Consider the following 57,671-nt stretch of genomic DNA (forward strand, 5'->3'; position numbering starts at 1 on the left):
AGGGGTATAAGCCCCTGACCCGCCGCATAGCCCCAGACACACGCCGGTATAACACCGGAACACCCCGGGTAAACGCCCGTCCCCCCCCCTCGCGCCCTACGCCGCAAGGTTCCGGCCACGGGCGCGTCGTATCCACGGATACCCTTGAGCGGTGACCGACGCCCAAGAAACCGCAGCAGGCCTGCGCACCACCACCGGGGGCGGCCCCCCGGACGACGAGGTTTCGTCCGACGGGCTGCCGATTCCCTTGCTAGAGCCCCGTGAGGGCATCCCTCCGGTGGTCGCCGACGCGGCCGCGCTCGCCGAGGTGGTCGCGGCCTTCGCCGCGGGCACCGGACCCGTCGCCGTGGACGCCGAGCGCGCCTCCGGCTACCGCTACGGCCAGCGCGCCTACCTCGTGCAGCTGCGCCGCGAGGGTGCGGGCTCCGCGCTCATCGACCCGGTGGGCTGCCCCGACCTCTCCTCCCTGGGCGAGGCCCTGTCCGGCACCGAGTGGATCCTGCACGCCGCCACCCAGGACCTGCCCTGCCTGCGCGAAATAGGCATGGCGCCCACCTCCCTCTTCGACACCGAGCTGGCCGGCCGCCTCGCCGGCTTCCCGCGGGTCGGACTCGGCGCGATGGTCGAGGGGGTCCTCGGCTACTCGCTGGAGAAGGGCCACTCCGCCGTCGACTGGTCGACCCGTCCGCTCCCCGAGCCGTGGCTGCGCTACGCCGCGCTCGACGTGGAGCTGCTCGTGGACCTGAGGGACGCGCTGGAGAAGGAGCTGGACCGGCAGGGCAAGCTGGAATGGGCCCACCAGGAGTTCGACGCCATCGCCGCCGCCCCGCCCGCGCCGCCGCGCAAGGACCCGTGGCGCCGTACGTCCGGCATGCACAAGGTGCGCCGGCGCCGGCAGATGGCCGTGGTCCGGGAGCTGTGGGAGTCCCGGGACCGGATCGCGCAGCGACGTGACGTGTCACCGGGCAAGGTGCTGGGTGACGCCGCGATCGTCGAGGCCGCCCTCGCCATGCCGCTGAACGCGCAGGCCCTCTCCGCCCTGCCCGGGTACGGGCAGCGCATGGGCCGGCGCCAGCTGGACCAGTGGATGGCCGCCGTGGACCGGGCGAAGGCCCTGCCCGAGGCCGAGCTGCCGCAGCCGGGGGCGACCCCGGCCGGTCCGCCGCCTCCCCGTTCCTGGGCGGACAAGGACCCGGAGGCCGCGGCGCGGCTGGCCGCGGCCCGGACGGCGGTGTCGGCACTGGCGGAGGGGCTGAACCTGCCGCAGGAGAACCTGATCACCCCCGACACGGTCCGCCGGCTGTGCTGGGAGCCGCCGCTGCGGCGGGAGCCCGAAGCGGTGGCCGAGGCCCTGGCGGGCTACGGAGCCCGCCCGTGGCAGATCGAGCAGGTGACGGACGCCCTGGTCACAGCGCTGGCCGCGACCCCGCCAGCGCCCCCGGAGCCTCCGGTCGAGGACTGACGCACCCCCGCGTCCGCGTTTCACGACGGAGCCCCCCGCCCTTCGGGCCGGGGGGCTCCGTCGTGTCCCGGTTCCGCTACAGCCGGACCGGAGTTCTTTTGAACACGCTCAAAGCGGCCTAGGTTTTGAACGTGATCAAACACGGGTGGGGACACGAGGCATGGCTGGCCGAGTTCGAGGCCGAACGGGAGCGGCGGGCCGAGCGCGGCGATCCGGACTGGGACCGGGGCGACGCACTGCCTCCGGAGCTGGTCCGGAGCCTGCAGCGGTTCCAGGTCGGGGAGGACGGGGACGGCTCCGCGCTGATCGGAAAGGCCGACCGGGCGGGTGACCCGGTGTACGCGCGGGCCGTGCGCCTCTTCGTAGCGGAGGAGCAGAACCACGCGCGGATGCTGGCGCTGCTGCTGGCGGCGGGGGGTGCGCAGACCCTGGCCGGGCACTGGAGCGACACCGTGTTCGTCCGGCTGCGCCGGCTGCTGGGGCTGCGGGTGGAGCTGCTCGTGCTGATGGTGGCCGAGGTGGTGGCGCTGCGGTACTACCGGGCGGTGCGGGACGGCAGCCCGGACCCGCTGGCCTCGGAGGTGGCGGGCCGCATCCTGGCCGACGAGGAACGCCACGTCCCCTTCCACTGCCTGCGATTGCGGGAGGCAGTGGCCCCCCTCCCCGCACCGGCCCGGCGGGCGGCCGTGCTCGGCTGGCGGGCGCTGCTCGGAGCCGCCGCCGTGGTGGTCGCGGTCGACCACGGCCCGGCGCTGCGCACCCTCGGCGTCGGCCGCCGCGCCTTCGCGGCGCAGACCCTGCGCGCCTCGGCCCCGATGGCCGCCGCCATCGCGGCGACCGCCACCGCGCCCGGCGCCGTGCCCTCCTTCGCACCGTGGATGCGGCGGGGCGGCGGAGTGTGACCTTCGCCGCTCCTCCCACGGGGGCTGTGCATGCCGGTTACCGGCAAGTAGCATGATGAGGTGAGCGGGCGCTCAGCTAATGGGCGCGCCCCCGCGCAGCAGTGCACACCCGCACCTGGAGGAGAGCCAACGTGCCTCGTACCGTCAGGGACGTCGTCTTCGTCGACGGCGTCCGCACCCCGTTCGGCAAGGCGGGCCCGAAGGGCATCTACAACGAGACCCGCGCCGACGACCTCGTCGTCAAGGCCATCCGGGAGCTGCTGCGCCGCAACCCGGACCTGGACCCCGCGAAGATCGACGAGGTCGCCATCGCCGCGACCACGCAGATCGGCGACCAGGGCCTGACGCTGGGCCGCACGGCCGGCATTCTCGCGGGCCTCCCGCAGTCCGTCCCGGGCTACTCGATCGACCGCATGTGCGCCGGCGCGCTCACCGCCGTGACCGCCGTCGCGGGCGGCGTGGCCTTCGGTGCGTACGACGTCGCCCTCGCCGGCGGTGTCGAGCACATGGGCCGCCACCCCATGGGCGAGGGCGTGGACCCGAACCCGCGCTTCGTCTCCGAGAAGCTGGTCGACGAGTCCGCCCTGTTCATGGGCATGACCGCCGAGAACCTGCACGACCGGTACCCGACGATCACCAAGCTCCGCGCCGACGAGTACGCCGTGCGCTCGCAGGAGAAGGCCGCCAAGGCGTACGCCGACGGCAAGATCCAGCAGGACCTGGTGCCGATCTCGGTGCGCAACAACAACGAGGCGGCCGGTGAGACGGGCTGGGGCCTGGTCACCGCCGACGAGCCGATGCGTCCGGGGACCACCCTGGAGAACCTGGCGGGCCTCAAGACCCCCTTCCGTACCCACGGCAAGGTCACCGCGGGCAACGCCGCCGGTCTCAACGACGGTGCCACGGCCGCGATCATCGCGTCCGAGGACTTCGCCCGCGCGAACAACCTCCCGGTCAAGATGCGCCTGGTCTCGTACTCCTTCGCGGGTGTCGAGCCGGAGGTCATGGGCTACGGCCCGATCCCGGCCACCGAGAAGGCCCTGGCCCAGGCCGGTCTGACGATCGACGACATCGGCCTCTTCGAGGTCAACGAGGCCTTCGCGGTCCAGGTCCTCGCGTTCCTGGAGCACTACGGCATCGCCGATGACGACGCCCGCGTCAACCAGTACGGCGGGGCCATCGCCTTCGGTCACCCGCTCGCCTCCTCCGGCGTCCGTCTGATGACCCAGCTGGCCCGCCAGTTCGAGGAGCAGCCGGAGGTCCGCTACGGCCTGACCACCATGTGCGTCGGCTTCGGCATGGGCGCCACGGTCGTCTGGGAGAACCCGAACTTCACCGCCGAGGGAGACAGCAAGTGAGCACCACCACCACTGAGCTCCTGAAGGGCGCGGCCGAGCTGTTCCCGGACGAGGTCGTCACGCGCGCGCTCGTCCGCCACCTCGACCTGCCGTTCGGCGCCGGGCGCTTCGCGCTCGTCACGCTGGACAACGGCCTGGACCACACCAAGCCGACCACCTTCGGCCCGCAGTCCCTCGCCAACCTGAACGCGGCGATCGACCAGGTCGAGCAGGAGGCCATCGCGGGCTCCATCGTCGGTGCGGGCCTGACCGGCAAGCCGTTCATCTTCGCGGTCGGCGCCGACCTCAAGGGCGTCGAGCTGCTCAAGAAGCACGACGAGGCGCTCGCCATCGGCAAGGGCGGCCACGACGTCTTCAAGCGCCTCGCGGCGCTGGCCGTCCCCACCTTCGCGTACTACAACGGCGCGGCGATGGGCGGCGGTGTCGAGGTCGGCCTGCACTGCACCTACCGCACCGTCTCCAAGGCCATCCCGGCCTTCTCCCTGCCCGAGGTCTTCCTCGGCCTGGTACCGGGCTGGGGCGGCTGCGCCCTCCTCCCGAACCTGATCGGCGCGGACCGCGCGGTCTCGGTGATCATCGAGAACTCGCTGAACCAGAACCGCCAGCTCAAGGGCAAGCAGGTCTTCGAGCTCGGCATCGCGGACGCGCTGTTCGACGGCGCGGACTTCCTGGAGCAGTCGCTCCTGTGGACCGCCCGCGTGCTGAACGGCACCACCGAGGTCGTCCGCGACGAGATCGACCGCGGCGAGGCCTGGGACGCGGCGGTCGCCCGCGGCCGCTTCATCGCCGACTCCAAGGTGCACGGCGCGGCCCCGGCCGCCTACCGCGCGCTGGAGATCATCGAGGCTGCCAAGGACGGCGACCTGCAGAAGGGCTTCGACGCCGAGGACACCGCGCTCGCGGACCTCATCATGGGCGGCGAACTGCGCTCCGGCATCTACGCCTTCAACCTGGTCCAGAAGCGCGCCAAGCGCCCGGCCGGCGCCCCGGACAAGAACCTGGCCCGCCCGGTCACCAAGGTCGGCGTCGTCGGCGCGGGCCTGATGGCCTCGCAGCTGGCGCTGCTGTTCCTGCGCCGCCTGGAAGTGCCGGTGGTCCTCACCGACATCGACCAGGAGCGCGTGGACAAGGGCGTGGGCTACGTCCACGCCGAGATCCAGAAGCTGCTCGGCAAGGGCCGCATCAACCAGGACAAGGCCAACCGCCTGACCGCCCTGGTGACCGGTGTCCTGGACAAGGCCGAGGGCTTCGCGGACGCGGACTTCATCATCGAGGCCGTGTTCGAGGAGATGTCCGTCAAGCAGAAGGTGTTCGCGGAGGTCGAGGCGGTCGCCCCGGCGCACGCGATCCTCGCCACCAACACCTCCTCGCTGTCGGTCTCCGAGATGGCCTCCAAGCTCCAGCACCCGGAGCGCGTGGTCGGCTTCCACTTCTTCAACCCCGTCGCGATCCTCCCGCTGCTGGAGATCGTCCGCGGCGAGCAGACCGACGACGCCTCGCTGGCCACGGCCTTCGGTGTCGCGCGGAAGCTGAAGAAGACCGCGGTCCTCACCAAGGACGCCCCGGCGTTCGTCGTGAACCGCATCCTGACCCGCTTCATGGGCGAGATCCAGAACGTCATCGACGAGGGCACCCCGGTGGTCACCGCCGAGAAGGCCATCGAGCCGCTCGGCCTGCCGATGTCCCCGCTGGTGCTCCTGGAGCTCGTCGGCCCGGCGATCGGCCTGCACGTCTCCGAGACCCTGAACCGCGCCTTCCCGGAGCGCTTCACGGTGTCCCCGAACCTGGCGGCCGTGGTCAAGGCCGGCAAGCGCGGCTTCTACGTCTACAACGCGGAGAACGGCTTCAAGCCGGAGCTGGACCCCGAGGTCGCCGCCCTCCTCGTGCAGGGCGACACCGTCCTGACGGAGGAGCAGGTCCGCGACCGCGTCCTGGACGCGGTGGCGCAGGAGATCGGCCTGATGCTGGAGGAAGGTGTCGTGGCCGAGGCCCAGGACATCGACCTCTGCCTCATCACGGGCGCGGGCTGGCCCTTCCACCTGGGCGGGGTCACCCCGTACCTGGACCGCGAAGGCGTCTCCGAGCGGGTGAACGGCAAGAAGTTCCTGGCCCCGGGCGTGGCGAGCGTCCCCGCGTAACGAGCGGCAGCCGGCAGCGAAAAGAGCGGGCCGTACGGGAGGAGATCCCGTACGGCCCGCTCTTCGCGTCCGCCCGCCCCGTGTGCCCGGGCGGCCCGGCTACCGGCTCACTGCTCGAAGATGCCGATCCCGTTGGCCACCGGCCGCTCCGAGGGCTCCGCGCCCTCGGCGCCGCGCGGGGTGTTGCGCAGCTGATCGCGCACGATCATCGTGGTGGAACCGCCGCCGTCGAGCATCATCGCGTCGCGCGCCCCGAGCGAGGCCATGAGCTTGGACGTCTGCATGACCGTGGCGCCCGCGTCGATCCCGGGTGCCCGTCCGTCGATGGTCACCAGGAGGAGGCTGCCGTTCTTGGTGACGCCGACGGCGGTCCGCGGGGCCGTCTTCGTGGGCGAGGTCGCCTCGACGATGTCGGGGACTCCGTCGCGCAGCAGCCGGTAGCGGCCGCCCACCGCCGTCTCGACGGGGCCGGGTACCACCGATCCGGTCGCGTCGTTCATGACGAAGGAGGTGGTGAGCACGGCGCCGGTCTGGGCGTGCGTGCGCAGCCACTCGGTGTCGGTCCCGATCGCGTACAGGGTGCTGCCGTTCTTCGGGACGGCGCCGCCTGCGGGTTTGCGGACGCCCGTCACCCGGCCGTCCGCGTCGATCAGGGCCTCCATGCTGCCCGGCGGGCCGGGAGGCGTGCGCTCTCCCCACTCCGGGGTGAAGACCACGAGCTCGTCGGTGTCCGTGCACAGCCCGCCGTACGGTTCCTGCATCGGCTCCTCCGTGACGGCCAGGAGGTCACCGCCGACGCCCCCGCAGCCGAGGATGCGACCGGGCACCCGGTTGATCCCGTCCAGTTCCTGGGGCACGCCGTCCTCCGAGACCACCACCCCGTCGGTGGAGACCTCGTCGACCCGGGCGCTGAGCTTGCCGCGGTTGTAGCCCAGGAGCAGGGTGGGACGGCCCTTGATCGCCTCGCTGAGGACCTTGCCGCCCTCGGTGTAGAGGCCGAGGGGGTCCCCGTCGTAGCCGGCGTAGCTCTTGCCGGTGCTGATGTCGAAGAAGGAGGCGTTGACGGCGGCCAGCGCCCCGAAGGTCTCGGCCATCTTGCGCACCGTCTCGGCGTGCGCGACGGCGGGGCCGTGCATGCCCGCCACCCTGACCTTGGCGTCGGGACGGATGGTCAGGACGCGTACGTGCGAGGATTCCTCGCCGTCGAGCTTGCGGACGGACTCCTTGTACGTGACCCCTTCGGGCAGGCCGAGGTCCTCGGGCTGCGACTCCGAGGGGGCCGGGTCGTCCGGGGGCCGGGGATCCGCCGTGCAGCCCGCGAGGGCGACGGCCACGACCAGCGCGGCGGCGGCGAGCCGCGTGCGCCTAGCCACGGACCGCGCCCAGCGCACCGGGGGACGCACCGAGGTCGCCCACGCGGACGACCACGTGGCCCTCGGCCACGTACCCGTCCTGGTCCTCGTAGGTGCACACGAACCGGTCGTAGCCGTGGAAGGAGTGGGGGGCCTGGTAGGTGACCGAGCCGTCGGGGGAGCATCCGAGCATGCCGTACCGGGCGATGGTCACTCCGGTCACCCGCAGGCCCCCGCCCCTCGCCGGCAGCCCCACGACCTCGCCGGGGCGCAGGTTCAGGAGCCGGGCCGGGATGCTGTGGCGGCGCACGTAGTAGCCCTTGTCCTCGATGCCCGAGGAGGAGGAGAGCTTGTCGCCCTGGAAGGGCATGATGCCGACGACCACGCGCGGCACCACGACCGCGCCGTCCGAGCCCTCGTCCAGGACGCGCACCACGCAGGTCGCGGTGACCGGCTCGTCGCCCGAGGCGAAAGCCGCGTAGCGGCCGTTGGGGAGCTTGCGCATGCCCTGGAGGTCCTCGACGACGACTCCGTCCTCCAGGCTCTCGCCGAGGATGTAGCCGTACGTACGGAACGCTCCGCCGGACGGGGTCACCGTCATGGCGATCTGGACCCGGGCACCCGGCGCGAGGGGGTACGCCGGATCCGCCGTGGAGAGCAGGTCGAGCACCCCCGTGTAAGGCCCCTGCGAGGCCCAGGCGCGGACCAGGGGGAACCAGTTCCCGCTCACTTCATGCCTCCCGCGACACGTGTCTTGGTCATCTCGTCGAAGACGGCGTCGTCGAGGAACTCCACCACCTGGTCCGCGTCGAAGCCCGTCTCCAGGTTCCGGAAGAAGTGCGCGGGCAGCATGCCCTGCACCAGCAGCTGGCTCGCGACGAACCGGGAGCATTCCACTGCCCCGTGGCTGCGCAGGTGGGAGTTGTCGGCCACCCCTTCCGGGTAGTTGGGGTGCTCGCCCGGCTGAAGGTACACGAAGAGGCTCTTGGTGCCGTCCGGACCGAGCTGGCGCCACCAGGCGATGCTCCACTCGTTCAGGTCGATCAGCGGCACGGAGAGCTCCGCCGCCACCTCGCGCATCGCGGCGGGGTACATCAGCAGCGGCCGGCGCATGTTGCCGAAGCGGTCGAAGACCCGGCGTTCGTGGCTGGTGACGAGCACCGGGTGGGCTCCGCGGTCCCGCGCCTCGTTCACGTAGCGCCGCAGGTTGGTCTGGAACGCGCCGAACGGCTCGGTGAAGACGCCGGCCTGCTCCTTCATGTCGCTGAGCCCGAAGGAGATGACCAGGAGGTCCTCCGGCTTGATGTTGTCCAGGATCCAGCCCAGGCGTCCGCGTTCCATGAAGCTCTTGGTGCTGGCGCCGGCCCGGGCGCAGTTGACCACCTCGATCCCCTGCATGAACAGGGGGAGCGTCTGCCCCCAGCCGGCCATGGGCGCCATGCTGCGCTGGCGGCTGCAGACCGTGGATCCGCCCGCCAGGTATATCGCCGTCATCGTGCGACCTTCACGTGTCTCAGAACTCCCCGTTTCCGCGTTCCCCGAAGTGCAGCCGGGCCCGTTCGTCACCCACGATGTTGGAGTCCATCGACTCGATGACCTTGAAGGCACGTTCGCAGTTCGAGGTGTCGCGCAGGATGAAGAAGTCGTCCACGCGCTGCTTGTACTGCGGCTCGAGCTGGAAGTTCCGCTCGAGGACGCCGATGATCTCCTGCACGGCGTGGTCGACGGTCCGGCAGGCCGGGCCGAAGCCGTCCCTGTCGATGTCGAAGTACCCGCGCTTGTAGTGCTTGCTGTAGAAGGACTCGTCGTCGAAGTTCGTGTAGACGACGGGCTTGCCCATGTAGGCCACGTCGAAGAACACCGAGGAGTAGTCGGTGACCATCATCGAGCACTCGCGCATGGCCAGCTGCACGTCGCGGCCCGTCGTGGACACGATGATCGACGGGTGCTCGATCTTGAAGTGCTGGAGGTAGGGCCGGATCTCGTAGTGCGGCATGAACTCCAGCTCGACCCCGTGGTACTGGAGCGCGGCGAGCAGCCGCTCGTTGCGCAGCAGGGAGGAGAAGAAGCGGTAGTACTCGGACGCCGCGAACGGGATCTCGGGCTTGGCCGCCTTGTTGTACGAGGGCGCCACGATGTCGCGGCGCCAGGTGGGCATGACCAGGACCCGGCGCAGACCCGGCACCGGCTCCAGCGCGTCGAAGCGGGGCATGCCCGTGGCGGCGACGCGCCCGTAGCCGTAGCCGCAGTGCTCCGCGGTGTAGGACCGCTCGCTGCGGCCCGTGCTGAGGACCATGTCGACGTTGGTGGTCTGGCCGTGGATGGAGGCGACGACGTCGTTGTAGCCCACGCCGTGCCCGAGGAACACGCGCTTGTAGCGCAGCAGGTCGCCGTAGCCGCGCAGGAAGGAGCGCTTGTTCAGGCCGGGGAAGCCGAGGTAGGCCTCCAGGTCGTAGGAGTTGATCAGGCGCTCGGCGTGCAGCAGGTAGGCGCGGTGCTTCCACGAGAGCCTGTCGATGACCTGCCCGTACTGGGCGACCTTGTCCCAGTCGTGCGCGTCCCCGTTCATCGAGTAGTAGATCTTGCGCTTGGGCTGGTTCAGCCGGATCCACTTGAAGAGGTGGTAGCTGTTGTCCTGGGCGGTGTCCTCGCGTTCACCGATGATCCAGATGCCCCGGCCGTGCAGGTAGGGGTAGGTCAGCCAGTACATGAAGCGGGTGCGCCAGCCCGGACGGCCGGGAAGGGAGTTGCGCAGTTCCTCGCGGAAGCGGCGCACCTTGTCCTTGATCCGGGCCGAGGAGCCCTTCACCCAGCGCGCGGTGACCTGCTCCTCCTCGTCGATCGACAGGAGGAAGCGCTGCCGGCCCGAGGTGTGCACCCCCTTGAAGCGGTGCATGTTCATTCGGGCGGCGAGCTTGATGTCGTGGTGGCGGTCCTCGTCGAGGACCCGGATCACCATGGTCAGCTCGGCGTTGGCCAGGACGTTGAGCGCGGACGGGCGCGCCGTGGCGCGCCAGCCGGAGAACCAGTCCTGGTTCTTGCGGGTACGCCAGCGGTCGCGGCGGTAGACCTGCTCGACGGGGAGCGCCACCTCGCGCTTGCCGTCGGAGAACACCAGCTGGAGGCGGTTGGTGTACTGGGCGTCGATGTCCACGCCGGAGAGCACGAGGAGGCCCTCGAACCGGATCTCGTCGCCCTCCCAGACGAAGGTCTCCATGACGGCGTTGGACCGCGGGACGCGCAGCAGCTTCGTCTCCACCGGGTCGCTCGCCAGCCGCCGGTAGATGCCCTCGTCGTCGAGGAAGAGCCGGGGCAGGAACTCGGGCGCGCCCAGCGGGTCGGCGAAGAGTTCGAGGTTGCCCGTCACGATCGCGTGGTGCTGGACCTTGGACTGCGGGTGGCTGGCGTACTGCAGGATGATCTCGTCGGGGATCTTCCCGTAGACCGAGGCGAGCAGGGGAAGGACCCCGCCGAGCTCGGTCTTGCTCATGATGCGGTGCATATTGCGCACGTAGGGCTGGAGCGAGCGGACGACGAAGCGGTGGGCCAGGCGGACGACCCGGGGCGGTGCGCCCTGGACCGACGCGAGGACGTACTCGGCCAGCCGGACCCGGTCCACGGCCTTGGCGGGGTCGTTCCAGGGACGGTCGAAGAGCGAGTTCTGCTTCTCTTCCTCGCGCTCGAAGAAGCGGGCACCCGGTGCGACGGTCACCGTCTTCGAGAACAGCAGGGCCGGGACGGTGAACCAGTCGTCCTCGAGGCCGTGGCCCGGGCCGCACCGGAAGCCGTGCTCGCGCACGAAGGAGGTCTTGAAGAGCTTGCCGCCGAGCCGGGTCGAGAAGACCAGGTACGGGGCGTCGGCCAGCCTGCGGACGGTGCCCTTGGAGGTGAAGTAGCGCTCCCAGGGCTCGTCCTTGCCGAGCCACGGGCCCGGGAAGTTGTCCGCCACGCCCACGACGGCGTCGGCGCCCTTGGCCTTCCGGGCCGCCGTGAGCAGCCGGCCCACGGAGTCCTGGCCGAGGATGTCGCGGGCGCGCGCGAACATCACGTAGGGGGCGGCGACGTACTGCAGGCCGTTCTCGAAGGCGATGCGCCCGCCGAGGCTCTGCTGGGTGACGACCATCGCGTTCGGGTAGTAGGCGGCGAAGGCCGCCAGCTGCTGGGCGGTCGTATCGTTCGAGCCGTCGTCGACGAACACCACCTGGGTGCTGCCGAAGCTGCCCTGGGCGACCAGGGAGGAGAGGAACTCGCGCAGGTGGTACTCGTCGTTGTGGCACAGGACCACGAGCGCGGCGGCGTACTGCTCGGGAGCCTGGACGGGTCCGGTCGGCTTGACCTCCTGCCACCACAGCCAGGGGGTTCCGCGGTCGGACGCCTTGGCCTGCAGTGCCTCGGTCTCGGGGCGCAGGCCCAGGTTCCCGCTGATGGTCTCGTAGACCTCGTGGACGCCCGTGGTGGACGCGTACCGCAGGCTGGTGGCGTCGAGTCCGCTGACGTTGAGGGCGGTGGAGGCCCGTTCGCCGTCGTGCCGGAGCTGGACGAAGAAGTTCCAGTGCCCCGCGCGGTCGGCCTTGTCCAGGGTGGAGGTGAGGTCGACGGTGGCGTGGTAGCGGATCCAGTCCGCGTCGATCTCCAGGCTGGAGACGGGGAAGTGGTAGTCGGTCTTGGAGCTGCGGCGGCGCAGGACCGCGATGAGCTCGACCTTGTCCTCGGGGCGGACCCGGCCGAACTGGTTGCGTATCGCGCCCGCTATGTGCAGCTCGCCGTCGACCAGCTCCACCGAGGTCGCCTGGTTGTAGAGGCGGGCGTCGGCGAGCTTCTGGCCGGTCAGATCGAGCTCGGTGACTTCCAGGAAGCGTTCGGCCTCGGGGTGGCGCATCAGCGATCCGGACCAGAACACCCGCCCGTCCCGCTCCACGACGTCGGAGCTGATGACGCTGCGGCGCCGCATGTAGTCGGCGGCGGACACGGCGATGTCGACCCGGCCGTGCATCAGGCCGAAGGCGCGCACCCGCTCCATGGGCCCGCACAGCTCGTAGGTGGTGGGCTCCAGGGTGCGCAGGTACGGGGCCACGGCCGCGAGGAACCCGTTGCGGTAGTTGCGGTCGCCGCTGCGGAGCTCGGGGGTGTACAGGCGCAGGTCGTGCGAGAGGAACTTGGCGGCCTTGCGGGCCAGCAGGTCGGGCCGGCCCACGCTCTGCAGGAAGCTGTCGGTGTACTGGTGCACCCGGATGCGGTCACCGATGCTGCGCAGCTCGTGGCGGCGGTTGGTGATCGAGGGCTGGTCGGACTCCCGCTCCCACATCCACCGGTAGACCGGGGTGGCGAGGATGGTGAACGAGCGCGCGTGGAAGTTCGCGACCGTGGAGAAGTACGTGTCCTCGAAGTAGACGCCTTCGGGGAAGCGGATGCCGAAGTTGTCGAGGTAGTCCCGCCGGTACAGCTTGCCGGCGGCGATCGGGTCCTCGAAGAGCTCCGGCATGGCCGACAGGCCGCCGACCGTCTGGTCCGCGGGGTACAGCTGCGGCTGCCAGACGGTGACCTCGTCGGTGGCCTGGTTGATGCGCACGACGCGGCCGGCGGTGACTTCCGACCCGGTGACGACGGCGGAGGAGAGCAGGCTCTCGACGGCCTTGAGCGGCAGCTCGTCGTCCGCGTCGAGGAACATCACGAACTGCCCGGCGGCCGCTTCGATGCCGTTGTTGCGGGGTGCACCGCAGCCGCCGCTGTTGTGCTGGCGCTCGATGATGCGGACCCGGCGGTCCTGGGCGGCGAACTGGCGGGCGACGCCCCGGGTGCCGTCGGTGGAGCAGTCGTCGACGACGAGTACCTCGATGCCCCGGTGCGTCTGGGCCACGGCCGACTGGATCGCCCGGGCGAGAGTGGCGCTCGCGTTGAAGGCCGGGATGACGATCGTGACGCCGTACGGGGAGATGTCGACCGGGAAACTCATCTGGGGTGGCGCTCTCGTTCGGCGTAGTCAGGTCGCTGCGAGTTCTGCGAGGGGATCTGGGCCAGTTGCATCGTGTCGGTCACGCTGCCCGTGAACTGGTCCGTGTAGGCCCTCGGGAACGGCTCGAACCCGGGGTCCTCGTAGGGCTCGGGCGCCGGGAACATCTGGGCGGGATCGATCGCGCCCAGGTCGTCCTCGCCGCGGCGCCGGTGGCGTCCTGCGTGCAGGTGCGGGGCGATGGAGCCGGCCCTGGAGGGGGTGTTGCCCGGGTCGAGGCGTTCCATCGTGCGCGTGAAGTCGCGGGTGGAGAGCCAGAACTTGAACATGATCACGAGCTCGAAGCCGCCCATCAGCACGGCGGACGCCGCGGTGGTCCACAGGATGTGACCGATGACGGGGCCGACGATGAAGATGAACATCTGGAACTCGATGCCGCTGATGAGGTGCGGCCGGATGCGGCTCTGCACCAGGGCGTGGCGGAACCGTGCGTACCAGGGGAAGCTCTCGCGGAACTGCTGGTGGAGGTCGATGACCTCGGCCTGCTCGACCTGGGCGGTCTCCCGCTTGAGTTCGTCGGCCTGGCCGAGGGGGTTCTCGCGCAGGAGGTCCTCGATGAAGACGACCTTCCGCTCCTCCTCCTCGATGCCCTCCTCGGCCTGGCGGGCGAGCGTGACGGCCTCGATCTTGTTACGCATGGACATGCGCATCTTGTAGATCTGGAGGGCGTCGACGTAGCGGAGCATGTCGAGGAAGATCACGACGAGGGCGGCGAGGAGGTAGACCTCTTCGTCGTGCTGCAGGAACTGCCCGCCCATCAGGGCCAGCGCGCAGAAGAGCACACGGATGCGGTCGAAGACGTAGTCGAGCCAGCCGCCGAAGATGGTGCCGTTGCCCTTGAGGCGGGCGAGCTTCCCGTCGATGCAGTCGAGGATGAAGCTGATGTGGTACAGCCCCGCGCCGATGCACAGGGAGAGCCAGTCACCCTGGAGGAAGAAATAGGCCGAGCCGAGGCCGACGTAGAGCGCGGCCCACGTGACACGGTTGGGCGTCACGAAGTTCCAGCGCGCGAACACGCAGACGAGACGGGTCGCGATCGGATCGACCAGAAGGACCGTCCACCAGGCGTCCCGTTTCTTGCACGTGAGCTTCTGGACAGCCTTCAGTGACAGCTTGGACATAACCCCTCAGTCGTCAACGGCGCCAACCTGTTCAACAGAGCGCCTGCGCCCACCCCACGAGACACGGAAGCGAGCGCCGCCCCCGTGACGCCGAACGTTCACCTATGGTCCAGGTAAATGGGCGCTGAATGACAATAACAAGTCACTGGTGAAGCCATCCAGCATGCAAGGCGACGACTGGCGTGCTTAAACCTGCATATGCGTGACGTAAACGATCCTTAGTGGACAGTCCACGGAGTGAACTCCAAGCCCTGAGATCCCAGTTGCTGGCGCGCCACGCGGAGCGTTCCGTCCATTCCCACTGTGGCGATCACCACACGCCCATGGCTGTCAAAAGCCGCTGCGGGCGGAACCGCCGAGGGCTCCCCGGACTCTTCCCACCACACCCCGATGTCCGGCCGCCCGTCCGGGTGCGCGCCGATCGCCGTCACTCCCCCGGTGCCCTCGCGGACGAGCACCGTGCAGCCCCATCCCTGGATGTCGGCTCCCGACACCCCGGCGACCGAACCGATCCCCTCCGGCCCGCCGAGGCCGATCGGCACCTGGGCGCCCGGCCACCAGACGCAGACCTCGTTGCTCCCCGCGTAGCGGAAACGCACGACGCCGCTCTCCGCGGCCACCGAGAGGCTGCCCGGGTACGGGCTCACGGGGATCCGCCGGTTCTCCGCCCAGGCCGCCTTCGCGTCCTGCTGGAAGAAGTGCCCCGCGGACGCGGTGTCGCGCGCCCGGGCCACCATGTGCACGCCGGCCGGCACGGCCGGGAAGGCGACCAGTTCATCGGCCACCCGCAGTCCGCCCAGCGCTTCCCAGCCGGACATGCGCCCCTTCGGGGTCTGCCGCCGCACGCTGACGCTGTGCCCGAAGTTGCGCACGAACACGTGCAGGTCGCCCTCCGCGTCGAAGGTGGCCGCGGGAAAGCCGGTTTCCCGGGCCTTCTGCCAGCTCGACGCGTTGGGGTTGCCGACGGAGGTCCAGGGGCCGAGGGGCCGGCCCGTCTGGTACTGGGCGGCGTACACCACCTCGACGTCGGAGCCGCTGTCCTTGCGCTTGGTCCGGCTCAGGCCGAAGAGGTACGCGTAGCCCTCGGGGCCCTGGAGCACGGTCAGTCCGGGCATCAGCTCCGGGCCGGCGAGCAGCTCCGGGCCGGTCCAGCCCTCGGCCTCGGTGCGGCCCTCGGTCCAGCGGACCACGCCGGCAGCCGTCGGCAGGTACGCGGACAGCCGCCCGTCCTTGCCCGTGAGCAGCCATCCGGACGGGCGGGGGTAGCGGGAGCAGGCCGCGGCGGGCAGCGCGGGGTCGGCGCCGGCCCGGCGGCAGTCCACGAACACCGGGGTGCCGACCTCGAGCTGGTAGCGGCGGGCGGCCCGGAGGGCGCTGCGCGCCACCTGTCCGCGCGCCGGCGGCTCGGTGACGATCGGGAGCTTGCGCTCGTTGTCGATGCCGGTGTGCACGGGGTCCGGATCGAGGGTGCGCAGGCGCACCGGTCCGATCTCGTGGAGGATCTCGAAGATCTGGCCCGCGAGGTTGCCGTCCGCCGCGTACAGCAGGAACGGGTCCCCGGGGAACGTGCACCCGCGCCGCTTGGCCTGGGCCACGGCCGCTTGCAGCGCACGGTGCCCGTCGGGGTCGCCGCCGTCGAGGAAGACCAGCTCGATCACCGAACCGGAGGGTTCGGAATTGATCAAGGGCACGGCGTCCGCGGGGCCCGCGACGACGATGGCCACGGCGGAAGCCCGGCCCGTCTGCGAAGGGGAACCCTGCTGCAGCTTTTCTCGAGAGGCGTCACCGCGTCGCGCACGACGTCCGTCATTTCGGCCCATGGCTCCCACTCCCCCTCCCCCGCGCAGTGGGGACTCCGATATTTTCCGCATCACAAACGACCAGGAGGACGATAAGCGCACTCCCATTCGACTTGGAAATCTGCTTATAGTGCAGCGGCATCCGGCCACCCTTGCCCGCTGCCCTCCGACCCAGGGCCCCGAGGATTCGAGCAGTATGACCCAAGACACCACCGTACGCAGTCGTCGACGATCCGCAGGGCGCGGGGTACGTCCGCGCAAGCGGCGCGTTCTGAGGATCGTCCTCCTCGTACTGGTCCTGCTGCTGCTCGGCGCCGCCGGCACCGGCTGGTGGGCATACAACCACCTCAACGGGAACATCGACAGCGTCGACCTGGATCAGGCGATCGGCGCCGACAACCGCCCGGCGAAGGTGCCGGACAGCGGACAGAACATCCTGGTGCTCGGCTCCGACTCGCGCGCCGGCGCCAACGGTGAGCTCGATCACGGCGATGTCAGCGGCTCCCGCTCGGACACCAACATGCTGGTGCACATACCCGAGGGCCGTAAGAAGGCCACCGCGATCAGCATCCCCCGCGACACCCTCATCACCCGGCCGGAATGCAAGGACAAGAACGGCAAGACGGTTCCCGGCGCGAACCGCGTCATGATCAACAGCGTCATCGGGACCGCCGGCCCGGCCTGCGTCGTCAAGACCGTCGAGCAGATGTCCGGCGTCCGCGTCGACCACCTGGTGAAGGTGGAGTTCGCCGGCTTCAAGGAGCTGGTGGACGCGCTCGGCGGCGTGGACGTCACCCTCGACAAGCCCATCAAGGGCGGCCTGAACCTCGATGCGGGCACGCACCGGCTGAACGGCACGGACTCGCTCAAGTTCGTCCGCACCCGGCACGGTTACGGGGACGGCAGCGACCTCGGGCGCATCGACCTGCAGCAGAAGTTCATGATCGCGATGCTGTCGGAGATCAAGAAGCAGGACGTCCTCAGCAGCCCGGCCCGGCTCTACAAGCTCGCCGACGCCGGCACCAAGGCGCTGACCACCGACGCCGAACTCGACTCCCTCAAGGGCCTGTCGGACTTCGCCCAGAGCATGAACGGCGTGGATCCGGAGACCATGGAGACGATCATGCTCCCGGTCGCCTACGACAAGATCGACAAGAACCGCGTCGTCGCCGTGGAGCCGCAGTCCTCCCAGCTGTGGGAGGCCCTGCGCAAGGACGCGCCGATCCCGGCCGCGGCCAAGAAGTCCCCCGCCACCGGCGGCTGACCGACTCCGCTTCCGGCTCCGCTCGCACCTCCGGCTCGCAGCCCCGGCACCCCAAGGGTGCCGGGGCTCGTCGGCGTTACGAGCCGTCGCCGCCCAGCGCCGCGCGCCAGTCGCTGCTCGCGTGCCACTGCCCCGGCGGGTACTCGAACCGCACCTCCCCGAGGAGCACGAACCCCGCCGCGCGGCACACCGCGTTGGACGCCGGGTGGTCGACGGAGGGGAAGGCGTGCAGGTGGCGGCGGGCGCCGTGGACGCCCGCGTGGGCGACGAGCGCCCGGGCCGCGCGGGCCGCGAGCCCGCGGCCCTGGAACTCGGGGAGGATGCTCCAGCCGGCCTCATAGACCTCCTCCTCCTGCCAGACCCGCTCCCAGAAGCCGATGCTGCCCACGCTCTCCCCGTCGGCCACGACCCGGAACATCCGCCCGGCCCCCGGCTCCCGGGCGCTCAGCGCCAGGTAGCGCCGGTGGCGGTCGCGGAGCTTGGCCTCGGTCTCGGGGCCGCCCAGGTGCTCCGTCATGGCGGGCTCGTTCTTGCGCAGCAGCAGCCAGAAGTCGTCTTCCGCCCAGGGTTCCAGTCCTACGGTGATCTCCATGCCCTCACCGTAGGAGGAGGGTCAGCGGCCCTCGCGTGCGGGGTTCGGGGTCATGCCCTCGCCCCGGCCCAGCCGGCTGTGCTGCTTGCCGTAGAGGAAGTAGACGAAGAAGCCGATGACCATCCAGATCCCGAACCGCAGCCAGGTCTCGGCCGGGAGGTTCAGCATCAGCCAGACCGACGCGGCGATCGATACGACGGGCACGACCGGCACCCACGGGGTGCGGAAGGACCGGTGCAGGTCGGGGCGGGTGCGGCGCAGGACCATCACGCCGAGCGCGACGACCACGAAGGCGAAGAGGGTGCCGATGTTCACCAGGGTCGCCAGCTCGTTGATGCTGGTGAATCCGGCGACGACGGCGATGATCCCGCCGAGCAGGATCGTGGGCCGGTAGGGCGTACGGAACTTCGGGTGGGTCCGCGAGAAGAAGCGCGGCAGCAGCCCGTCGCGGCTCATCGCGAAGAACACCCGGGTCTGGCCGAGCAGCAGGATCATGCACACGGTGGTCAGGCCCACGGCGGCGCCGAAGCTGATGATGCCGCCGTAGACCGGATGGCCGGCGGATTTGAAGGCGTCGGCCAGCGGGGCGCTGACGGAGAGCTCCTTGTAGTTCTGCATGCCGGTCACCACGATCGAGACCGCCACGTAGAGCACGGTGCAGATGACCAGCGAGCCGAGGATGCCGCGCGGCATGTCCCGCTGCGGGAGCTTGGTCTCCTCGGCGGCGGTGGCCACCACGTCGAAGCCGATGAAGGCGAAGAAGACCACGGAGGCGGCGGTGAAGATGCCCATGACGCCGAAGTTGGTGGGCTCGTAGCCGAAGAGCAGCTGGACGAGCGGGGCGTCGAGTCCCGAACCGCCGGTCTGCGGTTCGGCGGGCGGGATGAACGGGGTGTAGTTGGACTTCGTGATGAAGAACGCGCCGGCGATGATCACGATGAGCACCACCGTGACCTTGATCGCGACGACCACCGTGGTGATCCGCGCGGACAGCTTCACCCCGATGACCAGGATCACCGTGAGGACGAGGACCAGGACGAAGGCGAGCAGGTCGAAGTGGCCGCCCGGAACGTCGGGTCCCTGGAGCGAGGCGGGCAGGTGCACTCCGGCGTTGTCCATGAGCGAGCGGACGTACCCCGACCAGCCGACGGCGACGACCGCGGTGCCGAGCGCGAACTCCAGCACGAGGTCCCAGCCGATGATCCAGGCGGGCAGCTCGCCGATCGAGGCGTACGAGAAGGTGTACGCGGATCCGGCCACCGGGACGGTCGAGGCGAACTCCGCGTAGCACAGGGCGGCGAGGGCGCACACGATGCCGGCGGCGACGAAGGCGAGGGCGGTGGCGGGGCCGGCGGTCTCTTTGGCGACCTTGCCCGTGAGGACGAAGATGCCGGTGCCGATGATCACGCCGACGCCGAAGACGGTCAGGTCCCAGGAGGAGAGCGACTTCTTGAGCGCGTGTTCCGGCTCTTCCGTGTCGAGGATCGACTGTTCGACTGACTTGGTACGGAAGGGACCGTTCAGGTTCCTACTCACCGACGCACCTCCGCGAGGCAGACCGCATCGAAACGAAACGGGCCGGAAGGCCCACCCTCCAAGGGTGAACCTCCCGGCCCGTGACGTGCAACCGCAGATGATCAGTCGGCCGGTCGGTCGACCGGCAAGTCGACCGGTCAGTCGACGGCGGCCGCCGGCTCGCTGTCGTAGCGCCCGTCCAGCTTGGCCACCAGGCCGGTGACCTGGCGCGCGATGTCCGGGGCGGTCAGACCGATCTCGGCCATGACCTCCTTGCGCGTGGCGTGGTCCAGGAAGCGCTGCGGGATGCCGAAGTCGCGCAGCGGTACGTCGACCCCCGCGTCCCGCAGTGCCTGCGCGACGGCGGAGCCCACACCACCGGCGCGACTGTTGTCCTCGACGGTGACGACCACGCGGTGGCCGTCGGCGAGCGGGGCCAGGGCCTCGTCCACCGGCTTGACCCAGCGCGGGTCGACCACGGTCGTGGAGATGCCCTGCTTGTCCAGGAGATCGGCGATCTCCAGGCACATCGGGGCGAGCGCGCCGACCGAGACGAGCAGTACGTCCGGCCGGGTGACCTCGGCGGCCGGGGTGCGCAGCACGTCCATGCCGCCGATCCGGCCGACGGCCGGGACGGCCGGGCCGACGACGCCCTTGGAGAAGCGCACGACGGTCGGCGCGTCCTTCACCAGGACGGCCTCGTTGAGCTGGGCGCGCAGCTGCTCGGCGTCGCGCGGGGCCGCCAGGCGCAGGCCCGGGACCACCTGGAGGATGGACATGTCCCACATGCCGTTGTGGGAGGCGCCGTCGGTGCCGGTGACACCGGCCCGGTCCAGGACGAAGGTGACCCCGCACTTGTGTAGGGCCACGTCCATCAGGACCTGGTCGAAGGCGCGGTTGAGGAAGGTCGCGTACACCGCGAAGACCGGGTGCGCGCCGCCGGAGGCCAGGCCCGCCGCCGAGGTGGCGCCGTGCTGCTCGGCGATGCCGACGTCGAAGATCCGGTCCGGGTAGGCGTCGGCGAACTTCTTCAGGCCGACGGGCTGGAGCATGGCCGCGGTGATGGCGACGATGTCCTTGCGCTCCCGGCCGAGCTTGACCATCTCGTCGGCGAAGACCGAGGTCCAGCTGGCGGCGTCGGTGGAGACCGGCAGGCCGGTGTCCGGGTGGATCACACCGACCGCGTGGAAGCGGTCCGCCTCGTCCTGGACGGCCGGCTCGTAGCCCCGGCCCTTCTGGGTGAGGCAGTGCACGATGACCGGCCCGCTGAAGCGCTTGGCACGCTGCAGGGCCGATTCCAGGGCCTCGATGTCGTGGCCGTCGATGGGGCCGATGTACTTCAGGCCCAGGTCCTCGAACATGCCCTGCGGGGCGATGAAGTCCTTGAGGCCCTTCTTGGCCCCGTGCAGGGTCTCGTAGAGGGGCTTCCCGACGACCGGGGTGCGCTCCAGGAGGTCCTTGCCGCGGGCCAGGAAGCGCTCGTAGCCGTCCGTGGTGCGCAGGGTGGCCAGGTGGTTCGCGAGGCCGCCGATGGTGGGGCCGTACGAGCGCTCGTTGTCGTTGACGACGATCACCAGGGGGCGGTCCTTGGCGGCGGCGATGTTGTTCAGCGCCTCCCAGGCCATGCCTCCGGTGAGGGCCCCGTCGCCGATGACCGCGGCGACGTGGTGGTCCTCCCTGCCGAGCACCTCGTTGGCCTTGGCGAAGCCGTCGGCCCAGCCCAGCACGGTGGACGCGTGCGAGTTCTCGATCACGTCGTGCTCCGACTCGGCGCGCGAGGGGTAGCCCGACAGGCCGCCCTTCGTGCGCAGGCCGCCGAAGTCCTGGCGGCCGGTGAGGAGCTTGTGCACGTAGGCCTGGTGGCCGGTGTCGAAGAGGACCTTGTCCTTGGGCGAGTCGAAGACCCTGTGCAGAGCGATCGTCAGCTCGACGACACCGAGGTTGGGGCCGAGGTGCCCGCCGGTCTTGGAGACGGCGTCGACGAGGAAGGTCCTGATCTCGGCGGCGAGCCGGTCGAGCTCCTCCTGGCTGAGCCGGTCCAGATCGCGCGGTCCCTTGATGCGGGTCAGCAGCACCCGTGCCTCCTTGCAGTCGCTTGCTGGTCTGCCGAGTCTAATGTTCGCTACTCGGGCGCCAGTAAAGCGCGGTCCCGGTCAGGTCACACCTTTGTCATACCTGTACACATCAGTACGGAGTCACACCCCCCAAACGGGGCCATACCCGCACACGTGTACGTACATACCTACGCACAGGTGCCCGGTGCCACACGAAGTGGCACCGGGCACTGTGACGGTTCTTACCGCCGCATCACGCTCCGCGCACGCCCGTCAGGCGCGTCCGGCCGTCTTCTGCGTCTTGCGGGTGACCGAGTCGATCACCACGGTGGCGAGGAGGACCGCGCCGGTGATCATGTACTGGATCGGCGTCGCGATTCCCTCCAAGGCCAGACCGTACTGGATGGAGGTGATGACCATGACGCCGAGGAGGGCGTTCCAGGTCCGGCCGCGGCCGCCGAAGAGGCTGGTGCCGCCGATGACGGCCGCCGCGATCACGTTCATCAGCAGGTCGCCGGCGCCGGCGCTCTGGTTCGCCGCCGCGATCTTGGAGGCCCAGAAGAGGCCGCCGATGGCCGCGAAGGTGCCGGCGATCGCGAAGACCGTGATCCGGACCCGGTTCACGTTGATGCCCGCGCGCCGGGAGGCCTCGACGCTGCCGCCGAGGGCGAAGATCTGGCGGCCGAAAGCGGTGCGCCGCAGGAGGAAGTCCGTGCCGACCAGGGCCAGCAGGAAGAGCACGATCGCCAGCGGCAGGCCCTTGTACTGGTTGAACACCGCGGCCGGGCCGAAGGTGAACACCGCGAGGAGCCCGGTGCGCAGCAGGATCTCGCCGAGGGGCCGGGAGGGCACCCCTGCGGCGGCGCGGCGCCGGTTGTCGGAGAAGGTGGCGAGGAAGTAGCCCGCCACGGCGAGGGCGGCGAGCCCGTAGCCGACGGCCACGTCCGAGAAGAAGTACGTGGTCAGCTGCCCGACCACGCCCTCGGAGTCGAGGTTGATCGTGCCGTTGCTGCCGAGGATCTGCAGCATGGCGCCGGACCAGAAGAGCAGGCCCGAAAGGGTGACGGCGAAGGCCGGGGCGCCGATCTTGGCGAAGAAGAAGCCGTGGAGTGAGCCGATCAGGGCACCTCCGGCGATCGCCGCGAGGATGGCCAGCCATTCGTTCACGCCATGGGTGACCGAGAGGACGGCCACGATGGCGCCCGAGACGCCGCTGACCGAGCCGACCGAGAGGTCGATCTCGCCGAGCAGCAGCACGAAGATGATGCCGACCGCCATCATGCCGGTGGCCGTCATCGTGATCGCGATGTTGGTGAGGTTCTCGGCGCCGAGGAAGTTGGAGTTCAGCCCCTGGAAGATGCTCCAGATGATGATCAGGCCGAGGACGACGGGCACGGAGCCCAGGTCGCCGGCCTTGAGCTTGCGGCCGAACTCGTTCACGTACCCGGCGAAGCCCTGCTCGCGTACGAGCAGGCGGGGGTCCACGGCCGGGATCGCGTCGTGGGCGGCGGCCGGGTTGACGGGGTCTATGTGCTGGGTACTCACTTGCGGGCCTCCCCGGTGCGGGCCGCCCGGCGGGTCACGGCGTTGTCCGTGGCCCCGGTGATGGCGGAGATGATCTCTTCCTGCGAGGTGTCCTTCACGGAGAAGACGCCGTTGTTGCGTCCGAGCCGCAGGACGGCCACCTTGTCGGCCACGGCCTTCACGTCGGCCATGTTGTGGCTGATGAGGATGACGGCGTGACCGCGCTCGCGCAGCCGCTCGACCAGGTCGAGCACCTGTGCGGTCTGCTCGACGCCGAGGGCGGCGGTGGGCTCGTCGAGGATCACGAGCTTGGGCTCGCCCAGCATGGAGCGGGCGATCGCCACGGTCTGGCGCTGACCGCCGGAGAGCGAGGCGATGGGGATGCGGACGCTGGGGATCCGGATGGACAGGGTGGTCAGGAGCTCGCGGGCGCGCCGCTCCATCTCCACCTCGTCGAGGATGCCGCGCCGCTTGAGCTCGCGCCCGAGGAAGAGGTTGCCGACGACGTCGATGTTGTCGCACAGCGCGAGGTCCTGGTAGACCGTCGCGATGCCCAGGTTCTGGGCGTCGTGGGGCTTGCCTATGGAGACCGGGCGGCCCTCCCACTCGATGACTCCGTCATCGATGGGGTGCACGCCGGCGATCGTCTTGACCAGCGTGGACTTACCGGCGCCGTTGTCGCCGACGAGGGCGACCACCTCGCCGGAGTGGATCTCGAGTTCTACGTCGGTGAGGGCCTGAACGGCACCGAACCGCTTCGAGACCCCTCGCAACGCCAGTACGGGCGCAGCGGACACATGAACCATCTCCTTGCCGCCTGACCGGCGGGGATGTCGTACAAAAAGAGCAGGACCACGGGGGGGGATGCGAGAGAAACGTTTCTGTTCTGTCCGGCGCCCCGCCGGTGGCGGGATGGAGGCGGGAGCGCCGGACAGGCATGGGGGCCGGCTCGGCGGACCGAGCGGCGGGGGGCCCTACTTCAGGCCGGCGGTGGCGCAGGCGGCCGCGTACTTGTCGGTGCAGATCTCGTCGAGCGTGTAGACGTTGTCGCGGACGACGGTGTCCTTCACGTTCGCCTTGGTCAGCGAGACGACCGGGATCAGCAGGGACGGGACGCCCTTGGTGGTGGGGCTGTCGACCTTGGCGGTGGCCGTGGTCGCGATCGACTCGCCCTTGGCGAGGGCGACGGCCATCTTCGCGGCGGCCTCGGCCTCGGGGGCGTACGGCTTGTAGACGCTCATGAACTGCTCACCGGCGACGATCCGCTGCACACCGGCGAGTTCGGCGTCCTGGCCCGTGACGGGGGGCAGCGGGGTCACGCCGGCCGCCTTGAGGGCGGTGATGATGCCGCCGGCCATGCCGTCGTTGGCGGAGTAGACGCCGATGACCTTGTCCTTGCCGAGCGCCGAGAGCGCGGCCGCCATGTTGGTGTTGGCGTTCTCCGGCTTCCACTCGACGGTGTCGTACTCCTTGCCGACGTTCACGTTGCCGTCGAGGACGGAGTGCGCGCCCTTCTTGAACAGCGCGGCGTTCGGGTCGGTGACCGAGCCGTTCATCATGACGATCTGGCCGTCCTTGGCCTTGGCGCCCAGGGCCTCCAGGAGCGCCTTGCCCTGGACCTTGCCGACCTCTTCGTTGTCGAAGGAGGTGTAGGCGTCGATCGGGCCCTCGGCGAGGCGGTCGTAGGCCACGACCGGGATGCCGGCCTCCTTGGCCTTCTTGACCGAGCCGGCGATGGCCTTGGAGTCCACCGCGTCGATGATCAGGACGTTCACCTTGTTGGTGATCATCGTGTCGACCTGCGAGTTCTGCGTGGTCGCGTCCTGCTTGGCGTTGGCGTAGACGACCTCGCCCTTGCCCGCGGTGAGGTCCTTGACCGCCTTCTCGATGAGCGGCTTGTCGAACTTCTCGTACCGCGCGGTCTGGTTCTCCGGCAGGAGAAGACCGACCTTGATCGCGCCGCCCTTGACCGCGCCCGTGGCGTTGTCCTTCTTGTCGCCGGACTCCTTCGCACTGCCGCAAGCGGCGAGCGAGACGGCCATGGTTCCGGCGGCAACGGCGACGGCAACTCTGCGCATACGCGTGTTCATTACTTGAACCTCCCTGACGAGGCCGCAGCACTGCGGCCGAGGTGGATGTGAGTCAACCCCGGCCGCGAGTTTGTCGTCAAGGAGTGAATGCTTAACGAGATGACAACGACGCCATTCGTTATCTAACTGAAGACAAGACGGCGGGAGCTCGCACTCCACTTCCATTTTCCGCCAAAAGCGTCGAATCGCCCATCTCACTCAGTACGAGGGCCAGCGCCCCCAGCACCTCGGCCCGCCCGCCCAGCGACCCGGTGAGCACGGACAACTGCCGGGCGGCACTGGGAATCGCGTACCTCCCCACGGATTCACGGATGGGGGCCAGCACCAGTTCACCGGCGTCCGCGAGCGAGCCGCCCAGGACCACCCGGCTCGGGTTCAGGAGGTTGCACAGACTGGCCACGCCGCTGCCGATGTGGCGGCCCACGTCCGTGATGACCCGGCGGCAGCCGGGGTCCCCGGCGCGGGCCAGCTCCACCACCCGCTCCATCGTCAACTCCGGGCCGTGGCTGCTCTGCAGCAGCGGCAGCACGTACCGGGCGGCGGCGAAGGTCTCCAGGCAGCCGCGGTTGCCGCAGCGGCAGACCGGACCGGACTCGTCCAGGGTGATGTGCCCGATCTCGCCGGCGGTGCCGCCGGGTCCCCGGTAGATCTCCCCGTTGATCACGAGACCGGCGCCGACACCGCTCGCGACCTTGATGTACGCGAGGTCCTTGACCCCGCGCCCGCTCCCCCAGACCAGCTCCCCCAGCGCCCCGAGGTTCGCGTCGTTGTCCACGTAGACGGGTACGCCCAGGCGCTGCGAGAGCTCGCGCCGCGGGTTGATCCCGGCCCAGCCCGGCAGGATCGCGGTGGACCCGAGGGTGCCGGACTCCACGTCGATGGGGCCCGGGACGCCGAGCCCGACCCCGATGACCTTGTCGCGGCCGATCCCGATGCCCTCGACGAGCCGTCCCACCAGGGCTTCCGCCCGGTCGAAGCCGTCGACCCAGGAGGCGTCCACGTCCAGCGGCTCGGACTCCTCGGCCAGCACCTGGTGGGCCAGGTTCCCCACGGCGACCCGCAGGTGGGTGTGGCCGAAGTCGACGCCGATCACGATGCCGGCGTCACCGCTGAGCGAGACGCTGCGCGCCCGCCTGCCCCCGGCGGAGGTGTCCGTGACCTCGACGGTCCCGGCCTCCTTCAGTTCCCGGACGATATTGGAGACCGTGGCCGCCGACAGTCCGGTGCTCCGGGCGATCTCCGCCTGGGTCAGCGAACCGGCGAGCCGCACCGCCCGTACGACGCGCTCCAGATTGGCGCGATGCAGTGAAGACTGCGATCCGGGAGTCTGCACGACTCATCCACTCCTGCCCATAAGCAACGGCAAGCCGTCGCCCCCCGGCCGGGGCCGTCAGCGGCTGCGCGCTCCCGCTGACACGAGACCCCGGCGTCTCTCCAACTTGTGAACCTTAAGTCGAGCCTTTGCGCCTCCAGACGTCAAGAGGCTGCCACAGTACGAAACGGCCACTACCGGTCATAAGTATGAGAGAAACCTCCATCCCTCTCGTGCTACGGTCGCCGTGGCGCTGGTCTTCCGCGGCCTTCACGGCCGGACCGGGCGCCCTCTGTAAATGAAGTGCGACGCGAGGAGGTGTTCGGGATGAGTCCCGATCGAAGTCCTTGCAGCGCTCTCTTCGGCTGAGCTCCCCGAGCGGCCGTCTCTCTTCGAGTGTGCACGCCCGCGGCCCCGTGCCGCGTCCGTGCGTTTCTGCATTCATCTTCGCCACCCCTTCCGCACGCCCTGACGCTTCCGTCCGGCGCGCGTCATCCATGCCCACCGGCGCCCCCTCGCGGCCTCATGTGCCGCCGCGCGCCGACCCATGATCACTCCACGTGACCGTGCGGCTCCGTGCTGCCCGGGCGCCGTGGAGGGAGGTATTCGTCATGACCATGCTCACCCCCCGTACCCCCACGAAGCTCGCACCCCCGGGCCGGGCCCGCCGCGAACGCAAGGCCGCCGAACTGGAGGCCCGCACCCGGGCCGTCGGCGAACGGCTCGCCGCGGTCAGTGCCCGCCCGGGCGTCCGGGTCCTCCAGGACGTGGACGCCTCCCGCAACGGCCTCACCCACACCGAGGCCGCGCTGCGGCTGGAGCGCCACGGCTCCAACGTCATCGCCCAGGAGCGCGCCCCGCGCTGGTACGTCCAGCTGGCGAAGGCGTACGCGAACCCCTTCATCGCCGTCCTGGTCTTCCTCGCGGCCGTCATGTACTGGCAGGACCCCGCCGACCCGGGCGTCATCATCCTGTCGGTGATGGTCGGGATCAGCGGGCTGCTGCGCTTCTGGCAGGAGTACCGCTCGGGCCGGGCCGCCGACGCGCTGGGGCAGCTCGTCACCACCACCTGCGCGGTGCAGCGCCGGGCCGGCAGCGGCTCCGGGCCCACGACCTTCGAGATCCCGATGGACCAGGTGGTCCGGGGCGACGTGGTCAAGCTGGCCGCCGGCGACCTGATCCCGGCCGACCTGCGGATCATCACCGCCAAGGACCTGATGGTCAGCCAGGCCGCCCTGTCCGGGGAGTCCCTGCCCGTCGCCAAGGCCGACACGCGCACCGACGACCTCGGCCAGAGCGCGACCACCGATCCCGTCGAGGCCGACAACCTCTGCCTGATGGGCACGTCGGTGACCTCCGGCACCGCCACCGGGCTCGTCGTCGCCACCGGCTCCGACACCTACTTCGGCTCGATGGCCGGCTCCCTGGTCGGCGAACGCCCGGAGACCAACTTCGACACCGGAGTGCGCAAGGTCAGCTTCCTGCTGATCCGCTTCATGCTGGTGATGGTCCCGATCGTCTTCATGATCAACGGCTTCACCAAGGGCGACTGGGAGGCCGCCTTCCTCCTCGGCATCGCCGTGGCGGTCGGCCTGACCCCCGAGATGCTGCCGATGGTGGTCTCCGCCAACCTGGCGCGCGGCGCAGTGGCCATGTCCAAGCGCAAGGTGGTCGTCAAGCGGCTCAACGCCATCCAGAACCTGGGCGCGATGGACGTGCTCTGCACGGACAAGACCGGCACCCTCACCGAGGACCGGATCGTCCTGGACCGCTACCTCGACGTGCACGGGGACGAGGACAACGAGGTCCTGGAGTACGGCTACCTCAACGCGCACTTCCAGACCGGCCTGAAGAACCTGATGGACCAGGCGGTCATCGACCGCGTGGGCGAGGCCGAGGAGGTTGTCGTCGATGCCCGTTTCTCGATGGTCGACGAGATCCCCTTCGACTTCGCCCGGCGCCGGATGTCCGTGGTCCTGAACCGCAACAGCATCGTGGGCGACTCCGGCCGGCCCGAGCACGTCATGATCACCAAGGGCGCCGTCGAGGAAGTCCTCGCGCTGTGCACCCACATGACGGACCGCGGGCAGCAGGTCGAGCTGACCGAACAGCTGCGGCGGCACGTCACCCGCATCGCCGAGGACAACAACCGCCAGGGCCTGCGCGTCCTCGCCGTCGCCACCCGCACGATGGACACGCCCCGCGACACCTACGCGGTGGCCGACGAGGACCGGCTGACCCTGGTCGGCTTCCTGGCCTTCCTCGACCCGCCGAAGGCCGACGCCGCCCGGGCCCTGCAGGGCCTGGCCGACAAGGGCATCGCGGTCAAGGTCGTCACCGGCGACAACGAGCTCGTCGCCGCCCGGGTCTGCGCCGATGTCGGCCTCACGGTCGGTCACGTGGTGGGCGGCACCGAGATCGACGCCCTCGACGACACGGAACTGCGCGCGCTGGCCGCCCGTACGACGGTCTTCGCCAAGATCAACCCGGTCCAGAAGGCCCGGATCGTACGGGCCCTGCAGGCCGACGGCCACACGGTCGGCTTCCTCGGGGACGGCATCAACGACGCGGCCGCGCTGCGCGACGCGGACGTCGGCATCTCGGTGGACACCGCCGTGGACATCGCCAAGGAGTCCGCCGACATCATCCTGCTGGAGAAGGACCTGACCGTCCTGGAGCAGGGCGTGATCCAGGGCCGGACCACCTTCGGCAACACGATCAAGTACATCAAGATGACGGCCAGTTCCAACTTCGGCAACGTCTTCTCGGTGCTGGTGGCGAGCGCCTTCATCCCGTTCCAGCCGATGCTGGCGATCATGCTGCTGGTGCAGAACCTGGTCTACGACATCGCCCAGCTGGCCACCCCGTGGGACCGCATGGACGAGGAGTACCTGCGCAAGCCCCGCAACTGGGACGCCAAGGGCATCGGCCGCTTCATGCTCTGCATCGGCCCGATCAGCTCGATCTTCGACATCGCGATGTTCGTCGTCATGTGGAACGTGTTCGCCGCCAACACCGAGGCGCACGCGGCGCTCTTCCAGTCCGGCTGGTTCATCGAGGGCCTGCTCTCGCAGACCCTGGTCGTCCACATGATCCGTACCCGCAAGATCCCCTTCATCCAGTCCCGCGCCTCCTGGCCGGTGATGGTGATGACCGTCCTCGCGGTGCTGACCGGGCTCTTCCTGCCCTTCTCGCCGCTGGCCTCCTCGCTGGGCTTCGTACCCCTGCCCGCGAGCTACTTCCCGTGGCTGATCGGGGTCCTGCTGGCGTACTGCACGCTCACGCAGCTGCTGAAGACCGTGTACATCCGCAAGTTCGGCACCTGGCTCTAAGGGCCGGCGAAGAAGGAAGAGGGGAGAAGGCCGATGATGCTCACCGAATGGGAGATGGCCGGGCACCTGGTCGCGGCGCTCGGATTCGGGGCGGCCATCGGCCTGGAACGGCAGTGGCGGGCCCGGATGGCGGGCCTGCGGACCAACGCCCTGGTGGCGGGCGGGGCCGCGCTGTTCGTCCTGCTCTCGCAGTACGGGTTCATGAGCGAGGTCTCGGAGGTCCAGTACGACGGCTCGCGGGTCGCCGCCCAGATCGTCTCGGGGATCGGCTTCCTCGGCGCCGGCGTGATCATGCGCGACGGGCTGAGCGTCCGGGGCCTGAACACGGCCGCCACCCTGTGGTGTTCGGCGGCCGTGGGCTGCCTGGCGGGCACCGGGATGTTCGTCCTGGCGGCCTGCGGCACGGTGGGCGTGGTGGGGGCGAACCTCCTGCTGCGCCCGCTGGGCCGGCGGATGGACCGCGAGCCGGGGGGCGGGGCCGAGGTGGCCACCGACTTCCACTTCGAGGCCGTGTGCCTGGAGGCGGAGGAGGCCCACATCCGCCACCGGCTGGTCGACGCGCTGGGCCGGCCGGGCTACCAGCTGCGCTCGATCCGCAGCCAGGACGGCCCGGAGGCCGGCCTGGTCACGGTGTCCGCACTGCTGACCGCCGAGGGCGAGGGGGGCCGGATGCTCGAGGAAGCCGTCAGCAACCTCTCTCTCGACCCCTCCGTCTCGGCGGTCAGCTGGTCGGTCGTGCCCGACCCGTCCGCTGCGTGAGCGGCGGTCCTACTTGAGCGTGGCGGAGGTCAGGCCCGCCTGGATCTGCCGCTGGAAGGACAGGTAGACCACCAGCATCGGGATCATCGCGATGGTCACACCGGCGAACAGCACCGGCAGGTCCGTCTCGTAGCCCATCTGGTACTGCAGCTGGATCAGGCCCTGGGTGAGCATGTAGCGCTCGGGGTCCGATCCGGTCTGCGGCTGCATCAGCACGGACGGCAGGATGTACTGGTTCCACTGACCCAGGACATTGAATATCCCGACGCTGATCAGGCCGGGCTTGGCCATCGGCATCATCACCTGGAAGAAGATCCGGGTGTGGGAGGCCCCGTCGATCACGGCGGCCTCGTGCACGGCCGTCGGCAGCGTCCTGAAGAACGAGTGCATGAAGAAGACGGTGAACGGCATCGAGTACGCCACGTACACGAGGATCAGGCCCTGGAACGTGTTGAGCATGTCCAGCCGCTTCACCATGAAGAACAGCGGGACGAGCGCCAGGAAGACGGGGAACATGGCCCCGCTGACGAAGAAGTAGTAGATCGGCCGGTTGCCCCGGAAGGGGTAGCGGGCCAGGACGTACGCGGCCATCGAGCCGAGCAGCATCGTCAGCGGGACCGAGAACACCATCACGATCAGCGTGTTGGCGAAGTAGTCCCCGATGCCCTTGTTCCAGGCGCGGGGGAAGGCGTCGAAGTGCCAGTTGGCCGGCCAGCTCAGGGCCGATTCGCCGATCTGCACGTCGGTCTTGAACGAACCGAGCACCAGCCAGATGAGGGGCAGGATGATCAATATCGCCCACACGGCGAGGAAACCGTGCGAGAAGACGTTGAGGACCATGCCCTCGGAACCGCTCTTGCGCTTCCCGCGGGGGTGCCCGGTGGCGGAGGCGCGCTTCTTCTCGGCTGCCGCCTCGCCCGGTGCTTTGACAACTGTGGTCATCGTGGTCTCCCGCTAGAACTCGACGTGCTCGCGGCGAGTGGCCCGCAGCGTGATGGCGGAGAGGATCAGGGTGAGGATGAGCATCACGACCCCCATGGCGCAGGCGTAGCCGGCCTTGCCGAAGTAGAGGAAGTTACGCATCAGCACCGTCGCCATGACCTCGCTGTGGTGGTCCGGTCCGCCGCCGAACTGGCCCGAGGTCATGGTCGACACGAGGACGAACATGTCCATCGCGGCGATGCCCAGATAGACCGCGGAAGTCTGTACAGAATCCCACAGCAGGGGCAGCGTGACCTTGAAGAAGGTCTGGGCGCGCTTCGCGCCGTCGAGCAGCGCGGCTTCGTAGATGTCCTTGGGGACCGACTGCATGGCGGCCGAGAAGAGGACGAGGTAGAAACCGACCCCGTGCCAGACCACGACGAGCAGCATGCACCAGAGGACGAAGTTCGGCTCGTTGAGCCATTCGATGGGGTGGGCCGGGTCGACCAGGCCCAGTTTGGTGAGGAATCCATTCAGCAGCCCTCCCTCGTCACTGCGGTACACGGCTCCGAAGAGCACCGCGAGGATCGCGAGGGAGAGGACCTGCGGGAAGAAGTAGATCACCTTGTAGAGCGCCGAGCCCGCCACTCCCTGGACTCCGCCGGCCCCGCTGCGCCCACCGGCGTTCAGCATGAAGGCGAAGAACAGGGAGATCAGGATGGTGATCGTCGGGACGAACACCAGGAGCAGCAGATTGTGCAGCAGCGCGCCGCGGAAGACCTCGTCCTTCAGCAGGGCCGAGTAGTTGTCCAGCCCGACGAAGTCGAAAGTCGGTGACTGACCCGTCCAGTTGGTGAAGGAATAGCCGAACGTCTGAATGTACGGCCAGATGACAAAGGTCAGGTACAGCGCAAGGGGCAGGATGAGGAAGCCGGCGATGAAGCCGCCCCGCCCCTTGCTGTTTGCTACGTGGCTCATGGTGTCCGTCCCTGGTGTTTCCGGGTTACCGGTGGACGCGGGTGTCAGCTGCGCTTGTTGTTCTTGGCGTTCGGGTCCTTCGTGGCCTTGTCTACCGCAGCCTGGGCCCGCTTGATCCATTCCTTGGGCTGGATGCGCTTGGCCATCAGCTCATTGGACGCGTTCTCGAGCTCCGTGCCCATCTCGCTGTACCAGTCCGCGTAGCGGTAGTTGAAGGTGTTGTCCCCGGCCGCCTTGAGCGCGCCGACCGCCGACTGCGTACCCGGACGGAGCTTGACCGTCGGGTCCACGCCGTCCTTGAGGACGGTGAGGGAGTTGGCCTGCTGGGCGAACAGGGTCGACCACTCGCGGGACAGCATCGAGCGGAGGAACTCCAGGCCACCGGCCTTGTTGGCGGCCTTCTCCGGGACGATGAAGGGCTCGCCGGCGCCGGCGCGGATGGCCTCGAACGGCAGCTTGGACCCGGGCAGCACCGGCATCGGCAGGAACTGCATGTCGAAGTCTTCCGGGGTCTGCTTGAGCTGCTCGTTCTCCAGCCAGGAGCCGGAAGTGATGAAGGCGGCCTTGCCCTGGTTCCACTGGGTCTGGGACTCGGTGTGCGTCAGGCCGTTGGTGCCCGGCATCAGGAGGTCCTTCTCGACGATCTCGTAGATCGCCTCGACCGCCTCGAGCGCCACCGGGTTGTCCGCGAAGGCGTTCGGCTCCAGGTTGTCGATCGCCTTCATGGCATCCAGGCCGCCCTTCTTGGCGATCAGGTCCATGATGGCGACGTTGATGTAGTAGGGGTACTTGCCCTGGTGGGCGAGGCCGCCGATGCCTGCCGCCTTGGCCTTCTGACAGATGTCCATGAACTCGGGCCAGGTCTTCGGCGCGGTCCAGCCCTTCTCCTTGAAGAGCTTGCCCGAGTACCAGAGGCCCCACACCGTGTAGACGTACTGCAGTGCGACGAACTTGCCGCCGATCATGCCGCCTTCGATGGTCCCGGGCATCAGCGTGTCCCGGACCTTCTTGGACGGGTCGTCGAGCGACGGGGCGTCGAGCACCACGGTCAGGTCGGCGAGCTGGTTGCCCTTGGCGAGCACGTCCAGCTTGATCTGCTGGGCGCCCGAGTCGTCGACGACGTCCGGCGGGTTGCCGCCGTTGAAGCGCGGCTGCAGCTTGGAGGTGATCTCCTGGGTGGAGAGGTGCGAGGAAGTGGTGCCCCACTTCTTGTCGAACGCCGCTTCCCAGGCCTTGGCGTAGTCGTCGCCGTAGCCACCCTTGAAGACCACGACGTCGAGCTTGCCGCCCTTGGCGACGCCGAACGGGTTCTCCTTGGTGACGGTCACCTTGGACTCGTTGCCCTTGGTCGTCTCGTCGGAGCCGGAGGCGCACGCGGACAGGAAACTCATCGTCGGTACGGCGATCAGGCCGAGTGCCGCGGAGCGCTTGATCAGGTCCCGGCGGCCGAAGCCCTCACCGTTGCTGTGCTCGCCGTGGGCGGAGGTGGATCCCATGCTCAAGTCCTCGCCTTCGTCAGGAGTGTGAAGGAGGAAGGAAAGTGCGACTGCTGCCGCCCAGCGGACATCACCGCAGGTCCCCGCCATCCCCCCGTCCGGCGCCGCTCGTTTCGCGGTGACCCGGACGGGCACAGGTATAGTCCACTTCCGCTCCTGTGAGCAAGATCATGTACCGGTATGGGCCCCGGCTTTTCCGAGTTGAGACCTCACCGTCACCTGAGCTGGACCGTCGGAGCCGCCCGCAGAAACGGAAGGGCCGTACCTCCTTAACGGAAGTACGGCCCTTTGGTGCCGATTTGCGGTTAACCGCGAATGAGGTTGCGGAGCACGTACTGCATGATTCCGCCGTTGCGGTAGTAGTCCGCCTCACCCGGGGTGTCGATGCGGACGACCGCGTCGAACTCCACGCCGGTGTCGGTGGCGACCTTGACCGTGCGGGGGGTCGTGCCGTTGTTCAGCTCCTCCACGCCGGTGAAGGAGAAGGTCTCCTCGCCGGTGAGGCCCAGGGAGGCCGCCGTGACGCCCTCGGGGAACTGCAGGGGCAGGACGCCCATGCCGATCAGGTTGGAGCGGTGGATGCGCTCGTAGGACTCCGCGATGACGGCCTTGACGCCGAGCAGGGCGGTGCCCTTGGCGGCCCAGTCGCGCGACGAGCCCGAGCCGTACTCCTTGCCCGCCAGGATGACCAGCGGGATGCCGGCGGCCTGGTAGTTCTGCGAGGCGTCGTAGATGAAGGAGACCGGGGCGCCCTCGACGGTGAAGTCGCGGGTGAAGCCGCCCTCGGTGCCCGCCGCGATCTGGTTGCGGAGGCGAATGTTGGCGAACGTTCCGCGGATCATGACCTCGTGGTTGCCGCGGCGGGAACCGTACGAGTTGAAGTCGCGGCGCTCGACGCCGTGCTCCGTGAGGTACTTGCCGGCCGGGGTGTCGGCCTTGATCGCACCGGCCGGGGAGATGTGGTCGGTGGTGACCGAGTCGCCCAGCTTCGCCAGCACACGGGCGCCGGCGATGTCGGAGACCGGGGTGGTCTCCATCGTCATGCCCTCGAAGTAAGGGGGCTTGCGCACGTAGGTGGACTGCGGGTCCCACTCGAAGGTGTTGCCCGTCGGGATCGACAGCGCCTGCCACTGCGCGTCGCCCGCGAAGACGTCCTGGTAGGACTTGCTGAACATGTCTTCGCCGATCGCGTTCGCGACGACGTCGTTGACCTCGGCCTCGGTGGGCCAGATGTCCTTCAGGAAGACCGGCTTGCCCTCGGAGTCCGTGGCGATGGCGTCCCGGGTGATGTCCACCTTCATGGAGCCCGCGATGGCGTACGCGACGACCAGCGGCGGGGAGGCCAGGTAGTTCATCTTGACGTCGGGGTTGATGCGGCCCTCGAAGTTGCGGTTGCCCGAGAGGACCGAGGTGACCGCGAGGTCGGCGTCGTTGATCGCCTTGGAGATCTCCTCCTCCAGCGGACCCGAGTTGCCGATGCAGGTGGTGCAGCCGTACCCGACGAGGTTGAAGCCCATCTTGTCGAGGTACGGGGTCAGGCCGGCCTTGTCGAAGTAGTCGGTGACGACCTTCGAGCCCGGGGCCAGGGTGGTCTTGACCCACGGCTTGCGGGCAAGGCCCTTCTCGACGGCCTTCTTCGCCACGAGCGCCGCGGCGACCATGACGTAGGGGTTCGAGGTGTTGGTGCACGAGGTGATCGCGGCGACGGTGACGGCGCCGTGGTCGATCTCGAAGGAGGTGCCGTCGGCCAGGGTCACCGGGGTGGGCTTGGTGGGCACACCGTTGGTGGACGCCGGGGAGTCGGACGCCGGGAAGGACTCCTTGCCGGACTCCTCGTCGTCGTTGACGTAGTTGCGCACGTCCTGCGCGAACTGCTGCGAGGCGTTCGCGAGGATGATGCGGTCCTGCGGGCGCTTGGGGCCGGCGATGGAGGGGACGACCGTGGAGAGGTCGAGCTCCAGCTTCTCGGAGAAGTCCGGCTCGGCGGCCGGGTCCAGCCACAGGCCCTGGGCCTTGGCGTACGCCTCGACGAGGGCGACCTGCTGGGCCTCGCGGCCGGTCAGGCGCAGGTACTTCAGCGTCTCCTCGTCGATCGGGAAGATCGCGGCGGTGGAGCCGAACTCCGGCGACATGTTGCCGATGGTGGCGCGGTTCGCGAGGGAGGTGGCGGCGACGCCCTCACCGTAGAACTCGACGAACTTGCCGACGACGCCGTGCTTGCGGAGCATCTCGGTGATGGTCAGCACGAGGTCGGTGGCGGTGGTGCCGGCCGGCAGCTCGCCGGTCAGCTTGAAGCCCACGACGCGCGGGATCAGCATGGAGACCGGCTGGCCGAGCATCGCGGCCTCGGCCTCGATGCCGCCGACGCCCCAGCCCAGTACGCCCAGGCCGTTGACCATCGTGGTGTGCGAGTCGGTGCCGACGAGGGTGTCGGGGTACGCCTGGCCGTTTCGGACCATGACCGTGCGGGCCAGGTGCTCGATGTTGACCTGGTGGACGATGCCGGTGCCCGGGGGGACGACCTTGAAGTCGTCGAAGGCGGTCTGGCCCCAGCGCAGGAACTGGTAGCGCTCCTTGTTGCGGCCGTACTCCAGCTCGACGTTCTGGGCGAACGCGTCGGCGGTGCCGAACTTGTCCGCGATGACCGAGTGGTCGATGACCATCTCGGCGGGCGAGAGCGGGTTGATCTTCGCCGGGTCGCCGCCGAGGGCCTTCACGGCCTCGCGCATGGTGGCGAGGTCCACGACGCAGGGGACGCCGGTGAAGTCCTGCATGATCACGCGGGCCGGCGTGAACTGGATCTCCTCGCTGGGCTGGGCCTGCGAGTCCCAGTTTCCGAGCGACCGGATGTGGTCGGCGGTGATGTTCGCGCCGTCCTCGGTACGGAGCAGGTTCTCCAGCAGGACCTTCAGGCTGTAGGGAAGGCGGGCGGAGCCCTCGACCTTGTCCAGCTTGAAGATCTCGTACGACTCGTCGCCCACCTGCAGCGTGCTGCGGGCGTCGAAGCTGTTCGCCGACACGACAGTCTCCTTCATGCATGAATTCGCGCGTATTGCCGCAATCCTGCCGCGAGGCACTCTGGCCTTTCCGCTAAGGTGAGGCTAAGTTAGGTAACCCTTACCAGCGGGGCGGCTGCGGCACGTCCGGGGCAGATATCTCGATGTCGAGATAACTCTAGTACATGCCGGGGGGCCGGGACGAGGCACGCACCCTCAGCGCCGCCGGTACGACTCGTCGCCCAGTGGATTCCGCATGTCCGGATTCGATGAGCTTGACCAGGGACGAAACCGCCGATTCGGCGATCCGCTCCGGATCGAAGGTGACGGTGGTCACGGAAGGTTCGTTCTCGGCGTACGCCGGGTCCTCGCTGGCGCAGACCAGCAGCAGGCCCCTTTCCACCGGTCCTGTGCCCGCCGCGGCGCCGGGTATGCCGATGCCGTGGCGCGCGGCGGCGGCCAGCACCTGCCGGCCCCCCGGGTCGTATACGCAGTACACGGCGTCGGGCCGGTCGGGCCCGGCGAAGGCGGGATCGAAGGCGTGCCCGGCGTCGTCGTTCGGGTCGAAGGGGATCACGAGCGGGACCCGGCCCCGCTCGGCGCACCAGTGTTCATAGGCTGACGTGACGGCCCCGGTGTAGAACTCGCGGCCGTAGCCCGCGTGCAGTGCGATCCGCCGGGCGCCGGACGCCGCCAGGTGGTCGAGCACCTCGCGGGTGGTGGCGGTGTGGTCGTTGTCCACCCACACGTCGCCCGGCCGCGGATCGGCCGGGGGCCCGTCGAAGACCACCGGCAGCCCCCGCGCCCGCAGTGCGCGCAGCACCGGGTCGTCGGCCGGACTGTCGAGCAGCAGCATCCCGTCCACCGCCAGGGTGTGCCACAGCGGCTCGGCGCCGCGGTCGGCGGGGAGCGTGGTCAGGGCGTAGCCGTGGGCGTGCGCCGCCGAGGTGGCGGCGATGAGCAGCCGGGCGTAGTAGGCGATCCTCGCGAAGTCCCAGGCGTAGCCGGCGTACGTGGTCACGGCGATGCCCAGGCTGCGGTTGTGCGGGCCGCGCCGGCCTCCGTAGCCGAGGGCCCCGGCGACCTCGCGCACCCGGCGGCGGGTGGACTCGCCGAGCCGGCCGGTCCCGTTGAGCGCGTGGGAGACGGTCGCGGTGGAGACCTCGGCGGCGCGGGCTATGTCGGCGAGGGTCGGCCCCGGCACCGGCGCGGGCGGGGGCATCGGGGCGGGTCCGGATGCGTGGAGGGGGGCGGGCACGGCGCCATCGTACGGATTTCGTCGCCGGAGGCGGCTTCTGGTTAAGGCCTTAATCACACAGCGTCCTGGCCACGCCAACGTTTGGGAGTGTGCATGCAGTCTTCTCCTTCCCCCCGGTCCCCGCTGTCCCCCTTCTCCCCCTTGTCGCGCCGCGGGCTCCTCGCCGCCGCCGGAGCCGCGGGCGCGGCGGGTCTGCTGGGGGCCGGGCCCGCGGCGGCAGCCGCCGCCCCGCACTCCGGCGGGCGGAATTCGGCCGCGCTGGTGATCCGCAACGCCTCGGTGTTCACGGGGGTCACCGGGACCGGCCACCGGGGGCCCGTACGGGCCGTCGCGGTCGGCCGGGACGGGAAGATCCTGGCCACCGGGACCGATGCCGCGCTGCGCCGGTACGCGGGCCGGGACACCGAGGTGGTCGACGCCCGCGGCAACACGGTGATGAGCGGGATCCACGACGGCCACGTCCACCCGCTCGGGGCCGGCGAGCGCTCGCTGTCCCCCTCGCTGGAGAGCGCGGAGACCACGCAGGCCGAGCTCCTGGAGATCCTGACCGGCTTCCTCGCCGACACCGGCGGCGCGGGCGCCGAGCCCGACGGCTGGTTGGTGGTGGAGGACTGGAACCCGGTCGGGCTGCTCCCCACGGGCACCGCTCCGCACCACTCGATGCTGGACAGGCTGCCGACCCGGCGGCCGGTCGTCCTGATCGGCGGCGACGGGCACAACCTGTGGGCCAACCAGCGCGCCCTGGACATCGCCGGGATCACGGCGGCCACGCCCGACCCGGTCGGCGGCAAGGTGGTCAAGGGCGCCGACGGGAAGCCGACGGGCGTCCTCAAGGACGACGCCCAGGGCCTGGTGCGGCACCTGATACCCGAGCACACCCGCGCCGAACTCGTCGCGGCCTGCGCCGAGGTGCTGGGGCTGGCGGCCGCGTCCGGGGTCACCACGATGATGGACGCCCTGGTGGGGCGGCACGAACTGGAGCTGTACCAGGCGCTCTCCGCGGCGGGCAGGCTGCCGCAGCGGATCGTCCCCGCGATCCGGCTGGACGCGGACCAGGCCAAGGACCCGGCGGGCTCGCTGGCGTACGCGCGGGGCCTGCGGCGGGAGTTCGGGGGCGTGCGGGGGCTCCGGTTCGGGATGATCAAGGTGTTCCTGGACGGGGTCATCGAGTACCCGGCACAGACCGCCGCCCTGCTGGAGCCGTACCTCGACGGGAACGGCAAGCCGACCGCGAACCGGGGCGAGCTCTACACCTCGGCGCCGGACTACGGCCGGCTCAGCGCCGCCTTCAACCGGGCGGGCTGGCAGATGCACGCCCACGGGCTCGGGGACCGGGCGGTGCGCACCGCCCTGGACGGGTACGCGTACGCCCGGCGGGTCACGGGGCAGCGCGACGCCCGCAACGCGGTGGCGCACCTGCAGATCGTGGACCCCGCCGACCTGCGGCGCTTCGCGCAGCTGGGGGTCGCGGCGTGCATGCAGCTCCAGTGGGCCGCCCGGGACACCTGGACGGTGGAGGCGCTGCTCCCCTACATCGGGCCCGAGCGGCACCGGTGGCTGTACCCGGCGCGCAGCCTGGAGAAGGCGGGCGCCCGGCTGTCGGGCGGTTCGGACTGGCCGGTGGACGCCCTCCAGGTGTGGAACCAGCTCCGGACGGCGATCGACCGGCAGGGCGCGGAAGGGGCCGGCGAGCTGTACCGGGAGCGGGAGGCGCTGAGCCGGGACACCACGCTGCGGATGCACACCTCGGGGACGGCGTGGCAGCTCCGCCAGGAGGAGCTGACCGGCACGGTGGAGCCGGGCAAGGCGGCGGACCTGGTGCTCCTGGACCGGGACGTGACGCGCTGTCCGGTGGCCGACATCAGCGGGACGGCCGTACGGATGACCCTGGTCGGCGGCCGCGTGGTGCACGAGGCGGATTCGGCGTCGGGCCGGGCGGCTTCGGCCCGGCTGGCCCGCGCCGCGGCGGCGGGCGCGCGGCCGGCCTCGTACGCCTCGGTCCACGGCGGTGAGGGTGGCGGCAGGGGGCGGCACCACGCCTGCGGGCACTGAGGGTTCCGGGGTCCGGGTTCCGGGGCGGGGGTGCCTTGTGCGGCCCCCGCCCCGGCCGGTCAGCCCCCAAGGCCGGTCAGCCCGCAAGGCCGGTCAGCCCGCAAGGCCGTGGCGCGCGGCCCAGGCCGTGACGGCGGCGGCGATCTCCACGGGCCGGTCCTCCGGGCAGAGGTGGGCGGCGGCGCCGCAGTACTCGGTCTCCAGCGCGGAGACGTTGCGCTCGCACCAGGCGGCCGGCTCCGGGGTGATCATCAGCGTGGGCGAGCCGTCGAAGGTCAGCAGCAGTTTGGGCACCTCGGGGCTGTCGGCGAGCCAGCCGTCGTAGGCCTCCACCCGGGCGGTGACGTCGGCCGGTTCCCTGTCGATCGGCATGGAGCGCGCCCACTGCAGCATGGGGCGCCGGCTGTCGGGGGTGGGGTAGGGGGCGGCGTAGACGGCATGGTCGGCGGCGGAGAGCGGGGTCAGGACCGTCCTGTGCAGGCTGTCCTCGATGAAGAGGTTCTGGTCGAGGACCAGTTCCTCCCCCACGTCCGGGGTGCGCAGCGCCTCGAAGCGGGGGCGGGCGGCCGCCGGGAACTCCGCCCAGTCCACCGGCCGCAGGATCGTCTCCATGAAGGCGAGCCCGCGGACCTTCCCGGGGTGCCGGGCGGCCCGGTCGAAGGCGAGCGCGCCGCCCCAGTCCTGGCCCACGAGGACGGCCTCCTCTATCCCCAGGGCCTCGAACCAGGCGTCCAGGTAGCGGGCGTGGTCGGCGAAGCGGTACGCGCCGCCGGGCTTGCCGGAGCGGCCCATTCCGATGAGGTCGGGGGCGAGGACGCGGACCCGGCCCCCGATCCGGGGCAGTACGCCGCGCCACAGGTGGGAGGAGGTCGGGTTGCCGTGCAGGAAGACGAAGGGGACGCCGTCGGGGGCGCCGAGCTCCTCGTAGTACATGGTCGAGTCGAGTACGTCGATCACGGGCATGGCGGAACCATCCGTTCGCTCTGTTTCGTTGGCGTCACTAACGTTCGTGACACCAACGAACTTAAATCGTTAGTGCCCCGAACGCAAGGGGTACGATCCCGGCATGACCACGGAAGAGGACCGGGGCGCCTCCGCCCTCCCGGCGCGACTGCGCGAACTGCCCAGCCGGCTGCTCTCACAGGCCTCGGCGCACGCCGCACGGCTCGTCACCGAGGAACTCGGCGGGGCGGACGCACACAAATGGCATTACGCGACCCTGGTCGCCCTGGACGAGTTCGGCCCCGCGAGCCAGGCGGCCCTGAGCGGCCGCACCGGCATCCACCGCAGCGACCTGGTCGCCGTCATCAACGAACTCGCCGAAGGCGAGCTGGTCGAGCGCACCCCCGACCCCGCCGACCGGCGCCGCAACGTCATCACCCTCACGGCCGCGGGCCGGCGCAGGCTGCGCAAGCTGGAGCAACTGCTCGCCGCGGCCCAGGAGGAGCTTCTGTCCCCTTTGTCCGCACCGGAGCGCGAGCAGCTCGTCAGCCTGCTGGGCCGGCTCGTCGCGCACCACGCACCGGGCGGCCCCACGATGGGAGCTGACGACCGATAAGGCCCCTTTGGTGCCCGTTGACACCCGTCTGCCACACCCAGCGCGAGCAACATCTCATATCTGAGATACGGTGCATCCATGGCAGACGACTACCTCGTACGCATCGGCAAGCTCATCCGTGACGCCCGGCAGCACCGGGGCTGGACACAGAGTCAGCTCGCGGACGCCCTCGGCACCAGCCAGAGCGCCGTGAACCGGATCGAGCGCGGCAACCAGAACATCAGCCTTGAGATGATCGCGCGCATCGGGGAAGCCCTCGACAGCGAAATCGTCTCCCTGGGCTACGCCGGACCGATGCACCTGCGCGTGGTCGGCGGCCGCCGCCTGTCCGGCGCGATCGACGTCAAGACGAGCAAGAACGCGTGCGTGGCCCTGCTGTGCGCCTCGCTCCTCAACAAGGGCCGTACGGTCCTTCGCCGGGTCGCCCGCATCGAGGAGGTCTACCGCCTCCTGGAGGTCCTGAACTCCATCGGCGTCCGCACCCGCTGGATCAACGACGGCGTCGACCTGGAACTCGTACCGCCGGCGCGCCTCGACATGGACGCCATGGACGCGGACGCGGCCCGCCGCACCCGCAGCATCATCATGTTCCTCGGTCCCCTCCTCCACCGGATGGACCACTTCAAGCTGCCCTACGCGGGCGGCTGCGACCTCGGCACCCGCACCATCGAGCCGCACATGATCGCCCTGCGCCGCTTCGGCCTGGACATCACCGCGACCGAGGGCATCTACCACGCCCAGGTCGAGGCCGGCATCTCCCCGGACCGCCCGATCGTGCTGACCGAGCGCGGGGACACCGTCACCGAGAACGCCCTGCTGGCCGCCGCCCGGCACGACGGCACCACCGTCATCCGCAACGCCTCCTCCAACTACATGGTCCAGGACCTGTGCTTCTTCCTGGAGGCGCTCGGCGTCCGGGTCGACGGCGTCGGCACCACGACCCTGACGGTCCACGGCGTCCCGAACATCGACGTGGACGTGGACTACTCCCCCTCCGAGGACCCGGTCGAGGCGATGAGCCTGCTGGCCGCGGCGGTCGTCACGGAATCCGAACTCACCATCCGCCGGGTGCCGATCGAGTTCATGGAGATCGAGCTCGCGGTCCTGGAGGAGATGGGCCTCGACCACGACCGCTCCCCCGAGTACACCGCGGACAACGGCCGCACCCGCCTGGTGGACCTCACCGTCCGCCCGTCGAAGCTCGAAGCCCCGATCGACAAGATCCACCCGATGCCCTTCCCCGGGCTGAACATCGACAACGTCCCCTTCTTCGCCGCCATCGCGGCCGTGGCCCAGGGCCAGACCCTGATCCACGACTGGGTGTACGACAACCGCGCCATCTACCTCACGGACCTCAACCGCCTCGGCGGCCGCCTCCAGCTCCTGGACCCCCACCGCGTCCTGGTCGAAGGCCCCACCCGCTGGCGCGCCGCGGAAATGATGTGCCCCCCGGCCCTGCGCCCCGCGGTGGTGGTCCTCCTGGCGATGATGGCAGCCGAGGGCACCTCGGTCCTGCGCAACGTCTACGTCATCAACCGCGGCTACGAGGAACTGGCGGAACGCCTCAACTCGGTGGGCGCCCAGATCGAGATCTTCCGCGACATCTAGGCAGTCGCGCACGAGGCACCGCGCAACCGGTGAACCACTGACTGGCACGACACCAGCCGGCATGAGGCCCCGCTCCCCTGACGGGGGATGACGGGGCCTCAGTCGTTCTCTTGTGCCTCGGGCTGGAAGGTCAGACCCTGATCGAGTTCAAGTACTTCACCCGCAGCTGGGCCGGCACCGTGCCCGGCCTCCCGGACGGGGAGTACCAGCCCCGGAACCAGGCCGCAGACGATGTCCTCCGCCACAAGTTCGTCGAGGACATCGTGCGGCTGGAGAGGTTCTGCGACCGGCCCGACCAGGACGGCCTCGCGCTTCTCGTCACCAACTACACCGAGCACCTCCGCGGCTGCTACGACCTCGCCTGGCGGCCGTACTCCGATCTGCCTGGCCCCGGGGGAACCTTCCAGTACCTCGCCGTCCCGGTGACCGCGGCGCCGATCGGCGCGTAGGGGGCTTCGTACGTCCGGACCGGGACGCCCGGACGGCCTCGGCGGCCTGGCGCTACACTCCTCCGGCATTCGACGGAATGCCGGAGGAGCCCCGTGCCCGATCTGCCCGTCTACGGCACGCCCGCACGAGCGGTGGCGGAGGGACGACCGGTATCCAGTTCGGGCAGTCCTGTTCCCCGGTCGGCGCCGCCGCGACCACCTCGGACGGCCGCCCGGCGAGGTGCTTCATGGGCAAGGACGGCCGCGCACGCTGGGGATACCGGAACCAGGCCGTCTCTTGCTCCGCGGTGCGGCGAGATTCGGCCTGATGGGGCGGGGGGCCTCGCACCGGGTGGGCTGGCGCCCGCAGAATCGGGGTGTCGGCACAGGTCTCAGGGCGGGCGGAACCATGGCAGCGGGCAGCAGCGAGCGTACGGGGATACCGCGGCTGGAGGGTGTTCCGCTGCTCGGGTCGCTCGCCGACCTGAGGGCGGACGCCCTCGGTACGTACGAGCGGGCGCGGGAGCGGCACGGGGACGTCGTGCTGATCACAGCCGGTCCGCCGGGGCTGCGCACCGAGCTGCACTGCGTGTTCTCGGCGGAGGGGGCGCAGCAGGTCCTGGCCTCGCAGGCGGCCAACTTCCGCAAGGACAACGCCATTTACCAGGAGGTCCGCGACGCCCTCGGCAACGGGCTGCTCACCAGCCAGGACGAGGACTACCTGCGCCAGCGCCGGTTGGTGCAGCCGCTGTTCACCAAGCGCCGGGTGGACGGGTACGCGGACGCGGTGGCGACCGAGACCGCCGCCACCCTCGCCGCCTGGGAGGCGGCCCCGGGCGGGGTCGTCGACGTCGCGGACGAGATGATGACGCTCGCGCTGCGCGCCGTCGCCCGGATCCTCTTCGGGACGGACGTGGACGCCACCGCCGATGTCGTGGACCGGTCCTTTCCGGTCATCACCGCCTACGTGATGCGCCGCGGCTACTCCCCCGTCAACATCCCCCGCGACTGGCCCACTCCGGGCAACAAGCGGGCGGCCGCCGCGATGGACGAGCTGTACGCCGTGTGCGACGGGATCATCGCCGAGCGCCGTAGCGGGAGCGGGAGCGGGAGCAACAAGGGGGACGGGGAGGACCTGTTGTCCTTGCTCGCCGCCGCGAGCAGTGCGGACGACGGGGAGTTCGACGCCACCGAGCTGCGCGAGCAGGTGCTGATCTTCCTGCTCGCCGGGCACGAGACGACCGCCACGTCGCTCGCCTTCTCCCTCCACCTGCTGGCCCGCCATCCCGGGTTCCAGGACCGGGCCCGTGCCGAGGTCACCGAGGTGCTGGGCGACCGTACGCCCGGGGCCGCCGACCTCGACCGGCTCCCGTACCTGACCCGGGTGCTCAAGGAGGCCATGCGGCTCTACCCGGCGGCTCCCGTCCTCGGCCGCCGGTCGGTGGCGGCGGCCGAGGTCGACGGGTACACCATCCCGGCCGGCGCCGATGTGATCGTGGCGCCCTGGGTGACCCACCGCCACCCCGGCTACTGGCCGGACCCGGAGCGGTTCGATCCCGACCGGTTCACCCCGGAGGCGGAGGCGGCCCGGCCGCGTTACGCCTGGCTGCCCTTCGGCGGCGGACCGCGCGCCTGCATCGGTCAGCACTTCTCCGTGCTGGAGTCGGTGATCGCGCTGGCTATGCTGCTGCGGGCCTACGAGTTCGAAGCGGTGGACACCGAGGTTGCCGTCACCGCCGGGATCACCCTGCGGACGACCGGGCCGGCGCGCTGCCGGATCCGCCGTCTGGAGGCCTGAGAAGAGGATCCGCCGCCTGGAGGCCTAAGAAGAGTCAGGGCGTCGGGCCGCCCGAGCATCAGGCCTTCTGGGGGTCTGCTGCGGCGTGGCCCTGGAGGCGGGCCAGGTCCGAGGGTCGTACCTGGATGACGAAGAGCGCGATCAGTGCCGTGACCAGGGTGAACACGGCTGCCGCCACGAAGGCGGCGCTGACGCCCGAGGTGAGGACCTGGTCGCTCCAGGGCTTCGGGTACTGCTTGGTCTTGGCGAAGAAGAGCTTCTGTTCCGGTGTGGCGGTGCGCAGGAAGGAGCCCGCCTGGTCCTTGGCCTCGTTGCGGCTGGCCGTGCCGAACACGGTGACCAGGATGGACAGGCCGAGCGAACCGCCCACCTGCTGCATCGCGTTGAGGAGGCCGGAGGCGGCGCCCGATTCCCGGTCGGGGACGTTCGAGAGGGCCATCAGGGTCAGGGACACGAACTGCATGCCCATGCCGGCGGCGAACAGCAGCATCGGGCCGAGGATGCTGCCCAGGTACGTGGAGTGGATGTCGGTCTGCGTGAGCCAGGCCAGGCCGGCGGCCGCGAACAGGGAGCCGGCGACCATGAACGGTTTGGGCCCGAACTTCGGCAGCCCCTGGGAGGTGATCCCCGCCGTCACCGCGATCATCGCGCTGACCGGCAGGAAGGCGAGTCCGGCCCGGAGCGGGCTGAAGCCCAGCACGTTCTGCACGAACAGGGTCAGGAAGAAGAACATGCCGAAGATCGCGCAGGCGAAGAAGAGCATGATCGCGTACGTGCCGGCCCGGTTGCGGTCGGCGAACATGTGCAGTGGGGTGATGGGCTGGGGCGAGCGCCGTTCGTTGACGACGAAGAGGGACAGCAGAACCACGGCCGCCACGAAGGAGCCGAGCGTCAGCCCGTCCCGCCAGCCGTCCTGGGACGCGCGGATGAATCCGTAGACCAGGGCCACCATGCCGAGGGTGGAGAGCAGGGCGCCCGCGAAGTCGAAGTGGCCGGGGTGCCGCTTGGACTCGCGGATCACCTTCGGGGTGACGAGGGCGATCAGCAGCGCGATGGGGACGTTGACGAAGAGCACCCAGCGCCAGTTGAGCCATTCGACGAGCACGCCGCCGGCCAGCAGGCCGATCGCGCCGCCGCCGGCCGAGACTCCGGCGAAGACGCCGAAGGCCCGGTTGCGTTCGGGGCCTTCGCGGAAGGTGGTGGTGATCAGCGCGAGGGCGGTCGGCGAGGCGATGGCGCCACCGACGCCCTGGAGGGCGCGGGCGCCCATCAACTGGCCGGCGTTCTGGGCGAATCCGCCGAGCAGGGAGGCGAGGCCGAAGAGCAGGACGCCGAAGATGAAGACGCGCCGCCGGCCGAGGATGTCACCGGTGCGGCCGCCGAGGAGCAGCAGGCCGCCGAAGGTGAGGGTGTAGGCGTTGACGACCCAGGACAGGCTCTCGGTGGAGAAGTCGAGTGCCGTCTGGATGTGCGGCAGCGCGATGTTCACGATGGTGATGTCGAGAACGACCATGAGCTGGCACGAGGCGATCACGAACAGGGCAAGTCCGTGACCGCCGCCGTTGCCTTGGACCTTGCCGTCGGTCCCGGTGCTGGTATTGCTCGGCGTAGCGTTCGGGTCCACTTTTTCGACGCTAAACCCGTATCTGGGGTGTCACCACTCGAACGGCCTAGACCATGCGGCCCATGCGACCCGTGCAGCACGCACTGTGTGATATATGCCGTGTGGTATTTCACATGACACACTGATTCCATGGATCGCATGGATGACTTCCTCAGGCTCTCCGCGAGCACCGCCCGGTTCACCTACGGCGCCCCGCGCGCCTTCTCCTTCGGCGACGAAGGCCGGCTCCTCTGGTTCCTCCGATCCAGCGGCCCCACCGATCCCTTCGACAGCCTCTGGGTCCTGGACACCGCCACCGGCGCCGAAACCCTGCTCGCCGACCCCCGCGAGCTGTCCCCCGAGCCCGCGCCCCTCCCCGTCGTCGAGCGCCGGCTGCGCGAACGCTCCCGGCTCGTCGCCGCCGGGATCGGCTCCTACGCGCTCTCCGCCGACGGGCGCACCGCCGTGTTCGCGCTCTACGGGCGGCTTTACTGCGCCGCGTACGAAGGCGCCCGCGCGGCGGAGGACGGAGCGCCCGCGCAGCCCAAGGAACTCCCCGCCGCCGGGCCCGTCTTCGACCCGCGCCCGAGCCCCGACGCCTCGCGCACCGCCTACGTCACCGGCGACGCCCTGCACACCGTCCCCGGCGGCCGGATCAGCCCCGACGACGGGGCCCGCTGGGGCGTCGCGGAGTTCGCCGCCGCCGAGGAGCTCGACCGGCACCGGGGGCACTGGTGGTCCCCCGGCGGGGACCGGCTGCTGGCCGCCCGCGTCGACGAATCCGCCCTCCAGCGCCGCTGGTTCGCCGACCCGGCGCACCCGGAGCTGCCGGCCGAGGACTTCGCGTACCCCGAGGCGGGCGGCCCCAACGCCGACGTGCAGCTCTGGGTGCTCGGTCCGGGCCCGGACGGCGCCGTCCGGCTCGACTGGGACGCCGAGACCTATCCGTACCTCTCCGACGCCGACTGGGACTCGCCCGCCGAGATCCTGCTCACCGTGCACGACCGGCTCCAGCAGAACGTGCTGCTGCTCGCCGCCGACCCGGACACCGGGCGCACCCGGGAGCTGTCGCGCACCACGCACCCCCAGTGGGTGGACCCCACGCTCCCCGGCACCCCGGCCCGGCTGGCCGACGGCCGGATGCTCACCTCGGCCGACACCCCCGGCGGGGCCGCCCGCGCGCTCGCGCTGGACGGCGTGCTCCTCACCGGGGACGGGGTCCAGGTCCGCAGGGTGGCCGGCGCCCACGGGAACCGCCTGCTGATCGAGGCCGGGCTCCGCGACCCCGCCGAGCAGCAGGTGCTCCTGCTGGACCCGGACACCGGCGGGCTGACCCCGCTCGCGGACGGGCCCGGGGTGCACTCCGTCCTGGCGGCCTCCGCCGGGGCGCTGCTGCTGGGCTCCGCCGACGCCGACGGGATCCGGCGCGTCCTGCGGGGCCCCGACGGGAGGGAGTTCGTCCCCGGCGACCTGGCGCAGCCGCTGCCCTACCGGGTGGTCCCGGTGCTGGAGCGGGTCACCGAGCACGCGGTGCCCACCGCCCTGGTGCTGCCGCGCGGGCACGTCCCCGGCACGCGGCTGCCCGTCCTGATGGACAGCTACGGCGGCCCCGGCATGCAGGACGTCAGCGCCGAGCCGCGCCGCTGGCAGCACCGGCAGTGGTGGGCCGACCAGGGCTTCGCCGTGGTCACCGTGGACAACCGCGGCACCGCCCACGTCTCGCCGCGGCACACGCACGCCATGTACCGGGGCTTCTCCGAGGTCACCCTGGAGGACCAGGTCGCCGCCCTGCAGGCGCTCGGGGCACGCCACGGCGACCTCGACCTGACCCGGGTGGGCATCCGCGGCTGGTCCTACGGCGGGTACCTCTCCGCGCTCGCGGTGCTGCGCCGCCCGGACGTCTTCCACGCGGCGGCGGCCGGGGCCGCGCCGACCGACTTCCGGCAGTACGACACGGCGTACACCGAGCGGTACCTGGGGCTGCCCCAGGAGCACCCGGAGGTCTACGAGCGGGACAGCCTGCTCGCCGACGCCGCGGGTCTGAGCCGGCCGCTGCTGCTGGTCACGGGGCTGGCCGACGACAACGTGCACCCCTCGCACACCCTGCGGCTCTCCCAGGCCCTGACGGACGCGGGCCGCCCGCACCAGCTCCTCGCGCTGCCCGGGGTCACCCACATGACCCCGGGCGGGGCGCGGGAGAAGATCATGGCGCTGGAGCTGGAGTTCTTCCGCAGGGAGCTGGGCCCGGCCTGAGCCGCCGGCAGAGCGAAGGCGGGAAACGGCAGGGCCCCGGAGCGAGATCATCGCTCCGGGGCCCTCCCCCGTACCCGGGTTCCCCGCCGGTCCCCCGGGCGTCCGCGGCTACGCCATGTGGCAGGCCACCTCACGGGAGGCGACCGTCCGCAGCAGCGGCCGTTCGGTGCGGCAGATCTCCTGCGCCACGGGGCACCTGGGGTGGAAGGTGCATCCCGGGGGCGGGGCGGCCGGACTCGGCGGATCACCGAGCAGCACGATCCGCTCGCGCCGCCGCTCCGCCGCCGGGTCGGGCAGCGGGACGGCGGACAACAGCGCCCTGGTGTACGGGTGCTGGGGGTTCTCGTAGAGCGACTTCTTGTCGCCCATCTCCACGATCCGGCCGAGGTACATGACGGCGACCCGGTCGCTGACCCGTTTGACGACGGAGAGGTCGTGCGCGATGAACACGTAGGCCAGGCCCAGTTCGGCGCGCAGCCGCTCCATCAGGTTGACGATCTGCGCCTGGACGGAGACGTCGAGCGCCGAGACCGGTTCGTCGGCGATGATCAGCCGGGGGCTGGTGGCGAGCGACCGGGCGATGCCGATGCGCTGCGCCTGGCCGCCGGAGAACTCGTGCGGATAGCGGTCGATGTGCTCCGGGATCAGTCCGACGAGCTCCATCAGCTCGGCGGCCCGGCGGCGGGCGTCCGCCGCGCTCGAACCCTGGACCAGCAGCGGGTCGGAGATGATCCGGGCCACCGTCTGGCGGGGGTTGAGGGAGGAGTGCGGGTCCTGGAAGACCATCTGGAGGCCCGGGCGCAGCGGGCGCAGGGCGCCCTGGGAGAGCCGGCTGATGTCCCTGCCCTCGAACTCCACGCTTCCGGAGGTCGGTTCCAGCAGCCGGACGATCATCCGCCCGGTGGTGGACTTGCCGCAGCCCGACTCCCCCACGAGACCCAGGGTGCGGCCGGCCTCCAGGTCGAAGGAGACTCCGTCGACGGCGCGCACGGGCGCCCCCCGGCGCCCGGTCACGGTCCGCTTGCCGGGGAAGGTCATCGTGAGGTCGCGGACGCTGAGCAGCGGCGGCGGGACCTCGGCGCGGGCCGCCGGGATGCGGGCGGTGCGGGGGCCCGTCGGGTGGGTTGCGGTCATCGGGTCACCTCCCGGACGGCGCCCGCGAAGTGGCAGGCCGTCTCGCGGCCGCCGGCCCCGTAGGGCCTGAGCTCGGGCCGTACGGTCGCGCAGCGCTCGCGGTCCTCCTCGGTGCCCGCGGCGGCCACGGCGCACCGCGGGGCGAAGGCGCACCCCGGGGCCGGGACGAGCAGGGAGGGCGGGGAGCCGGGGATGGCGCGCAGCGGATCGTCGTCGGCATCGTCCAGCCGGGGCAGCGAGTCGAGCAGCCCCCGGGTGTACGGGTGCGCGGGGTCGGCGAACAGGTCGTCGACCGGGGCCTGTTCGGCGGCCCGGCCGCCGTACATGACGAGTACCTCGTGGGCGACGCGGGCGACCACGCCCAGATCGTGGGTGATCATGACGACGCCGAGTCCGCGCTCCTGCTGGAGGCCGGCGATCAGCTCCAGGATCTGCGCCTGCACGGTGACGTCGAGGGCGGTGGTGGGCTCGTCGGCGATGAGCAGGTCCGGTTCGCAGGCCAGGGCCATGGCGATCATCGCGCGCTGGCGCATGCCGCCGGAGAACTGGTGCGGGTACTCCCCCGCCCGGCGGGCGGGTTCGGGGATGCCGACCTCGCCGAGCATGTCCACGGCCCGCCGTTTCGCGGCGGCCCGGCCGGCCCGGAAGTGGACCCGGAAGTGCTCGGCGATCTGCTCCCCGACCGTGTAGTAGGGGTGCAGGCTGGACAGCGGGTCCTGGAAGATCATGGCCATCTTGCGGCCGCGCAGCTTGGAGAGCTCCTTCTCGGACTTGGTGGTCAGCTCCTGTCCGTCGAGGGCGATGGAGCCGCTGATCTCGGCGCCCCGGTGCAGGCCCATGACGGCGAGGGAGGTGACGGACTTGCCGGAACCGGACTCGCCGACGATGCCGAGCGTGCGGCCGGCCTCGACGGTGAAGCCGAGGGAGTCGACGGCGCGCACGGTGCCACGCGGGGTGGTGAACGTGACCTGGAGGTCGCGCACTTGGAGCAAAGGGGCTGCGGGCGCTGCGAATGCAGCGGGTGCTGCGGGTGCTGCGGATGCTTCGGGAGGAGGAGCCATCAATACCTCACCCTCGGGTCGATGACGGCGTACAGGAGGTCGACGGCGAGGTTCGCGACGACGATGAAGAAGGCGGCCAGCAGGGTGACTCCGAGCACCACGGGCTGGTCCGAGCTGACCAGGGCCCCGTAGAACAGCCGCCCGACGCCGGGGAGTCCGAAGATGGACTCGGTGATGACGGCTCCGGCGAGCAGGCCGCCGAGGTCCATTCCGAAGATGGTGAGGATCGGGGTCATCCCGGAGCGCAGTCCGTGCTTGACCACGACGGTGCGTTCGGGCATTCCCTTGGCGCGGGCGGTGCGGATGTACGGCTCGGCCATCGCCTCGATCATCGAACCGCGGCTCTGCCGGGCGTACATGGCGGCGTAGAGCAGGGCGAGCGCGGTCCAGGGCAGGAGCAGGTTGCTCGCCCAGGCGAGCGGGTTGTCGGTGAAGGCCTGGTACGTGGGGTAGGGCAGGAGCCCGGCGATGCGGATGACTCCGTAGATGAGCATCACGGAGGTGAAGTACACGGGCAGGGAGGCGGCGGCGACCGCGCCGACCATGAGGACCTTGTCCGTGGCCGTGTCCTTGCGCAGGGCCGCGGTGACTCCGGCGCCGAGGCCGAGGACGAGCCAGAGGGCGGCCGCGCCGACGGCGAGGGAGGCCGAGACCGGCAGCCGGTCCATCAGCAGGTCCCATACGGGAAGGGAGTTCTCGTACGAGTAGCCCAGGCAGGGGAAGTCGCACTGGACGGCGTACTGGCCGGTGCCGAGGGTGCGTCCGGTGAAGATCCCGGTGAGGAAGTCGCCGAACTGCCGCCACAGCGGCTGGTCCAGGCCGAGGTAGGCGCGTACGTCGGCCAGCCGCTCGGCGCTGCAGGTCTTGCCGCAGGCGGCCGCGGCCGGGTCGGAGGGGAGCACGTAGAAGATGAGGAAGGTGACGGCGGTGATGGCGAGGAGGACGCCGGCGAGGGCGAGCAGCCTGCGCGCGAGGTAGAGGATCACGTCCGGCCGCCCCTCGGGTCGAGGATGTCGCGCAGGGCGTCGCCGAGCAGGGTGAAGGCGAGGACCGCGAGGAAGAGGAAGAGGCTCGGGATGACGAAGTACATGGGGTCGGTCTCGTAGAAGGCCACGGACTCGGCGATCATCTGGCCCCAGGAGGGGGTGGGCGGGCGGACGCCGACGCCGAGGTAGCTGAGCGCGGCCTCGGTGCTGATCATGCCGGGGATGAGCAGGGTGGTGTAGGCGATGACCGGGCCGGAGACCCCCGGGAGGATGTCGCGGGTCAGGATCCGCCAGGAGCTGGAGCCGCCGACGCGGGCGGCGTCCACGTACTCGCGGTGTTTGAGGGAGAGGGCCTGGCCGCGGACGACGCGGGCGACGCCGGGCCAGCCGAAGACGCCGATGACCACGGTCATGAGGACGATGCGGTTGACGTCCTTGGCCACGGACAGCATCGCGATCATGAAGATGAGGGACGGGAAGGACATCGTCAGGTCCATCAGGCGGGACAGGACGGTGTCGGTGCGCCCGCCGAAGTAGCCGGCGGCGATTCCGGCGGCGGTGCCCGCCACGACCACGATGGCGGTGGCGGCGAAGGCGATGAGCAGGGAGACCTGGGCCCCGTTGACGACGCGGGCGAACAGGTCGCGGCCGCTGACGGGTTCCACGCCGAGCCAGTGGTCGGGGCTGATCCCGCCGAAGGAGCCCAGCGGCTGGCCGCCGAGGTACGGGTCGATGGCGGACTTGTCGAACTCGTCGGGGGACCAGCCGCCCAGCGCGCCGAGCCAGGGGGCGGTGGCGGCCATCAGGACGAAGAGGAGGACGACGAAGAGGCTGATGCGGACGGCGGGGCGGCGGCGGAGTTCCCGCCGGGCGAGCTGCCAGGGGCTGCTGCCCGGGGGGATCTCCTTGACCGCCGCCGGGTCCGCCGGGGTGGCGGTGGCGGCGGTCATCTTCAGCCCTGGCCCTGGCTCTTGGCCGGGTCCTTGAGGCCGATGGTGGCGTAGTCGAGCTGGCCGACCCAGACGGGGTGGCCGAAGGCGCCGGCGATGTTGGTGCCGACGAGCAGCGGCTTGCGCTCCAGCAGGAGGGGGATGGCCGGGGACTTCTTCATGATCTCGGCGTCGAGGTCGATCCAGGCCTGGTTGGCCTGCTTGGCGTCGGCCATGGCGTTGATCTCGTCGATCCGCTTCATCGTGGCGTCGTCGCGGAACTGGGCGTTGTTGCCCTGGTTGCCCTTCTCCTTGATGGTGCGTCCGTCGAAGACGAAGGGGATCCAGGTGGAGCCGGAGGGGTAGTCGGGGCACCAGCCGGCGAGCGACATGTCGGGGGTCGTGGAGAGGTCGCCGATGACGTCGTAGTAGGCGCCCGGGTCGACCGTGTCGATGACGACCTCCACGCCGGCCCGGGCCAGGCCCTGCTGGAGGGCCTCCGCCTTGCCCTTGTCGCCGGTGGAGACGGCGAGCGAGACCTTCAGGGTCTCCTTGCCGGCGGCCTTGAGGAGCTCCTTGGCCTTGGCGGGGTCCCCGGCGGGGGCGATCTTGAGGGTGTCGGCCTGCTTGCCGCCGGACATGGCCGGCGGCAGGTAGGCGGTGGCGATCTCGTTGAGGGCGGGGCCACCGCCCGCGGTGATCACGGCCTCCTTGTCCACGGCGTACTGCAGGGCCTCGCGGACCTTGGGATCGTTGAAGGGGGCGCGGGAGTTGTTGAGGTGGAGCATCTCCGTACAGCCCTGGGACTCGGCCAGCAGCCGCGATTTGATCTCGGGCTTGGGCAGCACCTTGGGGGCGCTCTCGGGCCGCATGTCGGACCACTGGACGGAGGAGGCGTCGGCGCCCTCCCCGGCGATGATCCGGTCGTCGATCTGGCCGCCCTTGAGGCCCATGACGACCACGAACTTGTCGGGGTAGGCCTTGCGGACGGTGTCGGTCTTGGCGTCCCAGTGCTCGTTGCGGACCAGGACGAGCTTCTTGTCCCGGTCGTACGACTCGATCTTGTACGGGCCGGAGGAGAACGGGCGGGCGTCGTACTGCGTGCCCTTCTCCTGCGACTCGGGGACCGGGGCGAAGGTGGGGAGGGTCGCGGTCGCGGAGAACTCGGCGACGGGCCGCTTCAGTTCGAAGACGATCGTGCGGTCGTCGGGGGTCTTGACGGAGTCGAGGTGCTTGCCCTGGAGCGGGCCCTTGTAGCCCTCGGTGCCGGCGAGGTACTGGGCCGCGTAGTCGGGGCCGCCGGTGAGGTCGGGGGCCATGGAGCGCTCGACGTTGTACTTGATGTCCTGCGCCTTGATGGGCGATCCGTCCTCGTACTTGAGGCCTTCCTTCAGGGTGAAGGTCCAGGTGCGGCCGCCGTTGGAGGAGGTACCGAGGTCGGTGGCGAGGTCGGGGACGAGCTCGCTGCCCTCCTTGCCCGGCTCGGCCTTGAAGGTGACCAGGGTGCGGTAGAGGAGGCGGGTGCCGAAGTCCATCGTCGGCATGACCCAGTTGCGGGCGGGGTCGAGGTGGGCGAAGTCCTGGTTGGACAGGACGGTGAGGGTGCCTCCCTTGACGGGCGCACCGCCGAGGATCTTGCCGTCGTTGGCGGAGGCGGGGTTGGAGGCGCCCGCACCGGCGGCGGAGCCCTTCTTGGGGTCGGAGCAGCCCGAGGCGCCGAGTGCGAGTGCGGCCACCAGGGCGGTGGCGAGGGCGAGTTGGGTGCGCTTGGTCATGGGTCACTCCAGTGAAGGGCCGCGCTCTATGATGTGACCGGTAACATAGTAATGTGAAATTGTACTGACAAGGGGTTGGACCCCGGTTGCACCCACCGTTATCCAGCCGTGTCCAAATCAGTACGGATGGGCGGGCGTTGGGCATGCAGAACGCCGGGCGCGCCGCTGCGCCGCCCGGCGTCCGGAAGGGGAGGTAAGGGTTCCTAGAGGCCCGTGCCCAGGCGGCCCTTCGTGCGGCCCACCGGTTCGTCGCGGCCCTGGGCCCAGAGGGAGCGGACGTGGCCCAGGTGGCGGGTCATGCAGGCTTCGGCCGCCTCCGCGTCGCCGCTGAGCATCAGGTCCAGGAGCTCGATGTGCTCCTCGGCGGAGGAGACCAGCTTGCCGGCCTCGTCCAGGCCCGTCAGGCCGTACAGCCGGGAGCGCTTGCGCAGGTCGCCGACGGTTTCCACCAGGCGGTCGTTGCCCGAGAGGCCGAGCAGCGTGAGGTGGAAGCGGCGGTCGGCTTCCAGGTACCCGATGAGGTTGTGCTCGCGCGCGCTGGTGACGATCTCCTGCGCGATGGGGCGCAGCGCCTCCAGCGCCTCGGGCGCGGCGATCTTCGTGATCCTGCCGATGGTCGGGACCTCGATCATCGTGCGCAGCTCGGTGTACTGGTCCAGATCGCGCTCGCTGACCTCCGTGATCCGGAAGCCCTTGTTGCGGACCGGCTCCACCAGGCCCTCGCGAGCCAGGTCGAGCATGGCCTCGCGCACCGGGGTGGCCGAGACGCCGAGTTCGGCCGCGAGGCCGGGGGCGGAGTAGACGCTCCCGGGGCGCAGCTCACCCGCTATCAGGGCTGCCCTCAGGGCGTGGCCGACCTGGTCGCGGAGCCGTTCCTGAGCCTTGATGAGACTGTGCTGCTTCAGGTCACCCATTGCATTTCCTCCGAGACCGCTCACACCACTGGCGTGCGGAGGAACAGCGTACAATGTCACGTTGCGCTCGCTCCTCCGTGGACGCCTTTCCCGGCGGCCTCGAACAGTGCGACCGCCACAGCCAGATCTTCCCAGGCCATGCCCACACTCTTGAAGAGCTGTGGACAACTCCCCGCGCCGGCGCCCGGCATCCGGCCCGCGACCAGGTCGGCCAGGGTGCCGCTGATGTGACCGGCGCCGATGGCCCCTTCCGCCTCGGGCACCAGCAGGTCCCCCGCCTCGCGCAGGGCCGCCGCACGCGACTCCACGTACACGGCCGCCCGCCGCACCAGCGCCGTGTCCACCTCGCGGGCGTCCGGCTCGTGCGAGCCGACCGCGACCACGGTGGCGCCCGGCGCGATCAGCCGCCCGTCGAAGAGGGGTTCGCGGGAGGTGGTGCAGCAGATCACCAGGTCGGCGTCGGCCACTTCCGCCGCCGTCCCCGGCCGGGCGGGGACGCCCAGGCCGCGCGCGTGCGCCGCCAGTGCCTCCGCGGCGGCGGCGCCGGCCGCGGACCCCGCACGGGCCACGACCACCACCTCCGCCAGCTGCCGCAGCGCGTGCACCGCTTCGAGGTGCCCGTACGCCTGCGGTCCCGAACCGAAGAGCAGCAGCCGCAGCGGCCGGCCGGCCGGAGCCAGGTGGCGCAGCGCGAGCGCGGAGACCGCGGGCGTGCGCAGGGTGGTCAGCGCCGCCCCGTCGAGCAGGGCGAGGGGGCGCAGGGTGGGGCCGTCCAGGAGGAGGTAGGACCCGGTGATCCGGGGCAGCCCGAGGGCCGGGTTCCCCGGGGCCACCCCGGCGATCTTCACTCCGGCGTAGGCCCCGGTGGCGGCCGGCATGAGCAGCAGCTCCCCGCCGCCCGGCACGGGCAGGGCGCTGCGCGGCGGGCAGGTCTCCGGGTCCAGCCCGGCCCGCAGCGCCTCGGCCAGCGCGTCCGCGGCGGCGGCCGGGGTGAGCAGTCCGGCCATCTCGGCGCCCGACAGCTGGGGGATCACAGCAGGAACCCGGCGCCGAGCGCGTCCTGCGGGTCGACGCTGAAGAGGTGCTCGCCGGTGCGGTACGCCGTACCGGTGACCTCCGTGACCACGCCGTCGGCCACCCGGGCGGCGACCCGGCCGGTGAACACCGTGCCGACGACCGACTCGTGCAGCAGGTCGTCGCCCTCCCCCAGCCTGCCGTCCTCGGCGAGCAGCGCGAGCCGCGCCGAGGTGCCGGAGCCGCAGGGCGAGCGGTCGATCTGCCCGTCGGCGAAGACGGTGACGTTGCGCTGGTGCGGCCCGAAGGGGGTGTCGGGGAGTTC

At 70.4% G+C, this 57,671-nt stretch carries 41 protein-coding genes (1 of these 41 cut by a window edge); 13 read left to right on the plus strand and 28 right to left on the minus strand.

All coding sequences use genetic code 11. The features are described from left to right. Positions 1 to 151 precede the first annotated feature (151 nt). The 4 genes from ACFWNV_RS01980 (at position 152) to ACFWNV_RS01995 (ending at position 5,860) form a co-directional block, all read left to right on the plus strand. The gene (locus ACFWNV_RS01980; protein WP_383939004.1) at positions 152 to 1,462 is read left to right on the plus strand and encodes an HRDC domain-containing protein; all 1,311 of its coding nucleotides are present in this window, start codon (positions 152 to 154) and stop codon (positions 1,460 to 1,462) included. 131 nt (positions 1,463 to 1,593) lie between these two features. Beyond that, positions 1,594 to 2,364, plus strand: a complete 771-nt coding sequence (locus ACFWNV_RS01985) for a ferritin-like domain-containing protein (protein WP_383939006.1) — start codon at positions 1,594 to 1,596, stop codon at positions 2,362 to 2,364. A gap of 131 nt (positions 2,365 to 2,495) precedes the next feature. Then, the gene (locus tag ACFWNV_RS01990) at positions 2,496 to 3,722 is read left to right on the plus strand and encodes a thiolase family protein (RefSeq protein ID WP_383939009.1); all 1,227 of its coding nucleotides are present in this window, start codon (positions 2,496 to 2,498) and stop codon (positions 3,720 to 3,722) included. Beyond that, a complete protein-coding gene (locus tag ACFWNV_RS01995) occupies positions 3,719 to 5,860 on the plus strand; it encodes a 3-hydroxyacyl-CoA dehydrogenase NAD-binding domain-containing protein (RefSeq protein WP_383939012.1) in 2,142 nt (713 codons plus the stop codon). The genes ACFWNV_RS01990 and ACFWNV_RS01995 overlap by 4 nt, the downstream gene beginning before the upstream one ends. Before the next feature lie 107 nt (positions 5,861 to 5,967). On the opposite strand, the gene ACFWNV_RS02000 is transcribed toward ACFWNV_RS01995, so the two are convergent. From ACFWNV_RS02000 to ACFWNV_RS02025, 6 genes are all read right to left on the minus strand, one after another. Then, positions 5,968 to 7,233, minus strand: coding sequence for a phosphodiester glycosidase family protein (locus ACFWNV_RS02000; protein ID WP_383939014.1), 1,266 nt, complete (start codon positions 7,231 to 7,233; stop codon positions 5,968 to 5,970). After that, positions 7,226 to 7,942 (minus strand): Ig-like domain-containing protein, encoded by a 717-nt coding sequence (locus ACFWNV_RS02005; RefSeq protein WP_383939017.1) that lies wholly within the window; start codon positions 7,940 to 7,942, stop codon positions 7,226 to 7,228. Before ACFWNV_RS02005 ends, ACFWNV_RS02000 begins: the two co-directional genes overlap by 8 nt. Beyond that, positions 7,939 to 8,706, minus strand: coding sequence for a rhamnogalacturonan acetylesterase (locus ACFWNV_RS02010; protein WP_383939020.1), 768 nt, complete (start codon positions 8,704 to 8,706; stop codon positions 7,939 to 7,941). The genes ACFWNV_RS02005 and ACFWNV_RS02010 overlap by 4 nt, the downstream gene beginning before the upstream one ends. Positions 8,707 to 8,725: 19 nt before the next feature. Continuing rightward, positions 8,726 to 13,165, minus strand: a complete 4,440-nt coding sequence (locus ACFWNV_RS02015) for a glycosyltransferase (RefSeq protein WP_383939023.1) — start codon at positions 13,163 to 13,165, stop codon at positions 8,726 to 8,728. Beyond that, positions 13,162 to 14,343, minus strand: a complete 1,182-nt coding sequence (locus ACFWNV_RS02020) for a CDP-alcohol phosphatidyltransferase family protein (protein ID WP_383939026.1) — start codon at positions 14,341 to 14,343, stop codon at positions 13,162 to 13,164. The genes ACFWNV_RS02015 and ACFWNV_RS02020 overlap by 4 nt, the downstream gene beginning before the upstream one ends. Before the next feature lie 218 nt (positions 14,344 to 14,561). After that, positions 14,562 to 16,067 (minus strand): hypothetical protein, encoded by a 1,506-nt coding sequence (locus tag ACFWNV_RS02025; protein WP_383939029.1) that lies wholly within the window; start codon positions 16,065 to 16,067, stop codon positions 14,562 to 14,564. Positions 16,068 to 16,338: 271 nt separating this feature from the next. On the opposite strand from ACFWNV_RS02025, the gene ACFWNV_RS02030 reads away from it, so the two are divergent. Continuing rightward, on the plus strand, positions 16,339 to 17,406 hold the full coding sequence (locus tag ACFWNV_RS02030) for an LCP family protein (protein WP_383939032.1): 1,068 nt from the start codon (positions 16,339 to 16,341) through the stop codon (positions 17,404 to 17,406). 76 nt (positions 17,407 to 17,482) lie between these two features. On the opposite strand, the gene ACFWNV_RS02035 is transcribed toward ACFWNV_RS02030, so the two are convergent. The 7 genes from ACFWNV_RS02035 to ACFWNV_RS02065 form a co-directional block, all read right to left on the minus strand. Next, the gene (locus tag ACFWNV_RS02035; protein ID WP_383939034.1) at positions 17,483 to 17,998 is read right to left on the minus strand and encodes a GNAT family N-acetyltransferase; all 516 of its coding nucleotides are present in this window, start codon (positions 17,996 to 17,998) and stop codon (positions 17,483 to 17,485) included. A gap of 21 nt (positions 17,999 to 18,019) precedes the next feature. Then, positions 18,020 to 19,534 (minus strand): amino acid permease, encoded by a 1,515-nt coding sequence (locus tag ACFWNV_RS02040; RefSeq protein ID WP_383939037.1) that lies wholly within the window; start codon positions 19,532 to 19,534, stop codon positions 18,020 to 18,022. A 137-nt stretch (positions 19,535 to 19,671) separates the two neighbouring features. Next, entirely contained in the window at positions 19,672 to 21,588 is a 1,917-nt protein-coding gene (gene dxs, locus ACFWNV_RS02045; protein WP_383939040.1) for a 1-deoxy-D-xylulose-5-phosphate synthase, read from the minus strand. A gap of 252 nt (positions 21,589 to 21,840) precedes the next feature. Then, complete coding sequence (locus ACFWNV_RS02050; RefSeq protein ID WP_383939043.1) at positions 21,841 to 23,112, minus strand: sugar ABC transporter permease; 1,272 nt, start codon at positions 23,110 to 23,112, stop codon at positions 21,841 to 21,843. Further along, complete coding sequence (locus ACFWNV_RS02055; RefSeq protein ID WP_383939046.1) at positions 23,109 to 23,897, minus strand: ATP-binding cassette domain-containing protein; 789 nt, start codon at positions 23,895 to 23,897, stop codon at positions 23,109 to 23,111. The genes ACFWNV_RS02050 and ACFWNV_RS02055 overlap by 4 nt, the downstream gene beginning before the upstream one ends. A 168-nt stretch (positions 23,898 to 24,065) precedes the next feature. Further along, positions 24,066 to 25,169, minus strand: a complete 1,104-nt coding sequence (locus ACFWNV_RS02060; protein ID WP_383939049.1) for a substrate-binding domain-containing protein — start codon at positions 25,167 to 25,169, stop codon at positions 24,066 to 24,068. A gap of 130 nt (positions 25,170 to 25,299) precedes the next feature. After that, entirely contained in the window at positions 25,300 to 26,514 is a 1,215-nt protein-coding gene (locus ACFWNV_RS02065) for an ROK family protein (protein WP_383939053.1), read from the minus strand. A gap of 590 nt (positions 26,515 to 27,104) precedes the next feature. Here ACFWNV_RS02065 and mgtA point away from each other — a divergent pair. Next, positions 27,105 to 29,825 (plus strand): magnesium-translocating P-type ATPase, encoded by a 2,721-nt coding sequence (gene mgtA, locus ACFWNV_RS02070; protein WP_383939056.1) that lies wholly within the window; start codon positions 27,105 to 27,107, stop codon positions 29,823 to 29,825. A 33-nt stretch (positions 29,826 to 29,858) separates the two neighbouring features. Beyond that, positions 29,859 to 30,584 carry an MgtC/SapB family protein gene (locus ACFWNV_RS02075; RefSeq protein WP_266885779.1) on the plus strand — a complete coding sequence of 242 codons (726 nt, stop codon included), beginning with the start codon at positions 29,859 to 29,861 and terminating at the stop codon, positions 30,582 to 30,584. 9 nt (positions 30,585 to 30,593) lie between these two features. Here ACFWNV_RS02075 and ACFWNV_RS02080 read toward each other — a convergent pair whose 3' ends face one another. The 5 genes from ACFWNV_RS02080 to ACFWNV_RS02100 all read right to left on the minus strand — a co-directional run bounded on the left by ACFWNV_RS02080 (position 30,594) and on the right by ACFWNV_RS02100 (position 38,233). Then, positions 30,594 to 31,526, minus strand: coding sequence for a carbohydrate ABC transporter permease (locus tag ACFWNV_RS02080; RefSeq protein WP_383939060.1), 933 nt, complete (start codon positions 31,524 to 31,526; stop codon positions 30,594 to 30,596). 12 nt (positions 31,527 to 31,538) lie between these two features. Continuing rightward, positions 31,539 to 32,483 carry a carbohydrate ABC transporter permease gene (locus ACFWNV_RS02085; protein ID WP_383939063.1) on the minus strand — a complete coding sequence of 315 codons (945 nt, stop codon included), beginning with the start codon at positions 32,481 to 32,483 and terminating at the stop codon, positions 31,539 to 31,541. A gap of 44 nt (positions 32,484 to 32,527) precedes the next feature. Further along, positions 32,528 to 33,979 (minus strand): N-acetylglucosamine/diacetylchitobiose ABC transporter substrate-binding protein, encoded by a 1,452-nt coding sequence (gene ngcE, locus ACFWNV_RS02090; protein WP_383939065.1) that lies wholly within the window; start codon positions 33,977 to 33,979, stop codon positions 32,528 to 32,530. Positions 33,980 to 34,284: 305 nt separating this feature from the next. Beyond that, positions 34,285 to 37,014, minus strand: a complete 2,730-nt coding sequence (gene acnA, locus ACFWNV_RS02095) for an aconitate hydratase AcnA (protein WP_383939067.1) — start codon at positions 37,012 to 37,014, stop codon at positions 34,285 to 34,287. 139 nt (positions 37,015 to 37,153) lie between these two features. Further along, the gene (locus tag ACFWNV_RS02100) at positions 37,154 to 38,233 is read right to left on the minus strand and encodes a LacI family DNA-binding transcriptional regulator (protein WP_383939070.1); all 1,080 of its coding nucleotides are present in this window, start codon (positions 38,231 to 38,233) and stop codon (positions 37,154 to 37,156) included. A 93-nt stretch (positions 38,234 to 38,326) separates the two neighbouring features. Between ACFWNV_RS02100 and ACFWNV_RS02105 the strand changes: the two genes are divergently transcribed. Continuing rightward, on the plus strand, positions 38,327 to 40,285 hold the full coding sequence (locus ACFWNV_RS02105) for an amidohydrolase (RefSeq protein ID WP_383939073.1): 1,959 nt from the start codon (positions 38,327 to 38,329) through the stop codon (positions 40,283 to 40,285). Between the two features lie 93 nt (positions 40,286 to 40,378). Here ACFWNV_RS02105 and ACFWNV_RS02110 read toward each other — a convergent pair whose 3' ends face one another. Then, positions 40,379 to 41,248: a haloalkane dehalogenase gene (locus ACFWNV_RS02110; RefSeq protein WP_383939076.1), complete on the minus strand. Its 870-nt coding sequence runs from the start codon at positions 41,246 to 41,248 to the stop codon at positions 40,379 to 40,381. A gap of 103 nt (positions 41,249 to 41,351) precedes the next feature. Here ACFWNV_RS02110 and ACFWNV_RS02115 point away from each other — a divergent pair, with 103 nt between their 5' ends. The 4 genes from ACFWNV_RS02115 to ACFWNV_RS02130 all read left to right on the plus strand — a co-directional run bounded on the left by ACFWNV_RS02115 (position 41,352) and on the right by ACFWNV_RS02130 (position 45,677). Then, positions 41,352 to 41,843, plus strand: a complete 492-nt coding sequence (locus ACFWNV_RS02115) for a MarR family winged helix-turn-helix transcriptional regulator (protein WP_383939079.1) — start codon at positions 41,352 to 41,354, stop codon at positions 41,841 to 41,843. A gap of 78 nt (positions 41,844 to 41,921) precedes the next feature. Beyond that, on the plus strand, positions 41,922 to 43,451 hold the full coding sequence (locus tag ACFWNV_RS02120) for a UDP-N-acetylglucosamine 1-carboxyvinyltransferase (protein WP_243331486.1): 1,530 nt from the start codon (positions 41,922 to 41,924) through the stop codon (positions 43,449 to 43,451). Positions 43,452 to 43,561: 110 nt separating this feature from the next. Then, positions 43,562 to 43,900, plus strand: a complete 339-nt coding sequence (locus ACFWNV_RS02125; protein WP_383939082.1) for a hypothetical protein — start codon at positions 43,562 to 43,564, stop codon at positions 43,898 to 43,900. A 388-nt stretch (positions 43,901 to 44,288) separates the two neighbouring features. Beyond that, complete coding sequence (locus tag ACFWNV_RS02130; RefSeq protein WP_383939085.1) at positions 44,289 to 45,677, plus strand: cytochrome P450; 1,389 nt, start codon at positions 44,289 to 44,291, stop codon at positions 45,675 to 45,677. A gap of 58 nt (positions 45,678 to 45,735) precedes the next feature. Here the strand turns inward: ACFWNV_RS02130 and ACFWNV_RS02135 are convergent, their stop codons facing one another. Further along, positions 45,736 to 47,301 carry an MFS transporter gene (locus tag ACFWNV_RS02135; RefSeq protein WP_383939088.1) on the minus strand — a complete coding sequence of 522 codons (1,566 nt, stop codon included), beginning with the start codon at positions 47,299 to 47,301 and terminating at the stop codon, positions 45,736 to 45,738. Between the two features lie 129 nt (positions 47,302 to 47,430). On the opposite strand from ACFWNV_RS02135, the gene ACFWNV_RS02140 reads away from it, so the two are divergent. Then, positions 47,431 to 49,533 (plus strand): prolyl oligopeptidase family serine peptidase, encoded by a 2,103-nt coding sequence (locus tag ACFWNV_RS02140; protein ID WP_383939090.1) that lies wholly within the window; start codon positions 47,431 to 47,433, stop codon positions 49,531 to 49,533. Positions 49,534 to 49,641: 108 nt separating this feature from the next. Here the strand turns inward: ACFWNV_RS02140 and ACFWNV_RS02145 are convergent, their stop codons facing one another. From ACFWNV_RS02145 to ACFWNV_RS02180, 8 genes are all read right to left on the minus strand, one after another. Beyond that, entirely contained in the window at positions 49,642 to 50,667 is a 1,026-nt protein-coding gene (locus ACFWNV_RS02145; protein WP_383939093.1) for an ABC transporter ATP-binding protein, read from the minus strand. After that, positions 50,664 to 51,728 (minus strand): ABC transporter ATP-binding protein, encoded by a 1,065-nt coding sequence (locus ACFWNV_RS02150; protein WP_383939096.1) that lies wholly within the window; start codon positions 51,726 to 51,728, stop codon positions 50,664 to 50,666. Before ACFWNV_RS02150 ends, ACFWNV_RS02145 begins: the two co-directional genes overlap by 4 nt. Next, on the minus strand, positions 51,728 to 52,714 hold the full coding sequence (locus ACFWNV_RS02155; protein WP_383939099.1) for an ABC transporter permease: 987 nt from the start codon (positions 52,712 to 52,714) through the stop codon (positions 51,728 to 51,730). Before ACFWNV_RS02155 ends, ACFWNV_RS02150 begins: the two co-directional genes overlap by 1 nt. After that, complete coding sequence (locus tag ACFWNV_RS02160; RefSeq protein ID WP_383939102.1) at positions 52,711 to 53,664, minus strand: ABC transporter permease; 954 nt, start codon at positions 53,662 to 53,664, stop codon at positions 52,711 to 52,713. The genes ACFWNV_RS02155 and ACFWNV_RS02160 overlap by 4 nt, the downstream gene beginning before the upstream one ends. 2 nt (positions 53,665 to 53,666) lie before the next feature. After that, complete coding sequence (locus ACFWNV_RS02165) at positions 53,667 to 55,418, minus strand: ABC transporter substrate-binding protein (RefSeq protein WP_383939105.1); 1,752 nt, start codon at positions 55,416 to 55,418, stop codon at positions 53,667 to 53,669. 203 nt (positions 55,419 to 55,621) lie between these two features. Continuing rightward, positions 55,622 to 56,332, minus strand: a complete 711-nt coding sequence (locus ACFWNV_RS02170; protein WP_383939108.1) for a GntR family transcriptional regulator — start codon at positions 56,330 to 56,332, stop codon at positions 55,622 to 55,624. 56 nt (positions 56,333 to 56,388) lie between these two features. Continuing rightward, complete coding sequence (locus ACFWNV_RS02175; protein ID WP_383939155.1) at positions 56,389 to 57,339, minus strand: ornithine cyclodeaminase family protein; 951 nt, start codon at positions 57,337 to 57,339, stop codon at positions 56,389 to 56,391. A 23-nt stretch (positions 57,340 to 57,362) separates the two neighbouring features. Then, positions 57,363 to 57,671: the end of a proline racemase family protein gene (locus ACFWNV_RS02180; protein ID WP_383939110.1), read on the minus strand. 723 nt of this gene lie beyond the right edge of the window; only the last 309 of its 1,032 coding nucleotides appear in the window; its start codon lies beyond the right edge, outside the window — the gene reads right to left on this strand; it ends in the stop codon at positions 57,363 to 57,365.

It is taken from the genome of Streptomyces sp. NPDC058401, assembly GCF_042722885.1.
GTDB lineage: Bacteria > Actinomycetota > Actinomycetes > Streptomycetales > Streptomycetaceae > Streptomyces.

What these genes read in the sequence shown, in the direction of transcription:
- mgtA (WP_383939056.1), top strand. Translation starts at nt 27,105, where the DNA reads ATGACCATGCTCACCCCCCGTACCCCCACGAAGCTCGCACCCCCGGGC.
- ACFWNV_RS02165 (WP_383939105.1), bottom strand. Translation starts at nt 55,418, where the DNA reads ATGACCAAGCGCACCCAACTCGCCCTCGCCACCGCCCTGGTGGCCGCA.
- acnA (WP_383939067.1), bottom strand. Translation starts at nt 37,014, where the DNA reads ATGAAGGAGACTGTCGTGTCGGCGAACAGCTTCGACGCCCGCAGCACG.
- ACFWNV_RS02080 (WP_383939060.1), bottom strand. Translation starts at nt 31,526, where the DNA reads ATGACCACAGTTGTCAAAGCACCGGGCGAGGCGGCAGCCGAGAAGAAG.
- ACFWNV_RS02020 (WP_383939026.1), bottom strand. Translation starts at nt 14,343, where the DNA reads ATGTCCAAGCTGTCACTGAAGGCTGTCCAGAAGCTCACGTGCAAGAAA.
- ACFWNV_RS02085 (WP_383939063.1), bottom strand. Translation starts at nt 32,483, where the DNA reads ATGAGCCACGTAGCAAACAGCAAGGGGCGGGGCGGCTTCATCGCCGGC.
- ACFWNV_RS02150 (WP_383939096.1), bottom strand. Translation starts at nt 51,728, where the DNA reads ATGGCTCCTCCTCCCGAAGCATCCGCAGCACCCGCAGCACCCGCTGCA.
- ACFWNV_RS02130 (WP_383939085.1), top strand. Translation starts at nt 44,289, where the DNA reads ATGGCAGCGGGCAGCAGCGAGCGTACGGGGATACCGCGGCTGGAGGGT.
- ACFWNV_RS02075 (WP_266885779.1), top strand. Translation starts at nt 29,859, where the DNA reads ATGATGCTCACCGAATGGGAGATGGCCGGGCACCTGGTCGCGGCGCTC.
- ACFWNV_RS02170 (WP_383939108.1), bottom strand. Translation starts at nt 56,332, where the DNA reads ATGGGTGACCTGAAGCAGCACAGTCTCATCAAGGCTCAGGAACGGCTC.
- ACFWNV_RS02115 (WP_383939079.1), top strand. Translation starts at nt 41,352, where the DNA reads ATGACCACGGAAGAGGACCGGGGCGCCTCCGCCCTCCCGGCGCGACTG.
- ngcE (WP_383939065.1), bottom strand. Translation starts at nt 33,979, where the DNA reads ATGGGATCCACCTCCGCCCACGGCGAGCACAGCAACGGTGAGGGCTTC.
- ACFWNV_RS02015 (WP_383939023.1), bottom strand. Translation starts at nt 13,165, where the DNA reads ATGAGTTTCCCGGTCGACATCTCCCCGTACGGCGTCACGATCGTCATC.
- ACFWNV_RS02140 (WP_383939090.1), top strand. Translation starts at nt 47,431, where the DNA reads ATGGATCGCATGGATGACTTCCTCAGGCTCTCCGCGAGCACCGCCCGG.
- ACFWNV_RS02120 (WP_243331486.1), top strand. Translation starts at nt 41,922, where the DNA reads ATGGCAGACGACTACCTCGTACGCATCGGCAAGCTCATCCGTGACGCC.
- ACFWNV_RS02035 (WP_383939034.1), bottom strand. Translation starts at nt 17,998, where the DNA reads ATGGAGATCACCGTAGGACTGGAACCCTGGGCGGAAGACGACTTCTGG.
- ACFWNV_RS02010 (WP_383939020.1), bottom strand. Translation starts at nt 8,706, where the DNA reads ATGACGGCGATATACCTGGCGGGCGGATCCACGGTCTGCAGCCGCCAG.
- ACFWNV_RS02145 (WP_383939093.1), bottom strand. Translation starts at nt 50,667, where the DNA reads ATGACCGCAACCCACCCGACGGGCCCCCGCACCGCCCGCATCCCGGCG.
- ACFWNV_RS02055 (WP_383939046.1), bottom strand. Translation starts at nt 23,897, where the DNA reads ATGGTTCATGTGTCCGCTGCGCCCGTACTGGCGTTGCGAGGGGTCTCG.
- ACFWNV_RS02030 (WP_383939032.1), top strand. Translation starts at nt 16,339, where the DNA reads ATGACCCAAGACACCACCGTACGCAGTCGTCGACGATCCGCAGGGCGC.
- ACFWNV_RS02060 (WP_383939049.1), bottom strand. Translation starts at nt 25,169, where the DNA reads ATGCGCAGAGTTGCCGTCGCCGTTGCCGCCGGAACCATGGCCGTCTCG.
- ACFWNV_RS02160 (WP_383939102.1), bottom strand. Translation starts at nt 53,664, where the DNA reads ATGACCGCCGCCACCGCCACCCCGGCGGACCCGGCGGCGGTCAAGGAG.
- ACFWNV_RS02110 (WP_383939076.1), bottom strand. Translation starts at nt 41,248, where the DNA reads ATGCCCGTGATCGACGTACTCGACTCGACCATGTACTACGAGGAGCTC.
- ACFWNV_RS02105 (WP_383939073.1), top strand. Translation starts at nt 38,327, where the DNA reads ATGCAGTCTTCTCCTTCCCCCCGGTCCCCGCTGTCCCCCTTCTCCCCC.
- ACFWNV_RS02175 (WP_383939155.1), bottom strand. Translation starts at nt 57,339, where the DNA reads ATGGCCGGACTGCTCACCCCGGCCGCCGCCGCGGACGCGCTGGCCGAG.